The following is a 57,671-nucleotide window of genomic DNA, read 5'->3' as shown; positions in this document are numbered from 1 at the left end:
TCTGTTATACCCTTAGCGAGATGATCATACGATAAAGGATTTTGAATATTTTCATACTGTTTTGGCCAATATGCTGTCGGATACTTTACAAGTAATTCCTTTAAATATCGTAATCTTGCCATTTGCCAACCACCTGTGTCTGCCATCTTCTCTACAATATGGACATGCGCTCCTAAGGCTTTAAGTTTCTTGTAAGTTAAATCATCAATTCGAGGATCTGTAACAATATGAACATCATGCCCTAAATACGTTCCAACCATTGCAAGCCCCATTGCAAGGGTACCAGAGGAGCTCTCTACAATAGGAGCGCCCTCTTTTAATAAACCTGTACGTTTTGCTTCTAAAATCATTTGTTTTGCCACACGATCCTTCATACCGTATGGATTTTGCATTTCTAATTTTGCATAAACCGCCCCGTTTCTTTTCTCACCGTTGGCACGAAGTTTTACCAAAGGCGTTAGGCCAATTAAATCAATAATAGTATCTTTCATTTCTCTCTCCTCCTTCTTGTAAGCAAGATGATGATACAGTATGGAATATCTCTGTTGGATAACCTAATTCTCTTATTTTCAACAGACCGGAGGAAATTTTTTGTGAGTAAAAAGGATCTGTTTTTGAAATTAAAATCCCTATATATGTTCCACTATGCGCTATTACAACCCCTAGTCCCCCAATCGCTTCGCAAATAGAATGCATCTTTTCAAATGTCCTTTTCGCATGAAGTTTTTGATTTAATTCGGCACTTCTGGTAGCCACTTCTCCCAATAAAGTTAAGTCTTGATTTCTTACAGATAACACCATCTGTTCTAGTAACATTTGATACTCTTGTTTTTCTTCTAAATTAAATGGCTTGGGAAGATCATTAAAAGCAACTGTATCAACTTGTCCCCCTTCATCCAATGCAATAACAGTTAACGGTGGGCAATCAGCGATTGATTCTCGAATTTTAACTTCTTTATGATAGAAAGATACTATCCCTGGGTACATTACTCCATCGGATGGTTCAATCTCGCGCAATAACATCTCTAAGATGGAAGAAGGGATATTAATTTTAAAACATGATTCAATAGCCCTTGAAACCGCAACCATATCTGCTGTAGAACTAGCAAGCCCTTTCCCTTTACTAAGTTCACTGTATATCTTGATAGACCCTCCGGCTGGTAAGCTATAAAACTGTAAAATTCGTTTTGCTATCTCTAAAGATTTTGTTTGGTTTGGTGGGTAAATGCTAAGCTCCTTTGCTTCGGGTATAGAAATAAATTCACACCGTGAGTACCGATTAATAGGAAGTGTTACCAAAAAATTTCTATCTTCTGGCAAAACACCTTGTAACAATTCTCCGAAGGTTCCACAAGCCTTCCCACTCCCTTTTTTAATGACGCTAGTTTGTTCCTTTTCTAACAATAATTGATTCGATTGTCTCATTATATAATCTCCTCACAAATAGATCCCCAGTTCTCAAGCTTATCAATTCTATTTTCAACTTTATCCATAAAGGTACATAGTTCCTTACGTAAACGCTCTTCTTCTACACATTGGCTTTTTAATATTTCTTCTACAGCATTTGGATTAGTAGAACCCTGTGTATTTTTTAAACCCAATGCTTTCTCAACATCAAATATATTTCTTAATTCCCTCAACGAAACCATATTAGAATATCCGTATTCAGAGCAAATTTCATTCAACAGTTCAACGGAAGCGTCTGCAGGAAGAATGTTAGTTTCTAAAGATTTTGTAATAAATCGTCCCGCTACAACTTGAGCTTTTCGATATGGAATATCACTCTTTTCTGTTAATATATTAGCTAGCGTAAAACCACCATAATACTCTAAGGCGCAACAGTGTTTCATATTTTCTTCTTTAAAAGAGATGTTCTCAAAAACTAAAATTAGTAAATCTAATAAACTGTCGGTTTCTTTAAATAGTGTAGATAAATTTCGACTTGCTTCCTTTGATACTTCTACCAAGTTACTGTATGGCGTATTTCGTTGGCCTATTAAAAAATCTATATGGTAGGAAATTAGATGACTCGTCTTTCCCCTAAGCCTCTCAATAACAGGAAAATTTCTCTTTTGAGGCATGGATGAAGAAATACCAGTTAACTCATCTGGTAGATCTATAAACTGGTACTCACTACTTCCCCAATGCATAATATCCGTTAGGAATCGGCTCATATTGTTAGCAAAAAATGAAATGCATCCTGCAATTTCTAATACCCACTCTCTAGATGCTACACCACTCAACGCATGACCAATATAAGATTGAAACCCCAAATCATTAGCCATTTGAATACAGTCCCATTCATACTCTTGACCGGACATTGCCCCTGACCCTAAAGGGCATTGGTTATTTATGGTATCTAATACGTCAATCATCTTATTAATTGTTCTTAATAAATGACGACTAATCGCAGTTAAGTAAAATCCTACACTTATGATTTGTGCGGATTGATAATGAGTATAGCCCGGCATAACCGTATGAATATGCTTTTTTGCTTTTTTTATCAAAAGTTGAGCAAATGAATCCATTTTCTTAGTAAGATGAATCCAATTCTCACGTGCATACATTAATTGTGCACAAGCTTGAAAATCATTACGACTTCGATCAATATGCCACTTTGTAATAGATTTATCTAGATGATGCTCTATTACTCTTTCTATACTTAACGCGATATCTGTCATATTATTACTTGAAATTTTAAGTATAGAATCCCTATCAACTCGTTCAATAGATTCCCATATTTTACAAACCTCTTCTTCAGATAAAACATCCATTTGTTTATAAGCCTTTAATAAAACCTTTTCAATATTTAAGTAGTGAGGTAAATAATTTTCTAACTCGTACTCAAATTGAGGAAACAAAATATTCTCTATATATGCCTCATGGGGTGATTTTTGAATACGCCCCGTTACTTGTGTCTGCATATTCCCTCTCTCCCTTCTAAAACATTTGTAATTATCTCGCTTATATACTCAACTTGTGGGGATAGCATCAAATTATTATGCTTCCCTTTAATAGGATAAACATATACTTTCCCCTTAGTCCTATTTTTCCAGCATTCAACATCTACTAATTCATGAGAATAACGAGAATCTATTTCTTTACAATTTAGCAAAACTAAATTTGATTGAATTGGTTCACCAAATTCATATTGATCACTTGCCATGTTGTTTGCTGCCATTACTTTTATAATTTGCTTTGCATCTTCTAACTCCGCACTTCTCGGAATTACCCCTTTCTCTTTGGCTGCCCCCAACACAATTTGATACTTTTCAATCTCACTTTTGTTATAGAGCTCATTAGCTTGAATGCCTAAACTATATGCCCACACTACTAATGGCTCTTCACGATCCAGTCTTTTCATAGACTGATCAAATGGATGTGCATCTATTAAACCAATAAATGAAATATTTTCTCCTCTTTCCTCTAGCAACCTCGCTATTTCTACAGCCAATGTTCCACCCATAGACCATCCTGCCAAACGATACGGTCCTTTAGACTGAATTTTCAGTATTTCTCCCGTGTACAACTTCGCCATGGAAAAGATACTTGTTAAAGGTTCCTTATTTGTTTCATACCCTTGTGATTGTATTCCAAATATATTTATATTCTTGGTAATACCTTTTGCTAATGGGACATAGCATAATGCGCCACCGCCACCTGGGTGAATAAGGAATAGTGGCGGTTCTGAAGAAGTGGTCTGCTTTAGTGGAAGCGTAAGAACTGTTCCTCCAGAATAACCACCCTCTTTTATATATTCAGACAATTCTTTTATTGTCTTATATTCGAATAGACAAGACAGCGGTATATGAAGATTTAATTTCTTACGAATCAATCCCATAACTTCAATAGCCTTTATACTGTGGCCACCAAGATCAAAAAAATCCTCATTTATTCCTACAGAAGTCAGGTTCAATGCCTCTCCCCAAATATCTGCTAGTTGCCGTTCCAATAAATTCTTAGCAAATATTTTTTCCTTATTAGTTAAATCGTTTCTTTCAAAAGGTAGCTTTTGCTGATCAACCTTCCCGTTTAACGTAATAGGAACTTTATCAATCCAAGATATTACTTTTGGGATCATATAATGAGGTAGAGTATTTTCAAGTCTCTCCTTTACATTATTCGCAGAAATATCCGCTCCCTCTGCACGTATGATAAATGCAAATATCTTCTTGTCTCCTTTTATTTCTTTCGTTATCACAACTGCATTTTCAATCTCTGTTTGCTTTAATAACTCGTTCTTGATTTCATCCAGTTCAATTCGAAAACCTCTTACCTTAACTTGAGAATCTTTCCTTGTAAGAAAAACAAATTGACCATTTGCTAATTGTTTAACTAAATCTCCAGTTCTATAATACAAATTACTAATCCCATTACTATTAATTGAAATAAAATTCGATTGATTTAACCTTTTGTTATTGAAATATCCCGGTGCTACACCTTTTCCCCCAATAAAAAGTTCACCTACTCCGCCTCTAGGAACATGCTGTAAATCTTCATTAAGAACAAGCAAATGATATCCAGGTAGGGCCGAACCAATAGGGGCAGAATTTTGATTGCAATTAGGTTCGCTTATCCAATATGTAGAGGCCACTGTAGCTTCCGTTGGGCCATATAGATTTACAAATGAAACTTTTTCACCCATCTTTTCATGAAATAGGCGAACCAACTGATTACTAAGCGCTTCTCCTCCCGTAAATACATAACGAAGGTTATTCTTTTCTGTGAATGAAGAAAGATCTATTAACTTCTCTATTAGACTATGGAATAATTGCGCTCTTGTAACAGACTCATTAATCATTAACTCAGCCAAATACTCAATATCAAATTGTCTATCTGGATGAGTAAGAATTAAAGTACCCCCTCCTAAAAACGTAGAAAATATTTCTGTTACTGATGCATCAAAACTATAGGTAATATTCTGCAAAACTCTCTCATCATCCCCCATAGGAAATACCTGTAGCATACCTTGAATATGATTCAGTAAGGATGCATGTGTAATTCCTATTCCTTTTGGCTTTCCTGTTGATCCAGAGGTATAAATAACATAGGCTAAATGTTCCTTCGGGTGTTGATATGGAACCCATTTGATACATTCTGTACTTCCATCTCTAAAGATTGCATTTAGAGAAAGGAATGATACATCTAATATCCCTGCTAAATCTATGCCATCAGTTATTATCATTTTAGTCCCAGAATCATCTACGATAAGTCTAATTCTTTCCTTAGGCAAAGCCGGATCAATTGGAAGGTAGGCACAACCGCATTTTAAAACACCTATTATTGTAGCGATCTGCTCTGGAGATCTCTTAAGACATATACCAATAACGTCACCGGATTGAACTCCTTGTTTTTGCAACTCATTTGCAACTTGATTAGCTCGTTCATTTAATTCCTTATACGAAAAGGAATATTTTGTACCTTTTATTGCTGTCTTGTTTGCATAATTGGCAGCCTCTTTTTCAAACAAATGATGTACAAATCTACTACAATCTAAATTCCCGCTCTCCTCAATGACCAATTCACTTTTCTCTTCCTCCGTCAACATATTTATTGCAGAAATAGATTCATCTGGTGATTTAAGAACTGCCTGAATACATGACACATAGTTTTCAAAAATCCTATCGATTGAAACCTTATCAAAAAGGTCGGTACTATATTCAATCTCTCCTGTCATATTATCGGTTTCACACGAAATGTATAAAACAAAATCAAATTTAGAAGTGCTTGTGTTAATTTTTTCATGTTCTATCAATAACTGTTGAGATAGCTTCTCTTCTTTATTTTCATGTAAGGTGAAAAGCACCTGAAATATTGGATGGTAACTTTTATCACGTTCAGGACTTACTTCCTGTACAATTTTTTCAAATGGCACATCACCATTCTCATGAGCTTGAAGAAAAGATTCAACCGTATCCTGTAATACCATTCGAAAACTTTTATTAGATTGGATAACTGTTCTAATCGGCAAGGTATTAACAAAAAAACCTATTAATTCTTGTATCTGTTTATCCTTTCTATTAGTAATAGGCGTGCCTACTACAATATCTTTCTGTCCAGAATATCTGTATAACAATATATTAAATACCGATAAAAAAAATGCGTAATATGTTGTATTATTGGTTCGACAAAACTCTTGAATATCATTAGATAAATTTTTCGGAAACGCGAATTTGTAATTATCCCCTTGATAAGAAGGTTCCTTCGGCCGAGCTCTATCTATTGGAAGATCTAAAACTAAGGGAGCGTGTTGTAAGTAATTTCGCCAAAAATTCAAACCCTCTTCTAGATTTAAACCCTCAAAACTCTTCTTTTGCCAAACTGCATAATCTGCATACTGTAATGGAAGCTCTTCCCAATCAAAATTTAACTCTTTATCGAAGTACGGATAAATCTTCAATATTTCTTTTTCCAATATATTTATAGACCAGGCATCAAATATACTATGATGTACGTTAACTAAAAGATAATGATATTCTTCGCCCAATTGAATAAGTTTAAATTTTATTAGAGGTCCCTTTACTAGATCGAATGTCTCTTTTGAAAACTCCTTCAGATATGACTCTAGAGGTTGTACCTGTTCAATCCCCTCTCTTTTAATCATTTCCAAATTAAAGTCAGGAACACTTACCGAAATTTTTTGTAATATCTCCCCATCATTTTCATAAAAGGTTGTACGTAATACTTCATGACGATTAATAATTTTTTGAAGTGTTTGCTCTAGTGCTTTTTTATTGAGTGCCCCCTTTATCTTAAAGATAAAGGGGATTGCATAAGTGGCACTGTTTGAAAACATTTGCTCAAAAAACCACATTCGGGTTTGTCCATAGGAAGCCGGAAGCATATATACTTCATTTTCAACTGGCAATTTACTCATCTCATTCACTCCCTCCATTATTCTTCAATCCTATATTTAATTCTCTCAACCCTTGTAATAGCTATATTTTTTTTCTTCTTACTATCAAGCAGATGAATTGCTATCTCTTGAATTGTTGGATGTTCAAAAACTGTTCGTAAACTAATATCATAATTTAAACGCTCCCGAACAAAGGAAATCATTTTTACAATTAATAAGGAATGTCCTCCTAATTCAAAAAAGTTATCAGTATGCTTAATGTTTTTACTAGGCAATAATTCTGACCAAATTGCTACAAGTTCTTTCTCTAACGGACACAGATTTCTCTCTTCAGACTCCGTTTTTCTTTCAACTACATATTCTAACAACTGCACTTGATCCACTTTTCCATTTTTGGTAACAGGCAACCTATCAATTTCTATAAATTGACTCGGAATCATGGCTAATGGAAGTTCTCTCATTAATTCCCTACGTAGTAGATTAAAATCAACCTTATCTTTCTCCTTAAATACTACATACGCATTGAGCCTTGTTTCTCCCATATCTTGAACATCTAAGACTAAACATTGTTTTACATTCGTTTGTTTAAGAATTACAGCAGTAATCTCATCTTTATTGATGCGGACGCCTCTTATTTTGATTTGTCCATCGTTACGCCCAATAATTTCAATTCCACCATCTAGACGAAACCTTCCCATATCACCTGTCCGATACAATTTATCCGCTGGGTGTTTTGTAAAAGTACTTTCAAAGAATGCCTCCGTTTTTTTATTAATATATCCTTTTGTACAATATGGTGTTCTAACAATAATCTCACCTGGTTCTCCCACACCACAAAGCTGCCCTCTTTCATTTAAAATCAGCAACTGTGCTTGTGGAATTGGCTTCCCTATCGGAATTACATCAAAATCTAATTCTGCCTGAACCTCAAAAAAACATTTTGCGAGCGTTGTCTCCGTTTGTCCGTAGAAATTATTTATCTGCGCATCAGTTACCTGCTGCCAAGCTTGGACTAAATTAGCTTGTAACCGTTCACCAGCAAAGAAAATATGTCGTAATTCATTTAAATATTCTCCTTTAGCTGAATGATCTAACCAAATCCTTGAAAGAGATGGCACTGCATGGAGTAATGTTATATCCTTCCTCTGTAACCATCCAAGGATATTTGTCTCTTCCTCTAATGGGATACAAAGAGTTGCTCCACTTGTTAAAGGCAAAAATATATCTCTTAGATATACATCAAAAGCTACATGTGTTAATTGGGCAGTGCGATCTTTCGGAGTTACTTGAAATTGTGTCTTTTGCCATTGTAAAAATTGCGCTAAACCATTATGTGTTCCTAATATTCCCTTTGGCTCACCAGTTGTACCTGATGTAAAGAAAATATATGCATCTTCACTTGTACAATTAGAATGAATAGCCATGTCCGGCTCTTCAGTCGATAAAGGAATCATATCCGTTCTAACTATCGACATTCCGAGCTCGTTAGCAATTTTCTCATGTTCTGCTGACATTGGTTCAGTAGCTAAAATACATTTTGCTTGTGCTATCTCTAACATTTGTTTCATTCTTTGCACTGGTACCTGATGATCAATATTAAGAAAAATAGAATTTGCCTGAAGAACTCCTAAAATAGAGGCAATCATTTCAAAACTTCTTTTTCCATATACAGCCACCACTGTCTCAGCCTTTACATCCTTGCTTAAAAGTGCTCTGGCAATTTGTAGAGATCTATGTTGCAAATTGCCATACGTATATTGAACATCTCCTTCCTCGACAGCTACATGATGTGGCATAATTAAAGCCCATTGTTCAATACTATTAATAACGGTCTGAAATTTTTCTTCCCTCAGCTGCTCTGTTGGGTCCGGTAGTAATACTCTGGCCTGAGGAGTGATTAAAGAAAAATCCCCTACTAGTCCTGATGAAATTTGCAGCGTCTGTTCCAGAAGATAAACATACTGATTAAGTAACTCTTCCATTCTCTCTATAGAGAACATATCATTTTGGAAAGCCAAGCTAATATTAAAGTGTTCCAAAGTTTCTTCAATATAGAGTGTCATAAAGAACTTCGATTCAATGGAATCTACAACAACCTCTTGTACCTCCAAATCCCCTAGCCTGTAAGTTTTCTCTTCTTCAAAATTCCTATAATTTATTAGGACATCAAATAGTGGATTTCTACTTAAGTTCCGATCAGGTTGAACCTCTTCAACAATCTTCTCAAACGAGATATCTTGATTCTCAAAAGCCTCTATAACAACTTCCTTCATCTGTTGTAATAACTCAAGGTATGTTATATCTTCTTTGATATCAGCTTTCAATGGTAAGGTATTTAAATATAGTCCAACTGAACTTGATAGCTCTTCTAATTTCCGATTTATAACTGGCGTTCCTACAATTATTTCTTTTTGTCCTGACTGCTTACCCAATAACATATTAAATGCAGTCAAAAAATACATAAATGTTGTTACCTTTTGTTCTCTACTAAATGACCTGATTCTCTTTGAGAGTTTTCTATCGAGCACCTTATGAATCGTATAATTTTTCTGTTTAAGGTCATTTACTTGTTTATCTATCGGTAATTGTAGCAAAGGGATAGGACCAGCTAATTTTTCTTTCCAATATAAAACTTGCTCCTTATAATCCTGTTCTTTTTGCTGTTTCATTTGCCAAACAGCATAATCTGGATACTGAGTTGGCTCTTCTATTAACAATTTCATTTCACCCATGTAAAGACGAAGGAGTTCATCTTTTAAAACAGTCAATGACCAACCGTCACATATAATGTGGTGAAATACTAGAATTAATGTATCTTCCTTACGGCTTCTCACTAAACTTCCTCTCACTAAAGGAGCCTGTGATAGATTAAATGTTTGCTGTAATTCCTCTTGAATAATCCCTTGCAAATCACTTCCTTCTAGATATTTTTTCTGTAAGGAAATACTTACTTGAGGTAGTACTCTTTGATATGGAACTCCTTCTTTCTCGACAAATACCGTTCTCAGAGATTCATGTCTAGCTATGAGTTGATTAATACAATGATTCAACCTTATCTCATCTACTAAGCCACTAAATTTCAATACAAGAGGCATATTGTATTTAGTGTCATGATTTAATTTATTTAGAAACCAAATCCGCTTTTGAGCGTCTGATACAGGAATTGGTTTACTTCGATCAACCTTATGGATAGGGTTTTTACGTGCACCTATTTCACATCTCCCTTGAACCTTACTACTTATTCCCTCTATAGTAGGGTTCTCAAATAGCATCTTAACCTGCATATTAGTGTTAAATTCTCTATTAATATCCGCTATAATTTGTACAGCAAGTAGCGAATGGCCCCCTAGTTCAAAGAAGTTGTCCTGAATACCAATTCGTTCTAGCCCTAATCTTCGAATCCAAATACTCTCCATCTTCCTCTCAGCTTGAGTTCTTGGCATTATAAATTGAGAGTTAATTACTAAATGTTCCTTTGAAGGATCTGGAAGGTTATTTCGCTCAATCTTACCATTTGCATTAAGTGGAAAATCTTCTAACTCCACATAGTAACTTGGTACCATATAATCAGGAAGGACTTGTTGCAATTCTTGCTTTATAAACCAAGGATCCGTATTACCTTGTTCCATTGTGTAATATGCTACTAGATGCTGAATATCAGAATCCATCTTCTTTACTATCACTACTGCTTCTTTTATACTCTTTAACATTCTCAGGGTGTTTTCAATTTCTCCAAGTTCAATACGCATACCTCTCAGTTTAATCTGATTATCCTCTCGGCCAACGAACATAATATTTCCATTGGATTGCAAATATCCTCTATCCCCTGTCCGATACATAGATTCTCCTGGATAGAAAGGATCTGAAATAAAAGCCTCTGCTGTTCGTTCAGGATTATTCAGGTACCCTCTAGCTAAACCAATACCGGCAATGTATAAATCACCCACAGTTCCGAGAGGAACTGGCTTCAAGTAACGATCAAGCACATAAACACGGTTATTATCGATCGCTTTACCTACTGAAGAAATTTCTGAAAATTGATTACAAACTGGTTGGCAATCAAAGCACGTAGAATCAATTGATACCTCTGTTGCTCCCCATGAATTAAATAGATTACCTGGCATTTTTTTATAAAACTCATTAATAAGCTCCACTTTTAAAGCTTCACCACTTGAGACAACTATTCTTAAATTGGATAATAATAATTTTTGTTCTGGTGTAATCAAATCCAGCACCATTTGTAGCATGCTAGGGACAAATTGTAACACCGAAACCTTATAATGAATTGCATAATGTATGATACTACTAGGGTCCTTATGTGTATCTTTTGGAATAAGCGCAATAGTTCCACCAACCATCAACGGCCAAAAAAATTCTACTGCAGCATCATCAAATGTCAAAGTAGTCTTTTGTAGAACCACCTCTTTCCCCTTTAACTGATGCTTATTTTGCATCCAGTTCATTCTATTTACCCATCCTTTATGTGTACTACTGACTCCTTTCGGCTTTCCAGTAGATCCTGATGTATAGTATACGGATACAAGATGATCGTGATTTAACGTAACATGCGGCTTGGTATCTGGAAAATTATCGAAATTACTTTCAAGCAAAGAAAACTCCATGTATTCAATGCCTGGACTTTGTAAAGCTACCCGTGATTTCTGTGTTAAACATAGCGATACATTGGCATCGCTAAGTATCGAATACACACGATTTTCTGGAAGTTCCGTGTCAATTGGAAGATACGCTCCACCCGCCTTTAGAATTCCTAACATTGCCACAACAAGTTCTAAAGAACGATCAATTCGTAGCCCAACTGGTGTATCCGGCTTAACTCCTTTATCCTTGAGAAAATGAGCCAGTTTGTTAGCTTTCTCATTCAGCTCCCTATATGTTAGTTGCTGCCCCTCATACTTCACTGCAATGTATTCAGGTGTACGTACTGCTTGTTGCTCAAAAAGTTCATGCAAACAAACAGTAGGAAACTTATTCTTTGTAGGATTAAACCCTTTAATTAAAAGTTCTTCTTCTTGTTTTGTAAGTAATGAAAGCTGCTCCACAGGAAAATCAGAATAATTAATAACAGCAGAAAGTAAATTTAAAAAGACATTTGTAAAACGTTCAATCGCTTCTTCACTAAAAACATCAGTTCGATATTCCCACTTTCCATAATAGCCATTAACGTCCTTCTCAATAAATAAAGTCAAATCAAATTTAGCTGTTCCGTTATGAATAAGTACTGGTTCACTAACATTTAAATGTGGAACTTCTACTAATGAAGGAGAAAAATCCTGAAAAGCAAACATATATTGAAATAATGGTGTTTGGTGTACAGATCGCTGAGGTTGAACCTCCTCTACAACCTGTTCAAACGGTACATCACTATTAGAAAATGCTTCAATTGATGATTTTCGAACAATCTGTAATATATCCTCAAATGACATCCCCTCTTCAATTCTATTGCGAATAACTAACGTATTAACAAAGAAACCTATTAACTCCTCCAATTTTGGATGATTACGACCAGCGACAGGTATTCCTACAGCCAAGTCATTCTCAGAAGAGAGACGATATAGGAAAATCTTGTATAGAGAGAGCATAGCCATAAATAATGTACTTTTTTGTTTTTTACATATTCGCTCTAATTGAACTATTAATTTATGTGGGAATCTAAACGTATTTATATTCCCTTCATAATTACCAGAGGGGATTTTTCTCTGGTCTGCAGCTAATTGAATAATAGGTGCCTCAGTAGATAATTTTTCTTTCCAATAAGTCAGTTGCTTCTTATATAAAGGGCTATTTGTCAAATTATTCTGCCAAGCAATATAATCACTGTATTGAATTCTCTCTTCTTTATTAAGCATTTTTGAATCAATACTTTTTTTATAGTATTCAAATAATTCTGTTTTAAAAACATTATGAGACCAGCCATCTGAGATAATATGATGCATATTAAAATATAAAATATGTCGTTTTTTATTAATTTTAAATAGTTTAAAGCGATATAATAGATCTATCTCAAGGTTAAATGGAATAGCAGCATCATCTTTCATTTCCTTTATTGCTTCTATCATTCCATTTTCTTCACCATGTGCAGATAAATCAATCACATTCAAAACACAATTTTTATTAAAATTAATTATCTGATACGGTACTCCATCTCCCGAAAAGAAATTACTTCTTAAAATCTCCTGTCGTTGTATTACCTCATTTAAACCTTTTTCCAACGACTTAACATGTAAGTCTCCCTCGATCTCTATATAATTCGGCAAACTATATAAAGAATTTAAACCTTCTAGTTCATTAATAAACCACAGTCTTTTTTGTGAATATGAAAGATTCATACGGGTATTAGATGTGACACTTGGAATTAATTCTATCTGCTCTGAATCAGATTTTTGCTCTTCAATAAATTCACTAATCTTACGAACAGTTGGATATTCAAATAGATGTTGCAATGTTATAAAAATATTTAAATCTTCTTTTATCCGAGCAGCAAACCTTGCGGCAAACAAAGAGTTCCCCCCTATGTTGATAAACGATTCATTAAGGCCTACCTTGTCCAACTTAAGAAGTTCTCCCCATAAATTAGCGATAAATTTCTCTGTAGTAGTTACAGGCTTTTCACTTTCTTCAATAATGCGTAAGATTTTTGGATTCGGTAGATCGTTTCGATTTATCTTTCCATTAAGGGATAAAGGTAAGGTTTTTAGTTGAACAAAAAACGATGGGACCATGTGTTCAGGAAGTAACTTTCCAACATCTATTCTCGTCTCCTCTTCATTCCATTCTTTCCCTTCAACTAACGTTATATAAGCTGATAAGTATGTATGATTCTCTTCATAAAACGTAGCTACAACGCACTGTTTAATATGGGGAAGGCGCTCAATAATAGCTTCGATTTCCCCCAATTCAATTCTTATACCACGAATTTTAACCTGAAAATCGCTTCTTCCCACATATTCAATTGCACCATCGTGACGAAATCTACAAATATCACCAGTTTTATATAACTTTCCTCCATCTTTGAATGGATTCTTAATAAACCTTTCATCTGTCAACTCCGGCTTGTTATAGTATCCTTTAGCAACACCTATTCCACCAATATACAGTTCACCATTAATTCCTGTTTCCTCAATGGGTACCTTATTCTCGTCCAGTATATAAAGCTGAATATTACTAATAGGGTATCCAATCGGTACCATCTTTCCTGATTCTAGTCCATCACATTTCCAATGAGAAACATCAATAGCTGCTTCAGTTGGTCCATATAGATTATGGAGTTCTACTTTTCCCATTTTCAGAAAAAATGTTTGTTCCATCGACTTAGTTAGTGCTTCTCCACTACAGATAACTCTTTTTAAAGACGTTTGATGTTGTTTTGATTCCCAAGCATCTAAAAAGATTTGTAGCATAGATGGTACAAAGTGAACCGTTGTGATTTGATACTCCTCAATCACTTTCATAAGATAATTTGGGTCTTTGTGCCCTTCTGGTTTTGCTATTACTAGAGTTGCCCCAGAAAGCAATGGCCAGAAAAACTCCCATACCGAAACATCAAAACTGTAAGGCGTTTTTTGCAAAATACGGTCCATGTCTCCTAAGGAAAATTCTTTTTGCATCCACTGAAGACGATTATTAAGAGCAGCATGTGTATTCATTACACCTTTAGGATTACCGGTCGAACCGGATGTATATATGATATACATTAAATTTTCGGGTTTTACTGATGACTTAGGGTTGATTTTAATTTGATTCTCCAGTTCTTCACATTGGTCTAAAAAAATACATTTTTCTTGATTTAAAGATGATATAAATAATTCATTCTTATCTTTTGTCGAAATAATAAATGATGGCCTAGAATCCTCAAGCATATACTCCAACCTTTGTTTTGGGTATGACGGATCCAAAGGTATATACGCACCTCCAGCCTTCAAAATCCCTAATAATGCAACTACCAAGTCTAAAGAACGTTCCATGCACACTCCCACTGGTGCTTCAAGTTCTAAATCCTTTTGAATTAAAAGGTTAGCCAATTGGTTTGCTCTTTCATTCAGTTGTTTATAAGAAAGAGCTTCTCCTTCAAAAATAACCGCTGTTCTTTCAGGCGTTAATTCAACTTGTTTCTCAATTAGCTCATGGATGCATAAATCCATGTTCAAAAAACTTTCTACGTTATTCTCTCTAGTTCTTCTTGCTATTCTGTTCATTTAATCCCCCTTGTTTTATCCATTATATTTTTTTACAACAAGACAAGCGTTATGTCCGCCAAATCCAAATGAATTACTCATTACTGCATTAACCTTGTGTACTTGCGCCTCATTAGGCACATAGTTTAAATCCATCCCTTCATCCGGTTCCGTATAATTAATTGTTGGAGGAACAATATCATTTTGTAGAGCTAGAATACTCGCAATTAACTCCACAGCCCCGGCACCTCCAAGCAGGTGACCAGTCATAGACTTAATAGAACTAACTGGAACTAACTTAGCGTGATCCCCCATCAATTTTTTGATAGCCATTGTTTCAATATAATCATTAAGTCTCGTACTTGTTCCATGAGCATTGATATAGTCTAAATCATTCGGTTTCAAGCCAGCTTCTTTTAGCGCAAGTTTCATTGCCATTAGTATCCCTTCACCTTTACTATCTGGCGCTGTCATATGATAAGCATCTGTCGTCGTTCCATATCCAGCCAATTCGGCTAATATCGTCGCTCCTCTTCTCTTAGCAAACTCCTCCGATTCCAGAACTAACACGCCTCCTCCTGCACCAATTACAAAGCCATCTCTATTTTTATCAAATGGTCGACTCGCTTCTTGAGGAGCATCATTCCTAGTAGAAAGCGCCTTAATTTTGGAGAAAGAGGCTACATCAATTGGAGTAAAGTCCCCTTCTGTCCCCCCAACAATCATGACATCAGCCTCATCATGCTTTATGGCTCGCATTCCTTCACCAATACAAGTGGCTGCAGTTGCACAAGCAGTTACAAATGCTCCACTCTTTGCCTTTGCACCTACGCGAATAGCAATTTCATTTGATGTAGCATTAATTGTCATTCCTGATGCTAAGTAAGCACTTATACCTCTTGGCCCTTTCTCCAAGAATTTCTTATAATTTTTCATGAGCATATGCATACCACCTGCCCCTGAACCTACCATAGTCCCAATACGGTATGGATTAATTTTACCTATAGGTAATTTTGCTCCTTCAACAGCTTGCCTTGCAGCTATTACCCCATATTGTGCAAACTTATCCATACGATTAATCTCTTTAGAATTAAAGTAGAGTCTTGGATCAAATCCCTTCACTTCTGCACCTATTTTTGTTGTATAACCTTCTGTATCAAAAGAGCTTATATACGCTACTCCACTTACACCACGGAGCACATTATGCCAAAAGGATTCCACATCATTGCCAATTGGCGTAATGACGCCCATACCTGTTACTACTACACGCTTCCCCATTGATAATCTCCTTTACTTTGAATTAAATATTATTCTACAAAGCTGTACGTATAACCACATCCGTATTCTCCGCAACCTTTAAAAAATAGAAAACTGTAGTAATAACAAAGATTTTGACTCAATATTCAAAAAGAAAAAAACAACAAATGGCACAAGTACTGAGCCTTTGAAATGATAGCTCTTTCACGAAAAGGGGCAACCATTTGAATTCTATACTAGAAAATTCAAACTAGACGTAATGGTATATCCTCAAACGCTATCAAGTACTTCTCTATTTAAAAAGACTACATTACGTTCATACACCTTAGCCGTACAACAAAATTTTAGAAACATGTGACGTAAAAAGCAGTCTCTCTTGCAAAGAAAACTGCCTTGATCACGCCTATATTGAACTTAACTCCTCAAAACGAATAGTTTGTAACTATGACAAGTGAGCTCAGAATTTAAGTTAAAACAAATCATTAAAGATTATATTTACTATAATTAAGATCCATTTCAATCTAAGCTCAATCAGTTTGTCACTCAAGTATCAACGTACGCTGACTGCATAATTTTTTTATGTTATCTACTAAAAAGTAAAATCACACTCCCCTTTTTCTTAATTATTTATCGCATGTACAACTTCTATTTGATTAATAATTCCTTTAATGAAAGGAACATACTTTTCTTTATCAAAACGTGATTCTAAGTGTTCTTCTAAATGGTTTTCTTGGATATCTCCTTCTGTTTTCACACGAATAACTGGATGAATATGAACACTTTGAGAAGCGTCACCTGGAACACGTGGAATGTTTAAAGTTTCCTGAAACTTATGAATATCTCCATACTCAAGGGTTACAAATACAAATACTTCACCTTCTTCTACTTCCATACCTTCGAATTCATGTGATGTACGATGCCCCATTTCTTTCCACTGACCATTCTTATTTTGTAATAATAGTCCCACTAAGGCAGGCTGAAGCCATAATTCTCCTGAATTATTCAATTCATCCAAAATTAGCTCTACTATACAACCTTCCACAGGCTTGGTTCTCGTTTCAGCTATGCCTAATTTTTCAGTTAGATGGTGAGCAAGAATTTTAGAATTATAACGGAAACCATGGATGAAACCACTTGTAGATGTACTTTTATAATCCAAACCATGTGTTTGTACTCCTGCAAAATATAAATTTTCAACTTCAGTAGATTCAAATACTCCATTAATAGAAGGAAATTTCTTATGAAGAATATTAATCTTAAAATCTTGAATAAGTGATTCTATATTTGCTTCAAATCCAGTTGCAGCAACAATCTCATTGAAAAATAATTTCTCTACTTCGCCATTGGCATGTACGTATGCTACAGTCACGTCAAATCCGCCTTCTACTTTTTCAATTTTCTGAATGTAACAATCAAGTAGAGCCGCCTGATGTTTTAATTGATAATTCTCTGCAATAATAGAATTTACAGCTCGAAGATTACCAACATAATGTGTTTGATAAGCTAATTTTGCCGGAGTTGGACTAGCTAACATAATAACATTTGCTTCATTTAAAATATCTAATGCACTTTCACTGCCACTATTTCCTTTTCCAATAATTAACACCCTTTTATCACGGTAATATTCTTTTGGTTTCATATCTTCATACATTGTAACCATCTCAATACCTTCAACCTCAGGCTTACTCGGCTTTAGTCCCGTCGCCACAACAACTGTACGACTTAAAAATATTCCTTTTGTCGTTTCCACTTCAAATAAACCCTGGTCGTTCTTTTTTGTCCCTGTCCATTGAGTATCATATTGAACCGGTAACTCATACTTACGTACTAAATCCCCTAACATTTGAACGACAGTTTCTCGACGGGGATAAAAGTCCACGCTATAATTACGCATTAAAATATCTTTATCTTTTGTAATTAAGCTATTCCAATCGAAGCGTTCTGCATAACGACTCTTATAAGGCTTCCCTGAATATAACTTATTGTTACTGATTAAATTACCATGAACTGGGAATTTACTAAATGAATGTCCCACCTCATGAGCGGCTTCAAGAACTACCATATTAGGCTCTTTTCCTTGTTCTATACATAATTCTTTATAAGTTAATGCCAATTGTATGCCACCAGGTCCCCCACCAATAATTACTACATCGTGAATAAGTTTATTCATTTCCAACAACTCCTATATATGTTTTATTTTTGTAAGATTCTAATAATTAAAAATATTTAACTGGCTTTTAACTGTTGTTTTAATTTTTTAGTTGTAGTCTTAAATGAGAAAGAAAGATTATATAACGGCATTGCCAAAGCAGTTGTAATAATAGCCATCCAAACCAGCAAAGAAAATAACTCTTGGGGAATAATCCCATAAGCAAGTCCCACATTTAAAACAATCAACTCCATTAATCCTCTTGCATTCATAAGGGAACCGATGGCAGAAGATTCCCTCCATCCAAATCCCATCCTTTTCATTACAAAAAGACAACCTGCATATTTACTAGCAACAGCAATTAATAAAATAGCAAGAAAGGCAATGAAAAGAGAGTAATTTAAAGTTGAGAAACTTGTATTAATCCCAGAATAAGTAAAGAAAATAGGGACTAAAAATACTACAACTATATCCTCTAATTTCGAACGAAGTTCACTTTGAAATTTTTGGTTTTTTGGCATAACAACCCCTAACATAAAACCACCAAATACTGAATATACACCAATGTAATCCGTTATAGCCGCAGCACTCAATACAAGAACAAGAATGATTCCTATATTACCTTGCGATAAAGTCCCCCTTTCTTCAACTAGCTTCCCTAATTTATTTACTAATGGCTTTACAATGGTTAGCAATACTAACATAAAAACTACTGCTCCTCCTGCAGCAATCAGACCACCTCTAACCGAGTCAGTTGTTACTAGAGCCGTTACAATAGCCAGTGCGATCCAACCAAATGCATCGATAATGCTAGCCGCTAGCAGGGTAATGTTAGCAATTTTAGAATTCATAAGTTTTCTCTCTTGAAAAATTCTGGCTAACATTGGGAAAGCAGTCATAGAAATAGCAATCGCAATAAACAAACTGAAATGTATCCAATTACCTCCTTTTGAGAATTGACCGTGTAATAGTAGTGCCAAGAAAATACCAGACACAAAAGGTGTGATAAATCCCGCTGATGCTAAAGCAACTGAACTTTTATAAAAACGCTTATCAAACTCTCCAAAATTAAGTTCTGCACCAACCAAAAACATGTAAAGAGCTAAACCCAGATTACTAAGCATATACAATATCATTTTGATATCGGCTGAAAATAGAATTGCATGTAAATCTGGGGCAAGAGCTCCAAACAAAGTTGGACCTAATAGAACCCCTGCTATCATCTCCCCTAAAACACGCGGCTGACCAATACGCAAACATAAGTATCCTACAAATCGAGATACTGCAATAATTATTACTAGTACAAAAAGTAGTGTTACAAACAAGTGCAAATCTTTCATATAACATACGCCCCCTTCTTTTTAACCTAACAAAATTGTAATATTTCTCAACTTTTTAGACATCCGTATAAAGCGCAATAAATTAGGGATTATATTGACTCCTTTATTTATTTCAAATACGTTAAGGGAAGACAAACTACAAGGAGAGGTAAAATGAGTATACTAAAACATTGTTTAAAACATGTTCCACCTTTATCTAAATCCAATATTCACTTATGGCTATTAGAATTAGATAGTTCTGCCTATCTACTAAAAAGTATCCTCTCAGAAGATGAAAAACAGAGGGCACATCAATTTCTGGATCAAAAGTCCAAAGAAACTTTTATCGCTTGTCGCGGAATTTTACGCCTTTTATTAAGTTCCTACCTTAGACTAAACCCGCAAGACATTGAGCTACACTATAATTCATATGGCAAGCCGTTCGTACCTCCCTTACAAAATCAGCAAGACATACAATTTAATCTCTCACACTCTCAAGATATTGCAGCTTTTTCTTTCTCTCAATACCAAACTATTGGTGTTGATATTGAGAATATAAATCCTACACTCGATCCTAACGAACTTAGCTCCCTCATTATGACTGATCTAGAGTTAGAAGATTTCCATAAGTTCCATCAATCAGAAAAACTTTACGCATTTTATCATCTTTGGACTCAAAAAGAAGCTATTTTAAAAGCGCAGGGAACTGGATTTCAAAAGCCACCAAATAGTATCCCAGGATATCTAACACCAAATATTCATTTGAAAAATGTTCAGATTGAAGATTGGACACTCAATAGTTTTACCGTTAAGGATGATTACTCCGCCTGTATTTGCACAAAGGACATAATAAACGTTCATACTATTTATCTTCCATCTATAATATCCCTACATTCAGCTATGCAAAAAAATAAACCAAATTTTTCTAAATATTAATTTGACATATTATTCCCAGTTAATATATACTCAGTATACACTTACTATATACCGAGTATATATTAACTAGGAGGTACTCTATGATTAAAGTTCAGAATATAAATAAAACTTATTTTCTTGGGGAATCACCCTTTCATGTACTACATAATATTGATTTAGAAATCGCTAAAGGAGAGTTTGTAGCAATAATGGGGCCATCTGGTTCTGGAAAAAGCACATTGCTGAATTTAATTGGAGGTCTTGATACATCTGATGAGGGAGATATTTTTGTTGATGAGAATGCCTTAAATCGATTAAATGAAAAACAACGTACATTATTCAGAAGAAAGAACATCGGTTTCATTTTCCAAAATTATCAACTATTACCGAATATGACTGTTACAGAAAATATTTCTTTTCCTATGCAGGCTGAACGGATAGCGAAAAATTCTATAAACGAAAAAATTTCCCACCTTATTCAAGCCGTAAAACTTGAAGGAAAAGAAAACAACTTTCCCTCTCAGCTAAGTGGTGGCCAACAACAACGTGTATCAATTGCAAGGGCACTCTCAATGAATCCAAAATTAATCTTAGCTGATGAACCAACTGGAAATTTAGACCGAAAAACTGGAACTGAAGTATTACGATTATTATCCTCTCTACATCGCAACGAAGGATTAACCATCGTTATGGTTACTCACGATATATTAGCTGCAAGTTATGCTGATCGTATCATTCTACTTAAAGATGGGATTATTGAGTCTGATATAACAATGGAGGGGGATACTGATGATGTTATGGCGAGTGTCTTGGCGAAACTTAACACGTAAAAAGCTACGAGCTCTTATCACAATTATGGCGATTATTATTGGGGTTTCCACCATGTTTGCAGTAATTAGTACCGTAGAAACAGCTAAAGGATTAACAAATAAACGCTTACAACTCTATACAGGAAATGCGGATTACGTCATTTCTTCTAGTAATCACTTATTTTCCAAAGACATATTAAATATTGCAGAAAAAGAAAAAGGAATACAAAGCGCAACTGCTGTACTCCATAAACAATCAAGTTTTAACCTAAAAGAGGAACGGGGCTTTACTCACACAAGAATTCGTATTACAGGACTCTCTTCCTTTCAAAATGAGTTACTTTCCCTTAAAGTACTCAAAGGTAACCTAACTAATGAAGGAATTATCATTCCAATTAGAACAGCCGGAATTTGGAAGTTAGATGTAAAAGATACCATTACGCTAAACCTCCCTTCTGGAAAAAAGACAGTTCCAATTGCTGCTATTGTTGAAAACACTCCACTATTAGAAGGGCCAAATAGTTGGGAGGAAGCAAGTGATAAGAGTTGGAGAGCACTAGCCTCATTGGCTACTGTACAGTCATGGTTTCATCTTCCTGATGAAGTACAAGAGGTACGACTAAAATTCCAATCCGAAGTAGATGCTCAATCGGTTGTAACATCTTTAAAATCTAACATTTCCGACCCTTTTGTATCAGTACAGGAGGTTGTTCTAGATGAAAAACAAACAAATCAGTTGGACGACTTGTATTTTATGCTTTATGCCATTGGTGGATTGGCAATGTTTATTAGTACTTTTATCCTCTATAATACTTTGTATGTTAGTATCGTAGAGAGAAAAAGTGAAATTGCTATTATGAAAACAATTGGATACACCCCTTTCCAAATAAAACAATTCTTCCTTATGGAAGTAATTATACTGGCTAGTATTAGTCTGAGTTTTGGGATTCCTCTTGGATTTGGTTTGGCTAACATCTTACAGGGAACATTATTTAATTCATTTCAAGAAAATATGGTGTATACAATGCAATACAAATTTGCTTTACCTGCAACACTATGTCTAGGAATAGTTATACCTATTCTGGCCTCTATTATTCCAGTAACATATGCAAGTAAAGTTAATATAATTTCCACCTTAAAAAATGTACCTTCTGTCCAAACAGGAAATGGTAAACTACGTATTATCCTTGGAATTTTATCACTGGTCGGCGTTTTTATTAGTCACACCAGTTCTATATTATTCTTGTTTATAGGGGTTATGTTGTTGTTTCCTTTCTTAATGAAAATAATTACAACATTATTGAGTAAAAAAGATATTTTTGGTTACGAGGGGCGTATTGCAAGCAATAATACTTTACTTACCTTGAACCGATCATCTAACATGTCTGCCATCTTAGCTGTAGCTATCTGTTTAGGACTATTGGTTTCTTCTATTTTTACCTCACTAGAGAAGAATGTACATACAGATGTAACTCGTTCTTTTGGTGGAAATCTACAATTTTCAACTGAAACACCTATTGACGCCAAGCTAACACAAATCCAAAAGATAAACGGCGTAAAACAAGTTAGCGCTTATAAAGAAAAGGAAGTTATCTGGAAATCAGGAAAGGATACTCGTAACTTTACTATCATCAGTACAGATTTAAATTGGTATAAAAAGAATCCTTTATTTTATGATCCCAAACATAAAGAAAAAGAGTTATTAAAACAGCTAGACTTGAATTCAAATGGGATTTTATTAGGTAATTATGCATTTAAAGAATGGGGAGGAGCGATAGGGGATACTATCAGTATCTTACAAGATAATAATGAAATAAAAGAACTAAAGGTAGTTGGAAAAGTCAATGCTTCAATGTACGGTGGCTATACCGCTTTCATGGCACAAAAAAACTTTGACGCTCACTTTAATGGGGTAGAAGCTCACAAAGGACTTATACTAACTACCAATAATGCAAGCGAGAACATTGTCAAACAGAATATGCTACAAACATTTTACAATGACCTGTCTGAAATCCAAACTTTACATGAAGAAATTGAAAAACAAAAACGGGCTCTGCCAGGGGTAAAATCTTTATTTAACGGTTTACTTATTATTGCAATCATTGTTTCTGGGATTGGAATTTTAAATGCTTTAATTATCAATGTAATAGATCGCGTACGAGAAATCGCCATTATGAGAGCCGTTGCCTTCACAACTACTCAAGTATATAAAATGATTATATATGAAGGCCTTATTATAGGAATAAACGGTGTAGTTATCGGCGTCATCCTAGGGATCTTTACTATATACTTAAACACGTCATTTGCGTCAGATCCTTTGATTGAATTTTCCGTACCACTTCCTACCTTAGTAACTGCAATTATCTCTGGCATTCTCGTCAGCTGCCTGTCAGCTATCTTACCAGCTTACCAAGCAGCAAATTCTAAACTTGATAGAGCACTAAAAGAGGATTAATGGTGAATATATATGTCAGTAAAACATGCAATATTAACATTGTTGTCTCAATCTCCACGACATCGTTATGATTTAAAGATTTCTTTCGAAACAATGGTTTATAAACAATGGGAACTAAATGCTGGGCAAATCTATACGACTATAGATCGACTAATTAGGGATAAATTTGTAGAAGAAATAAACGAAGGAAATGAATCAGATTTAAAAATTTATAAAATTACTAAAAATGGGCAAGAGGAACTTCACAATTGGCTCCTCCATCCTGTAGAAACTTCAATTCTGAAAGATGAATTTCACTTTAAGTTATTATGTGCAAAAAAACTACAATACTCTCAACTATCAAACATGATTAAACAACAAAAAGAATCAATTATAAAAACCATATTACAACTTCAAAGATTACGAATCCATATTGATTCTACGGAGGAAAATGAAGGAATGCTATTCCTAATTGAAGGGAAGCTCCTTCATTTAGAAGCCGATCTTAAATGGTTAGATATGTTACAGGAGTATTAAGGGGGATTAAAAATGAACTTTATTTTAGAAAACAAATGGATGTTTCTCATTATCGCTGAATCCGTATTCTGGGTTTCTGTTATAAGCTTCTTATTATTACGGTATTGGTTTGAATTTAAGAAATTAAGTATAACATTCTTTATACTGTTCATTGTAAATGATCTATGGATTGCTACTATGGGATTCTTTGACTACTTACAAACAGGAAAATTTTCAAATTATCAAGTCGTTATTGTAGTAATCATTGTGTATGCTCTTACAAATGGAAAATCTGATTTTAGAAGGCTCGATGCTTTTATGCAAAGAAAAGTTGCAGCATGGAAAGGAAAACCTATACCTGATATTAAAAGCATTAAAAAATTATCCGGAAAAGAACACGCAAGAAATGAAAGAAAGCATTTTTTTGTCCATTTCCTTATTTATATAATAGCTCATATTATACTAATATCATTATTCGGCCTCTCTGACCAGCTTAGTGATCTCAATAATATAGGAAATACACTAACTCAGTGGTTTGAAGAAAAACAGCCACACTTTCCATCTAACAACATTGCTTTTAATAATTTAAGTAGAATTTGGTCACTCATACTAGCTGTAGATGCAGTAATTTCTCTATCCTATACATTCTTTCCTAAAGAGGACACATCTAAAAATACTTCTTATTAAATTATATAAAGCTTGTACATCAAAAATAATCATCATTTAGGATTGTTACATTAATAAAAATGTAGTACTACAATCTAACTATTGGTATCCGCCTCTTTAGGTAGACAGTAAAAAAAGTCCATCTGGTATGACGGACTCAGTACTGTTTATCTGAAGGGGATTTTTTTATAGTGAAACAAGGACAATCAAACAATCCAGAAACATATTATATTTTATAATCAAGAGCGATTCCGTGAAAAACTTCATGGCCTTTCTTCGATAGAACATAGGAAAAGGACCGTGGTATAAAATTCTTTTTAGAATGTCTACTTGGAAGGGATATGCCCATGTAATACTCCCCTTTTTAGATAAACAATAAGACGACACTCTGTTCCACAAAACAGCCTTATCTGAAGGAAGAGATTAAAACAAAAAGAATATTCACTATTTTCACAGTGGGATATTTCCATGTTTCTTCATTGACTTTTCTTCTTTTTTCGTTCGTAACATATCAAGTGCCTGTATCAACTTTATACGTGTTTCCCTCGGATCTATAATATCATCAACAATCCCATGTTTAGCAGCAATATACGGATTTGCGAATTTACCACAGTATTCATTAATAAGCTCTCTATGCTTCTCCTCAGGTTTATCACTCTTTTGAATATCGTTTGAAAAAATAATATTCACTGCCCCTTGTGGTCCCATAACTGCAATTTCTGCATTTGGCCATGCATACACAACATCTGCTCCAATAGCTTTACTATTCAATGCAACATATGCTCCTCCATAAGCCTTTCTCAAAATCACTGTAATTTTTGGTACTGTTGCTTCAGAATATGCATACAAAATTTTAGCACCGTGACGAATAATACCACTATGTTCTTGCTTTACCCCGGGAAAAAAACCTGTTACATCTTCAAATGTAACCACTGGAATTTGAAAAGAATCACAAAAACGAATAAAGCGAGCTGCTTTATCAGATGAATCAATATCTAAGCTACCGGCCAATGTCTTCGGCTGATTACAAACTAGGCCAACCACTTCTCCTTTTATACGTGCAAATCCTATTACAATATTTTTCGCAAAACTTTTTTGCACTTCAAAAAAAGAAGGAAAATCAACTACTTGTTCAATAACACGACGGATATCATAAGGGCGCTGTGTATCATTTGGAACAATATCTGGTAAGTCCATACGATAATCTTCCCCTGGTTCTTCTTTTATCATAGGTGGTTTCTCTTGATAATTTTGCGGTAAGTAAGAAAGAAGTGTACGGACAAGGGACAACGCTTCTACTTCATCGATCGCTGCAAAATGTGCATTTCCACTTATCTTATTATGAACCATCGCCCCACCTAAATTTTCAGGCGAAATTCTTTCTCCTGTTACTGCCTCAATTACTTTTGGGCCAGTAATAAACATTTGACTCTTTTCTTCAACCATAATAACAAAATCGGTAATAGCTGGAGAGTATACAGCTCCTCCTGCACATGGTCCTAAAATTACTGATATTTGAGGGACAATTCCTGAATATTTTACATTCCTATGAAAAATCTGACCATATCCATCTAGGGATAATACACCCTCTTGAATACGTGCACCGCCTGAGTCATTTAACCCAACAATAGGAACACCATTTTTAGCTGCCAAATCCATAATATTCGAAATCTTCTTCGCGTGCATTTCTCCAAGTGCACCACCGAATACGGTAAAGTCTTGCGAAAAAAGATAAATTGGGCGACCATTCACCTTTCCATATCCTGTGACAACACCATCACCAGGGCCAATTTTTTTATCTAATCCGAAATCTGTACACCGATGCTCAATAAAAGGTTGTAACTCTACAAATGTATCATTATCTAGCAACAATTCAATACGTTCTCTAGCTGTCAACTTCCCCTTTTGATGTTGCTTGAAAATTCGTTCGTCACCACCTCCAATTCTAATATCGCTCTTTTTATCATATAATTCATTAATTTTTTCGTAAATGTCAATCATATTCTCCCCCCTTTATCGCATAGCTCATATAATGTACCGTGGCTTGACTTAGGATGAACAAAAGCAATTCGCGCACCTTTTGCCCCTATTTGAGGTACTTCATCAATCATCCGTACCCCATACTCTTTCATATGTTGAATCCTCTCCTCAATTGATGTTGTTCCTAATGCTATATGATGTATGCCCTCCCCATTCTTCTGTATAAAACGTGCAATTGAACTTTCTTGACTTAACGGCTCCAATAACTCTAATTTACTCTCACCAATAGCTAAAAAAGCTACTTTTACTTGTTGTAATTCTACCTCTTCTATCCCTAACAGTTTTAGCTTTAATACATCTATATAAAATGGTAATGCCCGCTCTAAAGAATGTACTGCAATTCCAATGTGTTCAATCTTTTTAATCATTTCCTATCCTCCTTACAAAATGCATATCTCAAACCGTATTTCTCTTATCTTTTCTCACAGTTCATTCCATCAAAAATTTCTATATTATACCCCTGCCATATCTCTTATTTCTGACTACAATTCAACTACATAACTGACTATAAATAAGCAGGGTTCCAAACATTGCTGTTTCAACTTTAGAATTTAATAACTTGTATCATAGAAAAACTTAATCAATATGACGTATTCCTTGACGTAAAGAATAGAAAACAATAGATAAGACAAACAAAGAAATACCACTCCAAAATATAATATTTGAAATCCCAATATTATACATAATAAGCACTGATGTGAGTCCATAAGAAAGTGGTGTTAACCCCATAGATGCCAAGGTGAGTAAACTCATAATTCTTCCCAAATACTGCTTCTTCGTATAACTTTGAATAATACCAATTACTGGAATTATTATCATCTGTGTAAATGTTCCCACTAAAAATAACATGATTATGCTATACCAAAGCTTCGTTGATTTACTAAATATTATGAAACTTATTGATAAACACATAAGAAGTATAAGAATTAATGTTCCTTTTTGTTTCTTTACATTGAGTAATACCATAATAATAGACCCAATAAATAGGCCAATTGATAAACTCCCTTCCAAGAAACTGTAGTCAAACGCTTCCCCGTTTAATACTGTATCTACAAAAATAGGCAATCCCATAAAAAGTGGTCCAACAATAAGAAAGTTTACCAAAATAGAAATTAATACAAGCGATAATAAAACATTAGATTGACGTAAATATTTGATACCCTCTCGCATTTCTGTTCCAATCTTGACTCTCTGCACACTTTTCTCTTGGTCATGTTGAATATTAGTAATAGCAACCATAATTGTACTTATTAGTAACATACTAGAAACAAAAGCAAATGCTATAATATAACTGAATTTCCCTATTAATATCCCACCAATTACAGGTCCTGCAATTACTGTAAGCTGATTTGTTGTATAGATAATAGAGCTTGCTCTTGAAAGCTGGGATGCTCCGACTATTAAAGGTATAACTGAATCCCTAGCAGGATAAAAAAATGCATTAAGAATCCCAAACAAAAAAGCATAAGTAATAAAGATAATAAGAGGAACCCTTGTAAATAAGATAAATACTAACACTATCGAACCTACAAGAATCGTTCTTATAAAATCTGACCATAACATAATTTTTGACTTATTCCAGTGATCAGCAAGAACTCCCCCTACAAACAAAAATAACATTTGCGGAATACTTGAACCGATCATTACCCAACCTACAGCTGCTCCTAAATTTAAAAATTTCACTATATACCATGTTTGCGTAAAAAGAAATATTGAAGCACCTAAACTGGAAAATCCAGTCGCCATTACTATTAAAAGAAAGGATTTATTTCTAAATAGTTTTGGTGAATACTCCTTATACTCAGCTATCCCTTCCATAATGCCCCCTCTTCTTTCTTATTTCATAAATTACCTTTGTCTAATTAAAAAACAAAATATACTTAAAGGTCTTATTTATCTCTTACTTATAAAAAAGAAGGGCTTAGCATATCTTCGCTAAGCACCAATTTTTAATTCTTGTCTATCCTTACGCTTTTTAGCCCATCTATGTTTTAGCTTCATTAAACCTTCGTATACAACAGGCACAATAATTAATGTTAATAATGTCGAAGAGGTCAATCCACCAATTACAGTGACTCCTAATCCCTTTGAAATAAGCCCGCTTCCATCTGAAGTTTCTGCAAATAATAATGGAGATAGTGCCCCAATCGTAGCAATGGCAGTCATAAGAATAGGTCTCAACCTAGTTACTCCCGCTTCAAGGATTGACTCTCTTAATAAAATCCCTTTTTGTTCATTTGTAATTGCTCTATCTATTAGAACAACAGCATTTGTTACGACAATACCAATCAGCATAAGTGCACCAATCATTACAGATACACTAATTGGTTCATTTGTAATTAGCAAACCTAATAAACTTCCGATTAAAGCATATGGTAAAGAGAATAATATAGCTAACGGAGCTAATCCTCCTCCAAAAGTAACAACTAAAACAAAATATACTATTACAATTGCACTAACCATTGCAATTCCTAGCTGTGTAAAAGATTCATCAATTTGTTCTGTTACTCCACCAACATTAATTTGTACTCCAGACGGCACTGAGAGTTCATCAATTTGTTTTTGAATATTCTCCGTAACTTTTCCAGCATCCTTATCGGTTATCTCTGCTGATATTTTTGTATATATGTCTCCATTTCGCTTAGTAATGAAGGCCGGTACATCACTCTCCGCTTTTTGCAAAACTTCTCCTAATTCTATCTTTTGATTTGAATTTGTAGTAACTTGTTGCTTACTAAGTTCTTCTTGATGTACTATAGCATCTCTTTCCACAGTCCTTATCGGTATTTCCTGTCCATCAATTTTTAAATTACCAATTTTCTCTTCCTTAGCGGAACCCAATTTGTTATATATTTGCGTTGGCTGAATTCCTAAGGTAACCAATTTTTCTGTATTTAATGTAAAGTTCACCTGTCTTAAAGAGTCTGATAAATCTAACTTGACATTTGTGACCTTCTCATTATCCTCCAGAGTTTTCTTAACAGAATCTGCAACTGGTCGAATTTCGTCAATCGTTTTTCCGTAAACAAAAATGTCTACTTTACCATTACTATTTCCTGAACTATTGAATCCCCATTCGCCCATTCCTAACTTTTGAAGATCGTTAAAAATAGATTTCTGCTCTTTGCTTAAATCTTTTAAGCCATCTTTATAAGTAATAAAAAATAGCACTTGTTTCTTATCAGCTGGGTTTAGCGGATTACCTTCCCCATAAGATGACTGTACCATCTTTATGTGATCTCGTTTAAGTAGATATTCTTCCGCCTTTTTAACGTCACCCTTAATTGTATCCTCTGTAGCACCAGGCAACGGATTATAGGTTGCTAATATCATTTTATTCTCACTGGAACCAATAAAACTGACTCCAATAGATGGTATTAAGAATATACTTCCTATAAATAGTGCACTAGCTATACAGAAAGTAATTAATTTATGGTTTAAACTCCAATTCAATATCTTATAGTAGCTTGTAGCCACTCTATTTGAAGATACTTTCTTAACAACTTTGCCTTTCTTCTTAAGCATTAAATGCGCCATCATCGGAACAACAGTAATTGACACAATTAAAGAAGCTAATAAAGCACATACAATAGTAACTCCGAATGGCATAAATAGCTCTCCAACAGGTCCATCAATTAAACCTAATGGCAAGAACACCGCAATGGTTACAATAGTAGATGACATAATAGATGAAAACATCTCAGAAGTTGCTGCTTTTATTAAATTAATACCACTTAATTTTTCCTCCGCTAAGGTCATACGTCGATATATATTCTCTATAACTACAATAGAATCATCTATAACTCGTCCAATTGCCACCGTCATAGCTCCCAATGTCATTAGGTTTAATGTCATATCTAAATGGTTTAATATAATTAAAGAGATGACAAGCGATAACGGTATAGAAATAACCGCAATAATTGTAGATTTGATATCCCTTAAGAAAAGTAAAATAATTAGTATCGCAAAAGCTGCGCCCATTAATGTTTTATTTACCATCATCCCAACCGAGCCCTTAATCGGCTCTCCACTATCTAAGACAGAGACAAACTCTAATGAGTTATGCTTCTTTTGTAGCTTCTTCACTTTCTCTTTGACACCATCCACGACGTCTACCGTGTTACCATTACTACTTTGTAATATCCGGATGCTGATACCTTCCATTCCATTAGTCTTAGAAACAGATTGGGCTTTTTGAACAATTGTTACATCTGCGATATCTTTTAAAGAAACCGAAATGTCTCTTTCAACAGAGTTACTATTTTGTATTTTGAGATTGATAGGAATATGCAATTCTCTTATTTTTTCAAGGCTACCTTCAGCCCCATTAACTTTGATGACTTTTTCTTTTCCATCAAGTACTTGCATCCCTAAATTCACATCATTTTTAATGGTTTTCAAATATGTATTTACCTCTTTTACAGACAAACCATACTGATCCAATTTATCTTGCTTATACTTAATTTCTACTTCCTTATTTTGTTTCCCAAGGATTTCAACTTTAGAAACACCTTCTACCTCTTCAAATGCAGGCATTATCTCCTTTTCAGATAACTTACTTAAATCTTCCAATTTTTTCGTGCTATCAGTTAAAGATAATACAAATACAGGTAAATCATTGAAGTTAACTCTTGCTACTTCTGGAGCCGTAACTCCTTCAGGGAGTTTCACCCCAGACATAATTTCCTTAATTTCATTTTCTGCTTTTTCCATGTTGATCTTGAAATCATACTGAATTGCTATTGTGGAAGCACCTTCAAAGGAAGTTGAAGTAACATTTTTTACTCCCTCTAAGTTATGTACTTTTTTTTCAATTGGTTCTGTTACATCACTCATTACTGTCTCTGGTGATGCCCCAGGGTATACAGTTGTAATATTTACAACCGGCTCATTAATATTAGGAATTGTCTCTAGTTTCATAGAGAACCCCACGTATGTTCCAAATACAATAATAAAGCATGTTACAATCCAAATAGCAAGCTTGTTTTTAATTGAAAATCCAATGATTGATTTCATAAGTTTCCTCCATTCACATCATATTTTTTTACTATAGACTTGCATTTTGTCCTCCAAATCCAAAAGAATTACTCATTGCAACTTCAATACAACGCTTGAGATTCTCATCTCGAATAATACTTAGCACAACCCGATTGATCTGAATTTTCGGAATTTAAAACCCGGGGGATAATACCATGTTGGATAGACAAAATAGTAGATATAATCTCTACTATTCCTGAAGTGCCAAGCATATATCTTGTCATCGAATTAATAGGCACCCTCCTTCCATTGACTAAGCTACTCCAAAACTCTGCAACAGTATTTCCAATTGTAGTCACAACTCCGTATCCTGTGACAACTGCCCTTCGCTTCAATTTCCTGCTCCTCTCATGTAGCCTCTTTTCTATATCCATTGTAAGAAATAACTTTTAAGAAAACCCCAGTGTATCACGCATATTTTCCATTTATACTAAAATGTATAAAAACGGTAAACCAAGGAAAGGCATTATTGAAGAATACGAATTAACACCATCATCATTGAATCGGTGGATCAATCCAAATCATACGTTTGGCTCGTTTAAAAAGAAAGATAATGAGACCAGTTGAAAGCGTTGAGAAAACAAAACAACTTCTTATGGAAAATGATATTTTAAAGCAAGCAGCTCTGATACTAGGACGAAAGTACAAGTAGCAAAGAGTAACCTCCATAAATACTCAATATCAGCGATGTGCAATGTCCTACAATTATTAATGCAGAATAAAAAAGATAGACTCGATACAAAATCGAATCTATCTTAAAAAACCTAAATTTCTAACTAATTTGTAACTACTCAGCTTATAGCTAAAAACGCAAGACGAATAGAGGGAATTGCTACAGTTTCACGTTTTGGATACATATATCGAACACTTGTCGCACTTTTTTCGAGCTAACAGGTTCATTTTTTAATGATGATTTGCTCACTTCATCTCCGTTACCAGATTTGGATACCGCTTTTTTAGATAAGCTACCTGCGCTTTCAAATAGTCTCTTTCTTCCTCAATTGTTTTAAAGTTTGTACGTGGTCATCCTTTAAACGGTGAAGTACCATTACTACGTTCATTAAATGATTCACCATTTTTCCACTTTTCCATCCATGCTTTTAATTGTGTACAATTTCGAATACCTAATCATTTTGAAAATCTTTGATAACTTTTGGCCCCATTCACATAGGCCATAACGGCATTTAATTTAAATTCTTCCGTGTAGGATGGAAATTCTTGTCCCTTTTTCGCCATAGAAAAATCCCCTCCAAGTTTCATTCTTTCCTTCATCTTATCATGACGGTTTTTTTGAATGGCTACTTAAAGGGGATAATACCATGGCTAAATAGTTACACTGATTTTTTATTTTTCTGTTACAGTCTTCAATTCCTCTAACAACTCTTCCACATAGTGCTGTGCACTTTGCGCTGCAATACTTCCATCGCCTGTTGCTGTTACAATTTGGCGAAGCATTTTTTCACGAATATCACCAGCTGCGAAAATACCAGGAACTTTCGTTTCCATACGCTCATTTGTTTCAATATAACCATTTTCATTTGTAATACCCAACTCCGCAAATGGTTTAGAAAGTGGTAACATCCCAACGTAAATAAATACGCCTTCTGTTTTAAACTCTCGCTCTTCACCACTATTTACATCTACAAGTGTTACGCTGCCTACTTTTCCGTTTGCTTCATTAATTTCTTTTACAGTGTGATTCCAAATGAAATCAACTTTTTCATTTTGGAAAGCACGGTCCTGTAAAATCTTTTGTGCACGCAATTGATCACGGCGGTGAACAATCGTTACTTTCGTTGCAAAGCGTGTTAAATACACACCTTCTTCAACAGCTGAGTCGCCGCCGCCAACAACGACAAGCTCTTTTCCTTTAAAGAATGCACCGTCACATACTGCGCAGTATGATACGCCGCGTCCGCCAAGTTCCTTCTCGCCTGGAACGCCAATTTTCTTATATTCCGCACCGCTCGCTACAATAATGGCACGTGCTTTATATTCTTTCTTTCCAGCGATTACTGTTTTATATTCTTTTCCATCAATAATTTGTTTCACATCACCATATGCATATTCTGCACCGAATTTCTTTGCATGTTCAAACATTTTATTTGATAAATCCGGTCCTAAAATATGGTCATAACCCGGATAATTTTCTACTTCTTCTGTATTTGCCATTTGTCCGCCCGGAATACCGCGCTCTAGCATTAACGTACTTAAATTTGATCGAGATGTATACACAGCTGCTGTCATACCTGCTGGACCAGCTCCAATAATAATTACATCATAAATTTTTTCTTCTGCCATAGTCTTCATCTCCTGTTCATAACGATCTTTTAACACCCTCATTATACTGTCAGCAATGTTTTTTTCCCAATGATTTGCTCACTCTTACTCATGCACACATCTTACTGCTTGCACATACTTTCGTACAGTTGCTACCGATATATTATATATATTCCCAAGCTCTGCCTGCGTCAATTTATCATGAAATTCGCCTCTTACAATATATTCAACTGCCGCTGACCAGCCATATACATTTGTAAACGCCGTTCCGCTCGTGTATAAGCGTATAAATGTACAAAACCAAAGATGTAAACACTCTTCAATCAGCTCATCATCTTTGTTTGTATAGTTGTATAAAGCATCAGCAATATGAACACATTGTTCAAACGGCTGAAGCTCTTGTGGAATACTTTTATGACTATTCATTAAAAAGAAATAGTGCGCGAGCTGTGATACGATTGGAACACGCTTAGGAGATTGCATCACATCAAAGAAAAAGCCGATTTTCTCTGGTGTTGTCAGCTCATTCATTAAATATAAAGCCAGCATTTGTTCTTCTAACGTTTCACTTTGCTGAAATGATTGCTGCAGTTCTCGAAATAAAATATTTTGGCCTTCATCTGCTAAATTAATAGCATTCCAAGGCTCCTTCCCTTTTTTATCAGGATGTAACTCCACAACATGCGACCACATTTTCTCTGCTGTTTGTTCATCTTTTACCATATAAGCAGAATATGCGAACCAATAATAAAAACTAACATCACCTTCGTAGCCTTGGCGCTTTAAAACTTTTAACCATTTATATGCACTTTCAAAACGACCAATTGTCGCAAATGTTGTCCCTAGTTTTACACGATGCTCAAACGACATCGGATACACTGTCTCCAGTTGCTCCGCTAACTTTTCTACTTGCTTATATTCCCCAATAGAATATAGAAAAATAAGCGTATTACATAAAGCATGAATATTCCCTGGATTTTTCTCTAAAATTAATTCTGTCATTTTCAATGCTTGATCAACATTGCCAAGCTGAAAATGAGCAATTGCTAAATTATTATGTGCCGACCAAAATTCCGGATATTCCGTTATAACGCCTTCAAGCGTAGCAATCGCCTCTTCTAATTGACCGTTCCGAATATAATGATTTGCTTGCTCTTGCATCACAATTAATCCATCTTCATCTTCCAATTCCGGTGCATCCATTTCTTCTTCTTCAATAATCTCTAAAAGTTCCATCGTCTCTGCAATAAATTCTTTATCCGTCGCAATGTCTAAATACCGCTCTGCATACTTTTTTGCTTGTTGAAATAGACCAAGATACGCATAATTATTTGCCATAAAATAATAGCATTCTTCTATTTGTTCACCCGTACGAACAATTTGTAATAAAATTTGATTCGATTCGTGGTACTCTCCCACTTCCGATAACGCCGTTGCTAATTGACATAAAATAAATGGCTCTTTCTGACTTTGTGCCGCTCTTTTAAAATATTTAATCGCATCGTCTAAATGATGATTGCGATAAGCCTTCATTCCTTTATCATAAAAGAAATCGGCTAATTGATTAAAAGAAATAACTTGTCCGTTATCTTTATGAATTTCTTGATTTTTCCCCATAGATCCTCCATTATTTCATTCTTCTATCTATAAGTATAAACGATTCTTCTAAAAACAAAACAGTATATTATACGCAAATATTTCCTTTTCATTCCCGAAAAGAAAAGGAAAATGTTACATTTCTAACATTTCCCTTTTCTCGCTGTCATTTCCTCTTTCGTATAAATAACACGCATCGGATTTCCACCAACGAAAGCACCGCTCGGTACATCACGATGAACAAATGTACCCGCTGAAACAATCGCTCCATCTCCAATGACAACACCCGGTAAAATTGTCGAATTTGCTCCAATCATTACTTCGTTTCCAATTCTAATTTCACCAAGGCGATATTCTGTAATTAAATATTCATGAGCTAATAATGTTGTATTATAACCAATTATCGAATTACGCCCAATCGTAATTTTCTCAGGAAACATGATATCTGGCATAACCATAAGGGCAAATGAAGTTTGCTCTCCTATTTGCATTCGCAAAAATGTACGATATAACCAATTTTTCATCCGTAAAAATGGAGTATAACGCGCAATTTGAATGACAATGAAGTTTTTCATCACTTTCCAAAACGAAACGGTCTTATATACGTTCCATAATGAATTTGCTCCTGACACAGGATAGCGTGTTGTCCGTCGCACTATTCTCTCCCCTTGTCAGCCTAGTTCATGAGGCAAGATCGTTAACAAGTCACTCATTTTTTCTAACACATAATCCGGTTTATAAGACTCTAAGTATTCGCGTCCTTTAATTGTCCATGCAACAGCTGCTGTCTTCACGCCAGCATTTTGTCCGCCAACAATATCATGATGATTATCTCCTACCATTAACGCTTCTTCCGGCTTTGCCTCTAACAATTGCAACGCTCTTTGAATCGGTTCTGGATGCGGCTTCACATGCTCTACATCATCAATTGTCACCACAACATCAAAAAACTGTTTTAATTTCGATAGTTTTAATCCCATTTCGACAGTTTTGCGCGCCTTCGTTGTTACAATCCCAACTTTATACCCTTTCTTTCGCAAATCCTGTACAGTTTCATACACTGTTTCATACTCTTCTACTAATTCATCATGATGCTCATGATTAAAATCACGATAACATTGAATAAGTTCTTCTACTCGGCCTTCATCAATTTTACTGAATGTATCATGCAATGATGGACCAATAAACGGCAGTACGTCTTCACGCTTATACTGATTTGGATAGTACTTTTCTAAAGTATATAAAAATGAAGAAATAATAAGTTCGTTCGTATTAATCAACGTCCCATCCAGATCAAATAACACTGTATTAATGTTCATCTTTTCCACGTCCTTAGCTGTTGTATAATAAAGTGAAGCTTCCATTCGGAGGTGCACTTCCCTTCGAATGGTTAGTTGAACCGATCGGGTTCTTCTGTACTTACTGCTTGTTAGAGCGGGATATGAAAAGAAGCAGCGCCGCATGTATGACGCTACTTTTTCTGATTTACCTCTGAAGTTCTATCATTATTTTTCTGAATATCGTTTATCCGCATATCCCATTTTTCGTCTCACAACAACGAAAATGATAGAAACGAGAATTAAGACAATGGATACAACCTGCGCAATACGAAGGGGACCAAGCATTAAACTATCTGTGCGCAACCCTTCTACAAACAAACGACCGATGGAGTACCAAGTTAAATACGTAAAGAACAGTTCTCCGCGACGTAAATTTGCTCTCCGAAGAAATAGAAGTAAAATAACCCCAGCAAAACTCCATAACGATTCATATAAAAATGTTGGATGGTAGTACACACCATCAATATACATTTGATTTATAATAAACTGTGGTAAATGTAAACTTTCAAGGAATTGACGCGTTACTTCACCGCCATGAGCTTCTTGGTTCATAAAGTTGCCCCAGCGGCCAATCGCTTGTCCAAGTAAAATACTTGGCGCTGCAATATCTGCTAGCTTCCAAAAAGATAGACCCTGCACTTTTGCAAATACAATCCCGGTAAGAACTGCACCAATTAATCCGCCATGAATCGCTAAACCACCTTGACGAATGTTAATAATTTGACTCGGGTTTTGGGAATAATAGTCCCATTCGAAAATAACATAGTATGCACGTGCACAAATGATTGCAATCGGCACTGCAATTAGGACCAAATCAATAAACGTATCTTTCGGAATACCGAGACGCTCTCCTTCGCGGGTTGCAAGCCATAATCCAAGCAACACAGCCGTACCAATAATGACGCCATACCAATAAATTGGAAACGGTCCAAGCTGAACTGCCACGCGATCAAGCTGCGGTACAGACCCTAACAGCATATTCTCTACTCCCTTTCTATTCCACTAATGGAAGCTTCTTATATTTAATTTTGATCTCCTAGTTCAATCGCGCTCATAAGACGCTCTGAAAATTGTTGCGCTGCATTGACGCCCATACGTTTTAAGCGGAAGTTCATCGCTGCTACCTCAATGATGACAGCTAAGTTTCGACCTGGTCGTACCGGAAGAGTAATCTTTGTAATATCTGTATCAATAATTTTCATTTTTTCTTCATCTAGGCCAAGGCGATCATAGTTCTTCTTTTGATCCCAAATTTCAAGATTAATCACAAGTGAAATACGTTTATGATTACGCACTGCACCTGCACCAAATAACGTCATTACGTTAATAATGCCCAGTCCACGAATTTCAAGTAGATGCTCAATTAACTCTGGCGAACTACCAACTAGTGTATCGTCATCTTCTTGGCGAATTTCTACACTATCATCAGCAACAAGACGATGTCCACGCTTCACAAGCTCAAGTGCTGTTTCGCTTTTCCCGACACCACTTTGCCCTGTAATCATTACACCAACACCATAAATATCAACTAATACACCGTGAATAGCTGTCGTTGGCGCTAATTTACTTTCTAAATAGTTCGTCAAGCGACTCGATAAACGTGTCGTTTTTAACGGTGAACATAATATCGGCACACCTGTCTGACGAGATGCTTGCATTAACTCTTCCGGTACATCTTGACCGCGCGTTACAATAATACATGGTGTTTCTTCTGTACAAAGCGCTTGCATGCGCATTTTCTTTTGTTCTTCTGTTAACGTATCAAAAAAAGTAAGCTCAGTTTTCCCAAGAAGTTGCACACGATCAGCTGGATAATATGTAAAAAATCCTGCCATTTCAATTCCAGGGCGTGATAAATCACTTGTATCAATTGGACGGTGAATTCCTTCCTCACCACTTACTAATTCTAACTGAAAATGTTCAATTAAATCTTTCGTTCGAACTTTTGGCATATGTAAACCTCCACGTTGCGGAATGTATCTAGGCAGCGTACTACCACTCTACCCGCTATTGTACCATTTTTTTCTTAAAACAAGAAATACGGTTTCTTTTGAAAAAGAAAAAAACATTCCACGCTTTGCGCAAAATGTTCTACATTTTGTCGGATACTTCCTGCTGTCTGATTATTTTTTCTCATATAACGGTTCAATAATCACTTTCTCAATTAACATATTTAAAATTGAAATAAAGATAGCCGCCATAATTGCTGCACCAAATCCAGATAAATTAAACGCATTACCAAGTAACGAATCTGTAATTTCTAGCGTAATCGCATTAATAACGATTAAGAAGAAACCAAATGTTAACACAGTAATTGGCAGCGTAATTAAAATTAATAACGGTTTAACAAATACATTTAAAAGAGACAAAATAACGCTCGCAATCACTGCTGTTTGTATATTCGCTATTTCAAACGCACCTGGTGCAAACATTTTGAGAAGACCTGATACAACGATTAGCACAATACTATTTACAATAAGTGATATAACCCATCTCATGTTCTTTACACTTCCTTTTCACTAGGGACAATAAATACTTAAACTACATATATATATCAACAATGATACTTGAAATCCGCTAAAATTACCAAGAACAAATGAAATGAAACTACAGATAAAATTCCTCTCACAGGCAATCCTTTACTCATTCACAAGCAATTGTACACCTTTCACAACATTCCAAATGAAAATAACAAGGTTCACTAATCCAAATAACAACAGTGCTATAAGCACCATTACACCAATTTGTTCTGGTTTATTCATCACAAACCCGAGTAGAAAAAAGAAAAATAAACAAAAGAACGGTAGTAAATGCGAAACAAAAGCTTTCTTTGCATGAAATTTCACTTCTTCATGAGGAACAACAAAATACACAATGATTGGAAATAATAACGGAGCCACAAAAATACTAAAGTAACAACAAGAGGCCAACACTTTTTCGGTAGAATCCACATCCTCAACTCCTTTGGATGTATATAACAGAAAACATGTAACAGAGAAGCACCGCTCCTCTGTTACATGTTCCTTCACTATGTTAATTCTACTTCTTTCACTTTTTCTTTCATACGTGCTGTATCACGTTCTAAAACACCTTTTAAATACTTACCTGTGTAAGAGCGTTCTTCTTTCACAACTTGCTCTGGCGTACCTGTTGCAACAATTTGTCCGCCCTTATCTCCACCTTCAGGACCAAGGTCAATCAGATAATCAGCCGTTTTAATAACATCTAAGTTATGTTCAATAACAAGTACCGTTTCACCATTATCAACAAGACGCTGAAGCACTTTTAACAAGCGGGCAATATCATGTGCATGAAGTCCCGTTGTCGGTTCATCTAAAATGTACAACGTGCGGCCTGTTGAACGGCGGTGCAGCTCAGATGCTAACTTCACGCGCTGCGCTTCTCCGCCCGATAACGTTGTTGCCGGTTGACCGAGCTTCATATAATCAAGCCCTACATCCACAAGTGTTTGGAGTTTACGTTTAATTTTCGGGATATTAGCAAAGAACTCTACCCCATCTTCAATTGTCATCTCTAACACTTCAGAAATGTTTTTATCTTTATATTTTACTTCCAATGTTTCACGATTATAACGTTTTCCATGACAAACTTCACATGGAACGTACACATCTGGTAAGAAGTGCATTTCAATTTTAATAATCCCATCACCGCGGCACGCTTCACAGCGGCCACCTTTCACGTTAAAGCTAAAGCGTCCTTTTTGATAACCGCGCACTTTTGCTTCATTCGTTTGTGCAAACACATCACGAATATCATCAAACACACCTGTATATGTCGCTGGGTTAGAACGCGGTGTACGCCCAATTGGGGACTGATCAATATCAATTACCTTATCTAAATGCTCAAGGCCCTTAATTTCCTTATGCATACCAGGCTTACTCTTCGATTTATATAATTTTTGAGCAACTGCTTTATATAGCACTTCATTAATTAATGTACTTTTTCCTGAACCAGATACACCCGTTACCGCAACAAATGTCCCAAGCGGGAATGACATCTTCGCATTTTTTAAGTTATTTTCCTTGGCTCCTATAACCTCAATCTTACGACCATCACCTTTGCGACGCTCTAACGGAACTGGAATAAACTTTTTACCTGATAAGTATTGTCCTGTTAACGAATGATCATCATGCATTACTTCTTGCGGCGTCCCTGCTGAAACAACTTGTCCGCCGTGAATCCCTGCACCAGGACCAATATCTAATAAATAATCCGCAGCCATCATCGTATCTTCGTCATGCTCCACAACGATAAGCGTATTTCCTAAATCACGCATATTTTTCAGTGTTTGAATTAAACGATCGTTATCACGCTGATGTAAACCAATTGAAGGTTCATCAAGAATATATAATACCCCTGTTAAGCTCGAACCAATTTGCGTCGCTAAGCGAATGCGCTGCGCTTCTCCGCCTGATAACGTTCCAGCTGCACGGCTAAGCGTTAAATAATCAAGTCCAACGTTAATTAGAAAGCTAAGACGCTCTTTAATTTCGCGCAAAATCAGCTTTGCAATACTTTGTTGCTTTTCTGTTAATTCGATATTTGTAAAGAACTCGTGCGCATCCTGCACAGAAAACTGCGCCACTTCCGCAATCGTTTTTCCACCTACAAAAACAGCTAAAGTTTCCGGCTTCAAACGAGCACCTTTACATTTTGGACAGGCTTGCTCCGCCATATATTTTTCCATTTGCTCACGAATATAATCGGAGCTCGTTTCTCGGTAACGGCGCTCAATGTTCGGGATTACACCTTCAAAAATAATCTCGCTTTCCTTTACTTGACCAAAGTCGTTCACATAGCGGAAATACACTTTTTCTTCTCCGCTTCCGTACAACACTTTTTCAAACAAATGCTTCGGAATATCTTTCACCGGTACATCCATATCAATGCCATAATGGTTACAAACAGACTTTAGCAATTGCGGATAATATTGTGAACTTGTTGGCTCCCAAGGTGCGATTGCATGATCGTTTAATGATAAACCCCAGTTTGGTATGACCAAATCAAGATCTACTTCTAACTTTGAACCAAGACCATCACAAGACGGACATGCACCGAACGGACTGTTGAAAGAAAACATGCGCGGCTCCAGTTCACCAATAGAAAATCCGCAATACGGACAAGCGTGATGCTCACTAAACAGCAACTCTTCTTCTCCAATCACATCAATTAAAACGCGGCCTTCACCAAGCTTCAAAGCCGTTTCTAATGAATCGGCAAGGCGACCAGCAATTCCTTCTTTCACCACAATCCGGTCAATCACAACCTCAATAGAATGCTTTTTATTCTTATCCAACGTAATTTCTTCTGATACATCAAGCATTTCTCCGTCAACGCGAACGCGGACGTACCCTTGCTTTTTAATATCTTCTAATAGCTTTACATGCGCACCTTTACGCCCTGATACAATCGGTGCGAGCACTTGCAGCTTCGTACGCTCTGGATACTCTAAAATACGATCTACCATTTGCTCAATTGTTTGCGATGTAATTTCAATTCCATGATTTGGACAAATCGGAGTCCCCACACGCGCAAATAATAAGCGTAAGTAATCGGAAATCTCCGTCACTGTTCCAACGGTTGAGCGCGGGTTACGGCTCGTCGTTTTTTGGTCAATTGAAATGGCCGGCGATAGTCCTTCAATTGCATCAACATCTGGTTTATCCATTTGCCCTAAAAATTGACGTGCATACGCCGATAGCGATTCTACATATCGACGTTGCCCTTCTGCATAAATCGTGTCAAACGCTAACGATGATTTCCCTGAACCAGATAGCCCTGTTACAACAACAAGCTGATTTCTCGGAATGGTGACATCTATATTTTTTAAGTTGTGGGCTCTCGCACCTTTTACAACGATAAAATCTTTACTCATTGCCTTCACCCTTCTGCTTTTAGTTCTAATAATAAATCGCGAAGCTCAGCTGCCCGCTCAAAATCAAGCGCTTTTGCAGCTTCTTTCATTTCCGCTTCCATTTTTGCAATTACATTTTCTCGTTCTTTTTTCGTCATTTTCTTAGGTGGTGCTGCTTCATACGTTTCGGTATCTTCCGCAGCCATCGTTGCACGAATCACGTCGCGCACCTCTTTTTGAATTGTTTTCGGTATAATACCATGCTTTTCATTGTATGCTTCTTGAATTTGACGACGACGTTTCGTTTCTTCCATTGCAATTTCCATCGATTTTGTAATTCGGTCTGCATACATCACAACATGACCGTTTGCATTACGAGCTGCACGACCAATCGTCTGAATAAGCGAGCGCTCTGAACGAAGAAATCCTTCTTTATCTGCATCTAATATTGCTACAAGCGATACTTCTGGAATATCGAGCCCTTCTCGAAGTAAGTTAATACCGACAAGCACATCGAACTTGCCAAGGCGAAGATCGCGAATAATTTCAATCCGCTCTAACGTTTTAATTTCAGAATGAAGATAGTTTACTTTAATCCCAACATCTTTCAAATAATCTGTTAAATCCTCTGACATTTTCTTCGTTAATGTCGTAATTAATACACGCTCATTTTTCGCGATCCGGTCTTGTATCTCTCCTAGTAAATCATCAATTTGCCCTTCAATTGGCCTTACTTCAATTTTCGGATCTAATAGCCCTGTCGGACGAATAATTTGTTCCACTACTTCCGGTGAATGTTCAAGTTCATATGGACCCGGTGTTGCTGATACATACACAACTTGATTCGTTTTCTCTTGAAACTCTTCAAACATAAGCGGTCTGTTATCTAGTGCTGATGGCAGACGGAATCCATGATCAACAAGTACTTGTTTCCGCGCTTTATCACCGTTGTACATTGCTCGTACTTGCGGCACTGATACATGCGACTCATCCATCACGATGAGAAAATCTTTAGGGAAATAATCTAACAATGTATATGGTGTTGAACCAGCTGGACGGAGTGTCAAATGACGGGAGTAGTTCTCAATCCCTGAACAAAAGCCCATCTCGCGCATCATTTCTAAATCGTAACGCGTCCGCTGCTCTATCCGCTGCGCTTCTAACAATTTACCGTTATCATTTAATTCTTTTAGGCGTTCTTCTAACTCTTTTTCAATATTTTCAATGGCGACTTTCATTTTTTCTTCGCGTGTAACGAAGTGAGACGCCGGAAAAATTGCCACATGCTCACGTTCTGCTAATACTTCACCTGTTAATGCATTTACTTCTCTGATACGATCAATTTCATCACCGAAAAATTCAATTCGGATACAATGCTCATCAAGAGATGCAGGGAAGATTTCAACTACATCACCGCGCACACGAAACGTCCCACGCTGGAAGTCAATATCATTACGGCCATACTGCACATCAACAAGTTCACGAAGCAATTGATTGCGATCTTTCTCCATACCAACGCGTAAAGAAACAACAAGCTCACTATATTCTTCTGGAGAACCTAAACCGTAAATACAAGATACACTCGCTACAACAATGACATCATCTCTTTCAAATAAAGCCGACGTCGCTGAGTGACGCAATTTATCGATTTCATCATTAATTTGTGCGTCTTTTTCAATAAACGTATCGGTTTGTGGTACATACGCTTCCGGTTGATAATAGTCGTAGTAACTAACAAAATATTCAACTGCATTGTTCGGAAAGAAATCTTTGAGCTCACTGTATAACTGTCCTGCTAACGTTTTATTATGAGCCATTACAAGTGTTGGCTTTTTCACCTCTTTAATAACATTTGAAATCGTAAATGTCTTACCCGTCCCTGTCGCTCCAAGCAACACTTGATGTTTCTTACCATTTTTAATCCCAGCTACCAGCTGCTCTATCGCTCTTGGCTGATCACCTTGCGGGGAATATTCTGAGACAATTTCAAATTGATGTTCCAAATAAATCCGCCCTCCTCGTAAAAAATCTGTATTTTCATTTTAACACGAACGCCTATAAAAAAACCAAAAAAACGAACAAGTATTCGATAAACAATTCGACACACTTTCTACAAATTCAATATATAACAACAAAAAAGATGCTTATTTACTTAGCATCTTCCTACAGTTATTCATGACGTACCTCCAGCAAAAAATAGCTCACATTCTTACGATTCCCTTTACATTCACTTAATTTATAACTTACAGCTTCATCACTTTTTTCTTTCATAATCCCTTTACACACATCACTTTTTTTCCCTTTTTGACTTCCTCCAAATTTGTCGTTGGAATCATCAAAAAGATAGTTTATATTGATTCCATCATAATCTAACGTTTGAAAAATCGGATCTCCTTCATCTGTATAATACACAATACGAACTTTATCAGCTTTGCCATTTTTCACATGAGTTAGAAACTGCTGAAACTTATCTAAATTAGATTCTCCACCTATTTTTACGATGATATCACTCTTTTTATCAACCTTTGTTTCATCATTTTTTTGATTTCCCGTTTTTACAGAGGATAAACACCCCGCCAAACCGCCTATATAGAATAAAAAACACAATAAGACAATTCCTTTTCTCATCTTAATCCTCTCCAGCCCATTTTGACTTTATCCCACTATTCGCGGGCAGTAAGAAGTTCCGCTTTATACTACCATTCAAAATGAAATAACTTAGTGTAGCAACAAAAATACCTATACAAATATCGACAAGAAATTCATCTTTTTTGTATAGGTAGAATTTTCTAAAAAATTTGCATTTACAACACCCACTTTTCATATTACAATACGTTTAAAGATTCGACATTATACGACAAACCGAACTTAAAGTTCAGAATATTTTAACAACTAGAGGGTGGGGGGAGCTTATATGGATCTATTTCGAAAAAAATCGATTTCTGCACTACTAGCGCAATCGCAGCAGAAAGGCGCTTCTTTAAAAAAGGAACTAGGCGCATTTGATTTAACAATGTTAGGAGTCGGCGCTATTATTGGAACAGGTATCTTCGTTCTTACCGGCGTTGCAGCAGCAAAACATGCAGGACCAGCACTTATTTTATCGTTTATTTTATCCGGTTTAGCCTGCGTATTTGCGGCATTATGTTACTCCGAATTTGCTTCAACTGTACCGGTGTCAGGTAGTGCATACACTTACAGCTATGCAACATTTGGAGAAATTATTGCTTGGATTTTAGGTTGGGACTTAATTCTAGAATACGGATTGGCATCCTCAGCCGTTGCATCTGGTTGGTCAGGATATTTCCAAGGATTATTATCTGGATTTGGGATTAAATTGCCACACGCTTTAACAAGCGCTTATAATCCGGCGGCTGGCACATACGTAGACGTACCAGCAATTTGTATCATTTTCATCATGACATTCTTATTAACAAGAGGCGCAAAAAAATCAGCTCGCTTCAATGCTATTATGGTAGCTATCAAAATATTTGTTGTTCTTCTATTCATCGGCGTTGGTGCTTTCTATGTAAAACCTGAGAACTGGACGCCATTCATGCCATTTGGCTTCTCTGGCGTAACAACTGGAGCAGCAACTGTATTCTTTGCTTATATCGGATTTGACGCTGTATCAACAGCTGCTGAAGAAGTAAAAAATCCACAACGTAATATGCCAATTGGTATTATTGCTTCCTTGGCAATCTGTACAATCTTATATATCGTTGTTTCATTAGTATTGACAGGAATCGTTCCCTACAACCAATTAGACGTAAAGAATCCTGTTGCATATGCTTTGCAATATATTCATCAAGATTGGGTTGCCGGACTTATCTCTTTAGGAGCAATTGCTGGGATTACAACAGTATTACTCGTTATGCTATATGGACAAACTCGTTTATTTTATGCAATGAGTCGTGATGGCTTACTACCAAAAGCACTTTCTCGTGTAAACCAAAAAACACAAACACCAGTTATGAACAGCTGGATTACAGCCGCTATGGTTGCTTTCTTTTCTGGATTCGTTCCATTGGACAAGCTAGCAGAATTAACAAACATCGGTACATTATTCGCATTTATCGTTGTATCAATCGGCGTTATCATCTTACGCAAAAAACAACCAGACCTGCCGCGTGCCTTTAAAGTACCATTCGTACCATTAGTTCCGATATTAGCAGTTCTATTCTGCGGATACTTAACATTACAACTTCCAGCAACAACATGGATCGGCTTTGTCGTTTGGTTAATTATCGGATTAGTTGTATATTTCAGCTATGGTTATAAAAATAGTACGTTGAGAGATGGTCAAAAAGAAGACGTTGCCTAAAGTGAAACTTCCTTCTGGGAGCGTTTTTTCCCCAGAAGGTTAGTTGAACCAATCGGGCCCTTACAGACGGTTTGGCTCTCTTCCTTACCTAACTTCTTACCGGCTGTTTGGGCGGGATAAAGTGAAACTTCCATTTTTATTTACCGCTTATTAGAGCGGGATAGCAAAGAAGCTGTTGTCCATTAAGGACAGCAGCTTCTTTTTATAGTGACATACGTCAAATCCACCTAGCTCAATCTTCAACTTAAACGAACAACTAGCTCGTCACGCATTGTCCACACGTGTTTTCTATTTAAGGAATACAATGTATCAAAAATAAAGAAAAGAGGTTTAATCCCAATATGCTTGATCATCATGACAAATTTAATGAAAAATCTCTTAAAGATGAATCAAATACTCCTAACTGTTTTGTTGAAAATCACATAATTGGATCGACAAATTCACCAGTGCTCGTTCTCGTACCAGAAGGCACTAGCCATCAGCCTGTTTTCCAAGATTTCACAGGGTCTCATAATAAAACATTACTTCAGCTAAGCTCTACCTCATTAAAAGGTAAAGATTCTGTCCCTTTGGCGATAACTATTATATCAAAAAGCCCTCGTAACCCTATTACTGCTATAATTACAGAAAGTACAAGAATATTTCAAGTAGAAAACTTTGAAAGCTTAAGTGTCTCAAATGTTGCTTCTACTCCAGGTGGATTGAATGTGTTTATCCAAAAAACGTTCTGTATCTACCGTGAGGAATAAAGAAAAAAACGAGATGTTACCCTAGCGCGACAACATCTCGTTTTTTTCTTTTTCGGGAGAATAACATACGAGAATGTGATCAGCGTATCTACACCGAAAACAATTCTCCATACGTGAAAACTTCTGCTGCTCTTCTCTTACGAACAGCAATTGCTGTTGTAAAAACTCTTTAACATTTACACGCTCTGTTCCTAACATATTCGTAATTTCTTTTAAGGCGAATCCCATTTCTTTTAAAAACAAAATCTGCTGTAATTTCAGCACATCACGTTCACTATATAATCGGTGTCCGCCTTCCGTCTTTCCGCTCGGCTCTAACAAACCAATTTGATCATAATACCGAAGTGTTCTTACTGTAACACCCGTTTCCTTCGTTAATTGCTGAATAGAAATCATTTCCACCACCCTCTCTTTTTCATTACAAAAGGTGACGTAGCGTTAGTTTTAAGAGGATTTATAAAAATAAAAAGCTGTTTACATCTAGGTTCGTGTAAACAGCTTTTATCGAAATCATTCGTATTCATCATCTTCAAGATTTTTTAGCTTTCGTTTCTCCCATGCACAAATCGCGAAAAAGATTGCACTACCAGTTGCCATAATCAGAAACTCCCAACCTGTTTTCCCTTTTGTTATCATGTCGTAAAATGTCCAAATTAACAGGCATGTACTGTAAAATATAAAGGTGTATCTAGAGGCCTTTCCTGTTATATGCCATTCGTATTCATCGACCCGTCTTCTCATGATTCATTTCTCCCTCAAAGTCATTATTCACTCTCTTAGAAGTTATTAAATTAATTGCATACATTACTTTTTCAACATATAAATTGCTGCTACGCCCGCTTTCCAAATACCGTTGCAACACTAAAACTACCAGCCATCAAAACGCAGCACATAAGAAACATTTCTTGTATTGGTAACGTTTCTCTACCGACCGCTTTACTTATACAAATGTAGAAAATGAGAATAATAAATGACATCATAAAAGAAATATTTAAGTATCTCTTTATATTATCTTGTACCCGTTCATCAATCTCAGGAATTTCTTCACATTCAAACTTTTTCTTTTTGGAATAAGTGTATAAAATTACAAATACTATCGCTAAAACATTACTCAATAATACCGGTATCTTCGGTATAGAAGAATCCATCATAAATAATAGACCATCTCCTATAATTAACCCTAAAAAAGTCCCTATGTATAACGATTTATAACTTCCCATCACCATTCCCCCTATTCCAGCGTAAAAATCTCCTCCACACTCACCTTAAAATACTTTGCAATCTTGAGCGACAACTCCAAACTCGGATTGTAATGATGATTTTCAATCGCAACAATGGTTTGGCGCGTCACTTTCATTGCTTTTGCCATCTCAACTTGCGTAATATGATTTTGTTTTCTTAATTCTTTAATTCTATTTTGTACACTCATGGAATCCACCTTTAAAAAGTAAAGATATCTTTACTTTCATTATAAATATTTCCCAAAACAAGTAAAGATATCTTTACAAAATTTCCAATAAAAAGAGGACTTGCCCAGCAAGTCCTCTACACAAAATGTAACACATACACAAGCGTATATCCAAGAACAGAAAGTAATACTGATCCAATTAGCCCTGCAACAAATGCTTTCGTTCCTAGCTTACGGAATGTCTTAAACTCTACATTTAAACCCAGCCCCGCCATGGCCATTGCCATAAGCATGTAGGAAATAACAACAATATCGCTTGCGATTTTTTCAGGTACAATTCCTAACGAATGAAACGCACTCACTGCTAAGAAGCCAAAAATAAACCATGGAATCGGAATGTCACGCCAAGATTTTTTTTGTCCTGTTTCTTCTCCGCGCTGAAACCATATGCCAATTAAAATTGCCACAGGTACAAGAAAGGCAACGCGCGTTAACTTCATAATGACCGCAATATCAACCGACTGACTTCCACCAGGTGCTGCCGCTGCAATGACATGAGCAATTTCATGCAACGTTGCCCCTGAAAAAACACCATATCCATACGGAGACAAGTTAAGCACAGGATACAGCAGTGTATATGCTAACGTGAAAATTGTCCCTAAAATCGCAACGATTGCTGCACTCACTGCAACCTCTTCATCCTTTGCTTTTACTTGCGGTCCAATTGCCACAACAGCAGCCGCCCCGCAAATCGCTGTTCCGCACGCTGTTAAAATGCCAAGCTTCTTCTCTACTTTACAAAAACGTGTTAATGCATATACAACAGTAAGCGTAAATGTAATGACAATTGCAGCCATGACCAATACCTTTGGGCCCGCCTTCGCAATATCAACTAAATTTAATCGCATACCGAGTAATATAATCCCTAGACGCAGTAGTTTTTTACTTGCGAAATTCGTTCCGGCAATTGCTGGATTCGGTACACCGATTGCTGCTCTCCATATCATTCCGATTAGAATAGCAATTACCAATTGGCCCATAATATTTAAAAATGGAAGCTGCGCCAAATACTTTGCAACAATAGCGATCAGTAACGTAATCCCAATGCCCTGTGCGAATCCGAAACGCTTCTCCTTTTCTAACGCTATCATTTGATTCACTTTTTATCACTCCAATACCTATCTTGTAAACATGCATATTTGTTCTACTCTCATTATAAAAGTATTTTAATCATAAGTTTAATACTAATATGCTATCTCAATCATCAAGAAAACTTATGATAAAATAAAAAGAAAAGCGGATGCGGCTCGTTCAGAATGGGAGGGGGATGGAGCTCCTGACAAAGAGGCGTATTGTGCCTCGAAGGAAGGCGCGAAGCCACCGATCATTCTAACCGCAGGAGCTGGACAGAATAAAAAGATGAAAGGAATGATTCTCATCAACACCGACATTTTAAAAATTTTTGTAACAGTCGTAGAACAAAAACATTTTTCAAGAGCTGCCGAAATGTTGAACCTTTCCCAGCCAGGTGTAAGTATGCACGTTCGCAATTTAGAAAATGAATTTGGTACAACACTCATTCAGCGCTCACCAAAACATGTCCAAGTCACAGAAGCGGGAAACATTTTATACATACATGCAAAACAAATGCTTACACTGTATGAAGAAGCAAAACAAGAAATTAATGAACTTCATAATATCGTTACGGGGACACTGCGTATTGGCGCTAGTTTTACAATTGGAGAATATCTTCTTCCTAAAATATTAGCAAACTATGCAAAGGAACATCCACGCGTTGAAGTTCATACCTTTATCTCGAATACAGAAGAGGTATTACAGGGTGTTCGCTCGAATCAGCTAGATATTGGCTTAGTAGAAGGGCAAGTCATCTACACAGATGTAGACGTAGAATCATTTATGGAGGATGAAATGAAGCTAGTCGTTCCGCCAAATCATCCTCTGACGATGACAAACCCGATTCAGACAAACATGCTGCAAGATCAAGTATGGGTGCTCCGTGAAACCGGTTCAGGAACGAGAGCTTACAGCGACCGTTTTATTCACGACCATCATTTAAAAATGAAGCGTTACTTCACATTTAGCAGCATTCAAAGTGTAAAAGAAGCCGTTGCTGCCGGACTCGGCATTGCCATTTTATCAGACTGGACAGTGCGTAAAGAGTTGCAAGCTGGTGAAGTACGTCACATCCCTGTGCCAAACGAAAAGCTCATGCGCCCTTTCTCCATTATACGGGGAAAATATTTTATTCCTTCTAAAGCGATTCAAGTCTTTTTAGATCATGTGCAAAACTTTGCGAATCAACATCGTTGACCTTTACACTAGTGTCAGGGTTTAAAATGTGAAATGAAGGAGTGATAGATTTGCGCATCGGAGAATTATCGAAACATACAGGCGTAAGTGAACGGTCACTACGGCATTACGAAGATAAGGGTTTACTGACTTCAAAACGACTTGCAAATGGCTATCGTGATTTTGATGAAACAACCATTGAGCAAGTAAAACTTATTCAAATGTATTTACAACTTGGACTAAATTTAGAAGAGACCGCTAAAATGCTGCGCTGTTTAGAAATAGAGCCGCACTTATACGATAACCCGTGCAGCAGTATCATCACACTTTACGAAGATAAGCTTGCGGAAGTAAAAAAGCAGATTTCGTTACTTTCTCATATCGAAGCGAATTTACAAAAACATATTAATTTTTTAAACGAAAGGAATTGATATACGATGTTCGTTTTACACGGCAGTTCACGTCCACATGGGAATACAGAACAATTAACACATATGCTGTTAGAAGGCGTCCAAACTGAAGAAGTATATTTACGCAATCATACAATCCAACCAATTACAGATCAGCGCCACGATGCGGAGGGCTTTCAACCAATTGATGATGATTACGAAGGCATCATTAAAAGAATGCTTGAGCATGATACAATTGTCTTTGCAACGCCGCTTTATTGGTACGGTATGAGCGGATATATGAAAAACTTTGTCGATCGCTGGTCACAAAGCTTACGAGATGCATCCCTTCATTTCAAAGAACGTATGAAAGATAAGAAATTGTATGTTGTCATTGTCGGCGGCGACAATCCAAAGTTAAAAGCACTTCCGCTCATTGCACAGTTTCAATACATTTTTGACTTTGTCGGCGCTTCTTTTGAAGGTTATATAATTGGATCTGCCAATGCACCAGGAGAGATTGTGGATGACAAGGAAGCAACCGAAAAGGCAAAACTATATAATCAAATTTTTAAGAAAAATTAACAGAATGATTTGACAAATGCAAACCCAAATGCATACAATAAAGGTGAAATTATGAAAGGAAGGTACATCGGCCAATGAAGTTCTAATTCTCTTTTTTATTCATCCATCACAAATAGTGAACCAAAATGATGAAAACTAGAAGAGGATTAGTATGCCCTTTTGTCGATAACTTTCTTTTGACAGGAACATGTAAAAATACGTGTACAGTTTTTTTGTGCATCTCCTTTTACATACTACGGGTGAAATATGTCCTCTCTAGTGAAACTAGGGAGGTTTTTTTATGACCATTTTAACAGCACGAAACATTGAAAAAAGCTTTGGTGATCGCACTTTATTTACGTTACAAGCACTTGATATCTATGCGCACGACCGCATTGGAATCGTCGGTGTAAACGGCGCCGGGAAATCAACGCTATTACAAATATTAAGTAAGGAAATAGCACCTGATGCAGGAACGATTACTCATTACGGTTCAATCGCCACCATTCCGCAGTTCCATGAGGAGACATTAGAAACAGCCTCTTCTCTTGCAAAAGGACAATGGGGCATTTCTCACATCACAACAAATATGAGCGGCGGCGAACGCGGACGTTTAAAAATTGCTCATGCTCTTGAACAAGAAGCAGCTATCTTATTTGCTGATGAACCGACAAGTCATCTTGATATGCATGGTACAGAACAACTAGAACAGGCATTACAATCTTATAAAGGAGCGATTATTTTAATTTCTCATGACCGCGCCTTATTGGACGCCATTTGTACAAAGATGATCGAAATTGAAGATGGTACCGTTCGGGAATATAAAGGAAATTACACAAACTACCGGGAGCAAAAGCAGCAACAAAGGCAGCGCCAGCAAGCAGAATATGAAAAATATACGAAAGAAAGACAACGTTTAGAAACGGCAATCGCCAGCAGACAACAGCGGGCTTCTGGTATGACAAAAATCCCAACGCGCTTTTCTTCTTATGAATCTTGTCTATACAAATCCGGAGCAGCTTATAGCCAAGGCAACGTTCAAAAAGCCGCAAAAGCACTAGAAACAAGATTAGAGCAATTAGAAAAGAAAGAAAAACCAAAAGAAATTGTGCATACAAAATTTGATATACAATACCATGCACCCATTCATAGTAAAACGGCCCTGCAATTAAATAAAGTTACGAAAAAAATCGGCAGCCGCACCCTCTTTCACAACATAAATGGAAGTATAACTCCAGGTGCAAAACTTGCGATTCTCGGAAAAAACGGAAGTGGAAAAACAACGCTATTTCATATGATTCAAGCAAAGGAACGAGGAATTCAGCTTTCAAAAAGCTGTAAAATTGGTTACTTTGAACAAACATTAGCTATTTTACAAAACGACAAAACCATTTTACAAAACATAATGGAAGAAACGCGTTATGACGAATCTTTCGTACGAACAATTCTTGCGCGCCTCTTATTTCGAAGAGAAGATGTTTATAAACGAGTAAACGTATTAAGCGGCGGCGAACGTGTAAAGGTCGCACTAGCAAAAATCTTCTTAGGAGACTATAATCTTCTTCTTCTTGATGAACCGACAAACTATTTAGACCTTGCTACGCAAGAAGAACTAGAGCACATGCTGAAAGATTATCCTGGTACTGTGTTGTTCATTAGTCATGACCGCACCTTCGTTCATAAAATTGCTGACCACATTTTACACCTAGATGAGAACGAACCACGGATCTTTCAAGGAAATTACGAGCAGTATACGAAACGAACTGAACAATCTTCTATCAATCCAGCAGAGCAAGAACTACTACGTCTGCAAACAAAATTAACAGAAGTAATTGGACGCATTTCGATGCCAGGGCGTCACGATGATGTGATTGTTCTGGAAAGTGAATACGAGCAATTACTGCGCGAAATTAAAGAATGCAAAAAAGCTGTCCTCTGATATAACGGCGCTTCGACAATATTAGACACACTAAAGAGGGCTGACCAAAGTCAGCCCCGTTTTTTCTTCCGATTAAAATTTATTCCAAGTTAACACATCATCAAGTGGAAGACGAACTTTTTCAAATCCAGCCTGCATCGCTTTCCCTACACAAATTAACATAACAGGTTCAAGATTTTCTGGAACACAGAAAGCTTCTACAAATTTCTGCGGATGGAAACCACCAATTGGTACAGTATCAAAACCTTTTGCTTTTGCCGCTAACATAAGCTGCATCGCTACTAAACCACCATCAATCATCGCCACGCGAGTAGCTTGTTCATTAGAGAATTTTCCGTAGTTTTCAACAATCGAATTAACATAGAAACTCTTCGTTTCTTCTGTCATTCTTCCTTTTTTCACCACTTCTCCGTAAATTTTCTCCGCATTTTTATAGGCCTGTTTATCTCCTAAAACAGCAATGACAATAGATGCATCGACAATTTGTTTTTGATTGTTTGCGATTGGTAATAACTCTTCTTTCGCTGCTTCATCTTGCACAACAAGAAATCTCCATGATTGCAAGTTTGACGATGACGGAGCTAAAGTTGCGAGCTCTAAAATTTCACGAATATCTTTTTCATCCATTTTAAAATGTGGATCATAATGACGTACAGATTGGCGCTCCTTAGCGATAGTAAAGAAATCTGTGTCCGTAATTTCTTTTGGAGCTTCCGTATGAGTATTAAGCTCATGGATTTTATTCAAATATTCTTCTGTTGCCGATTTTTTTGCTGACATCATTTTTCTCCCCTTTAACTGTTCTGATTTTAAGAACAGTATATTCTTTTAACTGTTCCTTTGTCAAGAACAGTTAATGTCAAAAAAATAAAACGAAAACTACAGTTCCGTTTTATTTATTCTTTAGGAAGTAAATCAGCTAGTTTTTTCTTTGCCAGTCCATCTACAAGCCATCTTTCCATTTCATCTCTTAATTCATATAACGCTGAACATGTTGAAGGAGAAAAACATTCTTTCTCATCTACATCAAGAAATCCTTTTGAATACGGATCTGCTCTTATCGCATCATAAACTTCTACTAATGTAATTTCATTTGCTGCTCTAGCTAAATAATAACCGCCATCTCGTCCTTCTTTCGCTACAATCAGTTCTGCTTTAACTAAATGAGTAAGGATTTTTCTTAAAAAGAGTGGCTTTGTTCCTAACTTTTCAGCCATAACTGCACTAGGACAAATACCATCATAATCCGCTAGTACTAATAAAGATTGCACAGCAAGTCCGAACCATTTCGTACTTGAAACCTTCTCTTTCATTCGTTTTCACCTCTCTATTAGTCTAAACGATTTCGCTGAAAAGACAACTTAAAGTCCATATGAAAAGAACCCCTCCTCCTAGTTGAGAAAGGGTTCATAAAATCATTCTCTTATCGAACTTTAACTGCCGTTCCGCTTACAGCTACCATTAACATGCCTTCGCGAACTACTTCATAATCAACATCAATGCCAACAATCGCGTTTGCACCTTTTTGCGCTGCAAGCTGCTTCATTTCTTCCATTGCAATATCACGTGCTTCTTTTAGCTTACTTTCATAAGCACCAGAACGGCCGCCAACAACGTCACGAACAGAAGCAAATAAGTCACGAACGATATTCGCCCCCATAATTGCTTCGCCGTTTACAATATCAATATATTCTTCAATTTCTTTTCCTTGAATAACAGAAGTTGTTGTAACGATCATATCTAATTCCTCCTATGTATAAAAGTTTATAGCCTTAACTTGCACAATGCTTTCCGTTAATATAATACGCTGATTCTGTGAAAACCGTAAACACAACCTCTACTTCAGGAAGTCCGAAATCCATTAAATACGTAGTAATGGCCTTAGCAAATAGATCGCGAGTTTCCTGCCCTCGCTCGAACCATTTCACTTCAATAAGAGGAAACGCCTCTACTTCTTCCCCATTATATACAAATGTAGAACTTGGTAGTTCTAACGTAAAATTATCTGTACCACACTCACAAATCTCTGCAAGCTCTTCTACTAATGGTTTACTTATATCCTTTAATTGTTCAGTAGTAATTCCACGAAACACAACATGTGGCATGTAAATCCCTCCAATAAATTTATCCTACATTAACAATGCATTAAACCCTCCACCTCAAGATTCAAAGAAAACCAAAAAAGATAGGTGGAGGATAAAGCCCCCACTGATGGAAGTTTCACTTTATTTGCCCACATCATAGCACAATTTATTTTATTTCACCAGGACAGACAAAGACATTTCAGTGACAGTTTCAAGAAACACAATATCTTTATTTATTAATAAGATTTTTTAAAATAAACATTTGAAATCCCCCAAAGTATCCCTGCTTTTAAGCTAGATTTTTTCAACTGTTTTTTGTTTCTAAATATTCTTCTGTTCCACTTAGTCTTTTTTTAAACTCTTTGAACTAAAGGTTATATTCTCTCTTAGATTACAGTCTACTTCAAAACTAATTAGATAAAATTTATTCGTCATCCAAGGTTGATAAGAGCATTTCTGCTTTAGATAAATAATAAAAACCGACTAATTATACAAAAACAAAAAGAAAACGGCTATCTACTATGTATAGTAAATAGCCGTTTTCTTTTTCAGGCTGTGGAGAAAGTATTCTCCGCAGCCTGTTTTTGTGTCTGAACCTCTTTTTATCTGTCAACACTGATAAA

At 36.1% G+C, this 57,671-nt stretch carries 43 protein-coding genes and 2 pseudogenes (1 of these 45 running past the window's edge); 13 read left to right on the top strand and 32 right to left on the bottom strand.

Annotation, left to right across the window (positions count from 1 at the left end):
* The 8 genes from PLX19_RS12980 to PLX19_RS12945 all read right to left on the bottom strand — a co-directional run.
* Positions 1 to 491: the 5' portion of a PLP-dependent cysteine synthase family protein gene (locus PLX19_RS12980; RefSeq protein WP_272189060.1), read on the bottom strand. It extends 565 nt beyond the left edge of the window; the window shows 491 of its 1,056 coding nt (coding positions 1-491); it begins with the start codon at positions 489 to 491; its stop codon lies beyond the left edge, outside the window.
* Complete coding sequence (locus tag PLX19_RS12975) at positions 472 to 1,425, bottom strand: GHMP family kinase ATP-binding protein (protein WP_272189059.1); 954 nt, start codon at positions 1,423 to 1,425, stop codon at positions 472 to 474. The genes PLX19_RS12980 and PLX19_RS12975 overlap by 20 nt, the downstream gene beginning before the upstream one ends.
* On the bottom strand, positions 1,425 to 2,924 hold the full coding sequence (locus PLX19_RS12970; protein WP_272189058.1) for an argininosuccinate lyase: 1,500 nt from the start codon (positions 2,922 to 2,924) through the stop codon (positions 1,425 to 1,427). The genes PLX19_RS12975 and PLX19_RS12970 overlap by 1 nt, the downstream gene beginning before the upstream one ends.
* A complete protein-coding gene (locus PLX19_RS12965) occupies positions 2,909 to 6,877 on the bottom strand; it encodes a non-ribosomal peptide synthetase (RefSeq protein ID WP_272189057.1) in 3,969 nt (1,322 codons plus the stop codon). Before PLX19_RS12965 ends, PLX19_RS12970 begins: the two co-directional genes overlap by 16 nt.
* Positions 6,878 to 6,894: 17 nt before the next feature.
* A complete protein-coding gene (locus PLX19_RS12960) occupies positions 6,895 to 15,069 on the bottom strand; it encodes a non-ribosomal peptide synthetase (protein ID WP_272189056.1) in 8,175 nt (2,724 codons plus the stop codon).
* A 15-nt stretch (positions 15,070 to 15,084) separates the two neighbouring features.
* A complete protein-coding gene (gene fabF, locus PLX19_RS12955; protein WP_272189055.1) occupies positions 15,085 to 16,326 on the bottom strand; it encodes a beta-ketoacyl-ACP synthase II in 1,242 nt (413 codons plus the stop codon).
* Positions 16,327 to 16,924: 598 nt separating this feature from the next.
* A complete protein-coding gene (locus PLX19_RS12950) occupies positions 16,925 to 18,475 on the bottom strand; it encodes an NAD(P)-binding domain-containing protein (protein WP_272189054.1) in 1,551 nt (516 codons plus the stop codon).
* A 56-nt stretch (positions 18,476 to 18,531) separates the two neighbouring features.
* Positions 18,532 to 19,794, bottom strand: a complete 1,263-nt coding sequence (locus PLX19_RS12945; RefSeq protein WP_272189053.1) for a cation:proton antiporter domain-containing protein — start codon at positions 19,792 to 19,794, stop codon at positions 18,532 to 18,534.
* Between the two features lie 153 nt (positions 19,795 to 19,947).
* Here PLX19_RS12945 and PLX19_RS12940 point away from each other — a divergent pair, with 153 nt between their 5' ends.
* The 6 genes from PLX19_RS12940 to PLX19_RS26030 all read left to right on the top strand — a co-directional run bounded on the left by PLX19_RS12940 (position 19,948) and on the right by PLX19_RS26030 (position 25,422).
* On the top strand, positions 19,948 to 20,709 hold the full coding sequence (locus PLX19_RS12940; RefSeq protein WP_272189052.1) for a 4'-phosphopantetheinyl transferase family protein: 762 nt from the start codon (positions 19,948 to 19,950) through the stop codon (positions 20,707 to 20,709).
* An 80-nt stretch (positions 20,710 to 20,789) separates the two neighbouring features.
* Positions 20,790 to 21,518, top strand: a complete 729-nt coding sequence (locus PLX19_RS12935; protein ID WP_272189051.1) for an ABC transporter ATP-binding protein — start codon at positions 20,790 to 20,792, stop codon at positions 21,516 to 21,518.
* Positions 21,478 to 23,952, top strand: a complete 2,475-nt coding sequence (locus tag PLX19_RS12930; RefSeq protein ID WP_272189050.1) for an ABC transporter permease — start codon at positions 21,478 to 21,480, stop codon at positions 23,950 to 23,952. Before PLX19_RS12935 ends, PLX19_RS12930 begins: the two co-directional genes overlap by 41 nt.
* A gap of 12 nt (positions 23,953 to 23,964) precedes the next feature.
* Positions 23,965 to 24,468 (top strand): PadR family transcriptional regulator, encoded by a 504-nt coding sequence (locus tag PLX19_RS12925; RefSeq protein WP_272189049.1) that lies wholly within the window; start codon positions 23,965 to 23,967, stop codon positions 24,466 to 24,468.
* A 12-nt stretch (positions 24,469 to 24,480) separates the two neighbouring features.
* A complete protein-coding gene (locus tag PLX19_RS12920; protein ID WP_272189047.1) occupies positions 24,481 to 25,134 on the top strand; it encodes a hypothetical protein in 654 nt (217 codons plus the stop codon).
* A 192-nt stretch (positions 25,135 to 25,326) separates the two neighbouring features.
* Entirely contained in the window at positions 25,327 to 25,422 is a 96-nt protein-coding gene (locus PLX19_RS26030; protein ID WP_442869050.1) for an IS3 family transposase, read from the top strand.
* A 141-nt stretch (positions 25,423 to 25,563) separates the two neighbouring features.
* Here the strand turns inward: PLX19_RS26030 and PLX19_RS12915 are convergent, their stop codons facing one another.
* The 4 genes from PLX19_RS12915 to PLX19_RS12900 form a co-directional block, all read right to left on the bottom strand.
* Positions 25,564 to 27,114, bottom strand: coding sequence for an acyl-CoA carboxylase subunit beta (locus tag PLX19_RS12915; protein ID WP_272189046.1), 1,551 nt, complete (start codon positions 27,112 to 27,114; stop codon positions 25,564 to 25,566).
* A complete protein-coding gene (gene mce, locus PLX19_RS12910) occupies positions 27,111 to 27,521 on the bottom strand; it encodes a methylmalonyl-CoA epimerase (RefSeq protein ID WP_272189045.1) in 411 nt (136 codons plus the stop codon). Before mce ends, PLX19_RS12915 begins: the two co-directional genes overlap by 4 nt.
* A gap of 208 nt (positions 27,522 to 27,729) precedes the next feature.
* Positions 27,730 to 28,971, bottom strand: a complete 1,242-nt coding sequence (locus tag PLX19_RS12905; protein WP_272189044.1) for an MFS transporter — start codon at positions 28,969 to 28,971, stop codon at positions 27,730 to 27,732.
* Positions 28,972 to 29,088: 117 nt separating this feature from the next.
* Positions 29,089 to 32,169: an efflux RND transporter permease subunit gene (locus PLX19_RS12900; protein ID WP_272189043.1), complete on the bottom strand. Its 3,081-nt coding sequence runs from the start codon at positions 32,167 to 32,169 to the stop codon at positions 29,089 to 29,091.
* Between the two features lie 456 nt (positions 32,170 to 32,625).
* Between PLX19_RS12900 and PLX19_RS12895 the strand changes: the two are divergent.
* Positions 32,626 to 32,907, top strand: a pseudogene (locus PLX19_RS12895) (IS3 family transposase); the annotation flags it as partial.
* 627 nt (positions 32,908 to 33,534) lie between these two features.
* Here PLX19_RS12895 and trxB read toward each other — a convergent pair.
* The 11 genes from trxB to PLX19_RS12840 form a co-directional block, all read right to left on the bottom strand.
* Positions 33,535 to 34,533 carry a thioredoxin-disulfide reductase gene (gene trxB / locus PLX19_RS12890; RefSeq protein WP_272189042.1) on the bottom strand — a complete coding sequence of 333 codons (999 nt, stop codon included), beginning with the start codon at positions 34,531 to 34,533 and terminating at the stop codon, positions 33,535 to 33,537.
* A 42-nt stretch (positions 34,534 to 34,575) separates the two neighbouring features.
* Positions 34,576 to 36,087, bottom strand: coding sequence for a tetratricopeptide repeat protein (locus tag PLX19_RS12885; protein WP_272189041.1), 1,512 nt, complete (start codon positions 36,085 to 36,087; stop codon positions 34,576 to 34,578).
* 122 nt (positions 36,088 to 36,209) lie between these two features.
* Positions 36,210 to 36,722 carry an acyltransferase gene (locus PLX19_RS12880; protein ID WP_272189040.1) on the bottom strand — a complete coding sequence of 171 codons (513 nt, stop codon included), beginning with the start codon at positions 36,720 to 36,722 and terminating at the stop codon, positions 36,210 to 36,212.
* A gap of 15 nt (positions 36,723 to 36,737) precedes the next feature.
* Positions 36,738 to 37,385 carry a pyrophosphatase PpaX gene (ppaX, locus tag PLX19_RS12875; RefSeq protein ID WP_272189039.1) on the bottom strand — a complete coding sequence of 216 codons (648 nt, stop codon included), beginning with the start codon at positions 37,383 to 37,385 and terminating at the stop codon, positions 36,738 to 36,740.
* Positions 37,386 to 37,571: 186 nt separating this feature from the next.
* Positions 37,572 to 38,384, bottom strand: a complete 813-nt coding sequence (gene lgt, locus PLX19_RS12870) for a prolipoprotein diacylglyceryl transferase (protein WP_272189038.1) — start codon at positions 38,382 to 38,384, stop codon at positions 37,572 to 37,574.
* A 44-nt stretch (positions 38,385 to 38,428) separates the two neighbouring features.
* Positions 38,429 to 39,358, bottom strand: a complete 930-nt coding sequence (hprK, locus tag PLX19_RS12865) for an HPr(Ser) kinase/phosphatase (RefSeq protein ID WP_272189037.1) — start codon at positions 39,356 to 39,358, stop codon at positions 38,429 to 38,431.
* Between the two features lie 171 nt (positions 39,359 to 39,529).
* A complete protein-coding gene (locus PLX19_RS12860; protein WP_272189036.1) occupies positions 39,530 to 39,904 on the bottom strand; it encodes a phage holin family protein in 375 nt (124 codons plus the stop codon).
* Between the two features lie 141 nt (positions 39,905 to 40,045).
* Positions 40,046 to 40,357, bottom strand: a complete 312-nt coding sequence (locus PLX19_RS12855) for a hypothetical protein (RefSeq protein WP_272189035.1) — start codon at positions 40,355 to 40,357, stop codon at positions 40,046 to 40,048.
* Positions 40,358 to 40,434: 77 nt separating this feature from the next.
* Positions 40,435 to 43,302: an excinuclease ABC subunit UvrA gene (uvrA, locus tag PLX19_RS12850; protein WP_272189034.1), complete on the bottom strand. Its 2,868-nt coding sequence runs from the start codon at positions 43,300 to 43,302 to the stop codon at positions 40,435 to 40,437.
* A gap of 5 nt (positions 43,303 to 43,307) precedes the next feature.
* Positions 43,308 to 45,284, bottom strand: coding sequence for an excinuclease ABC subunit UvrB (gene uvrB / locus PLX19_RS12845; RefSeq protein WP_272189032.1), 1,977 nt, complete (start codon positions 45,282 to 45,284; stop codon positions 43,308 to 43,310).
* A gap of 166 nt (positions 45,285 to 45,450) precedes the next feature.
* The gene (locus PLX19_RS12840; RefSeq protein ID WP_272189031.1) at positions 45,451 to 45,909 is read right to left on the bottom strand and encodes a DUF4362 domain-containing protein; all 459 of its coding nucleotides are present in this window, start codon (positions 45,907 to 45,909) and stop codon (positions 45,451 to 45,453) included.
* Between the two features lie 286 nt (positions 45,910 to 46,195).
* On the opposite strand from PLX19_RS12840, the gene PLX19_RS12835 reads away from it, so the two are divergent.
* Complete coding sequence (locus PLX19_RS12835) at positions 46,196 to 47,605, top strand: amino acid permease (protein ID WP_272189030.1); 1,410 nt, start codon at positions 46,196 to 46,198, stop codon at positions 47,603 to 47,605.
* 341 nt (positions 47,606 to 47,946) lie between these two features.
* Positions 47,947 to 48,354, top strand: a complete 408-nt coding sequence (locus PLX19_RS12830; RefSeq protein WP_272189029.1) for an exosporium protein D — start codon at positions 47,947 to 47,949, stop codon at positions 48,352 to 48,354.
* 105 nt (positions 48,355 to 48,459) lie between these two features.
* Here PLX19_RS12830 and PLX19_RS12825 read toward each other — a convergent pair.
* From PLX19_RS12825 to PLX19_RS12805, 5 genes and pseudogenes are all read right to left on the bottom strand, one after another.
* A pseudogene (locus PLX19_RS12825) lies at positions 48,460 to 48,756 on the bottom strand (MerR family transcriptional regulator); the annotation flags it as partial.
* A gap of 108 nt (positions 48,757 to 48,864) precedes the next feature.
* Positions 48,865 to 49,095 (bottom strand): hypothetical protein, encoded by a 231-nt coding sequence (locus tag PLX19_RS12820; protein ID WP_272189028.1) that lies wholly within the window; start codon positions 49,093 to 49,095, stop codon positions 48,865 to 48,867.
* An 89-nt stretch (positions 49,096 to 49,184) separates the two neighbouring features.
* Positions 49,185 to 49,574: a hypothetical protein gene (locus tag PLX19_RS12815; protein ID WP_272189027.1), complete on the bottom strand. Its 390-nt coding sequence runs from the start codon at positions 49,572 to 49,574 to the stop codon at positions 49,185 to 49,187.
* A gap of 11 nt (positions 49,575 to 49,585) precedes the next feature.
* Positions 49,586 to 49,783 (bottom strand): helix-turn-helix transcriptional regulator, encoded by a 198-nt coding sequence (locus PLX19_RS12810; protein WP_272189025.1) that lies wholly within the window; start codon positions 49,781 to 49,783, stop codon positions 49,586 to 49,588.
* A gap of 116 nt (positions 49,784 to 49,899) precedes the next feature.
* Positions 49,900 to 50,913 (bottom strand): YeiH family protein, encoded by a 1,014-nt coding sequence (locus tag PLX19_RS12805; RefSeq protein ID WP_442869049.1) that lies wholly within the window; start codon positions 50,911 to 50,913, stop codon positions 49,900 to 49,902.
* Positions 50,914 to 51,199: 286 nt separating this feature from the next.
* On the opposite strand from PLX19_RS12805, the gene PLX19_RS12800 reads away from it, so the two are divergent.
* The 4 genes from PLX19_RS12800 to abc-f all read left to right on the top strand — a co-directional run bounded on the left by PLX19_RS12800 (position 51,200) and on the right by abc-f (position 54,964).
* Entirely contained in the window at positions 51,200 to 52,093 is an 894-nt protein-coding gene (locus PLX19_RS12800) for a LysR family transcriptional regulator (RefSeq protein ID WP_272189226.1), read from the top strand.
* Between the two features lie 50 nt (positions 52,094 to 52,143).
* Positions 52,144 to 52,503 (top strand): MerR family transcriptional regulator, encoded by a 360-nt coding sequence (locus PLX19_RS12795; protein WP_272189023.1) that lies wholly within the window; start codon positions 52,144 to 52,146, stop codon positions 52,501 to 52,503.
* Between the two features lie 6 nt (positions 52,504 to 52,509).
* Positions 52,510 to 53,046 carry a flavodoxin family protein gene (locus PLX19_RS12790; RefSeq protein WP_272189021.1) on the top strand — a complete coding sequence of 179 codons (537 nt, stop codon included), beginning with the start codon at positions 52,510 to 52,512 and terminating at the stop codon, positions 53,044 to 53,046.
* Positions 53,047 to 53,326: 280 nt separating this feature from the next.
* Entirely contained in the window at positions 53,327 to 54,964 is a 1,638-nt protein-coding gene (gene abc-f / locus PLX19_RS12785) for a ribosomal protection-like ABC-F family protein (RefSeq protein WP_272189020.1), read from the top strand.
* Positions 54,965 to 55,036: 72 nt separating this feature from the next.
* On the opposite strand, the gene PLX19_RS12780 is transcribed toward abc-f, so the two are convergent.
* The 4 genes from PLX19_RS12780 to PLX19_RS12765 form a co-directional block, all read right to left on the bottom strand.
* On the bottom strand, positions 55,037 to 55,744 hold the full coding sequence (locus tag PLX19_RS12780) for a nitroreductase family protein (protein WP_272189019.1): 708 nt from the start codon (positions 55,742 to 55,744) through the stop codon (positions 55,037 to 55,039).
* A gap of 116 nt (positions 55,745 to 55,860) precedes the next feature.
* Positions 55,861 to 56,277, bottom strand: coding sequence for an RrF2 family transcriptional regulator (locus PLX19_RS12775; protein ID WP_272189018.1), 417 nt, complete (start codon positions 56,275 to 56,277; stop codon positions 55,861 to 55,863).
* Between the two features lie 110 nt (positions 56,278 to 56,387).
* Entirely contained in the window at positions 56,388 to 56,702 is a 315-nt protein-coding gene (locus PLX19_RS12770; protein WP_090915904.1) for a heavy metal-binding domain-containing protein, read from the bottom strand.
* Between the two features lie 34 nt (positions 56,703 to 56,736).
* Positions 56,737 to 57,069, bottom strand: a complete 333-nt coding sequence (locus PLX19_RS12765) for a DUF1904 family protein (protein ID WP_272189017.1) — start codon at positions 57,067 to 57,069, stop codon at positions 56,737 to 56,739.
* Positions 57,070 to 57,671: the final 602 nt, after the last annotated feature.

This window comes from Bacillus sp. BP-3 (assembly GCF_028401955.1).
In the GTDB taxonomy this organism is placed as follows: Bacteria; Bacillota; Bacilli; order Bacillales; family Bacillaceae_G; genus Bacillus_A.
This window is presented reverse-complemented; position numbering and strand designations above follow the sequence as displayed.

Excerpts from the sequence above, each read along its gene's own strand:
- PLX19_RS12975 (WP_272189059.1), bottom strand. The coding sequence starts at position 1,425 with ATGAGACAATCGAATCAATTATTGTTAGAAAAGGAACAAACTAGCGTC.
- PLX19_RS12885 (WP_272189041.1), bottom strand. The coding sequence starts at position 36,087 with ATGGGGAAAAATCAAGAAATTCATAAAGATAACGGACAAGTTATTTCT.
- PLX19_RS12810 (WP_272189025.1), bottom strand. The coding sequence starts at position 49,783 with ATGAGTGTACAAAATAGAATTAAAGAATTAAGAAAACAAAATCATATT.
- PLX19_RS12960 (WP_272189056.1), bottom strand. The coding sequence starts at position 15,069 with ATGAACAGAATAGCAAGAAGAACTAGAGAGAATAACGTAGAAAGTTTT.
- PLX19_RS12770 (WP_090915904.1), bottom strand. The coding sequence starts at position 56,702 with ATGATCGTTACAACAACTTCTGTTATTCAAGGAAAAGAAATTGAAGAA.
- PLX19_RS12935 (WP_272189051.1), top strand. The coding sequence starts at position 20,790 with ATGATTAAAGTTCAGAATATAAATAAAACTTATTTTCTTGGGGAATCA.
- PLX19_RS12820 (WP_272189028.1), bottom strand. The coding sequence starts at position 49,095 with ATGAGAAGACGGGTCGATGAATACGAATGGCATATAACAGGAAAGGCC.
- mce (WP_272189045.1), bottom strand. The coding sequence starts at position 27,521 with ATGATTAAAAAGATTGAACACATTGGAATTGCAGTACATTCTTTAGAG.
- PLX19_RS12925 (WP_272189049.1), top strand. The coding sequence starts at position 23,965 with ATGTCAGTAAAACATGCAATATTAACATTGTTGTCTCAATCTCCACGA.
- PLX19_RS12840 (WP_272189031.1), bottom strand. The coding sequence starts at position 45,909 with ATGAGAAAAGGAATTGTCTTATTGTGTTTTTTATTCTATATAGGCGGT.
- PLX19_RS12765 (WP_272189017.1), bottom strand. The coding sequence starts at position 57,069 with ATGCCACATGTTGTGTTTCGTGGAATTACTACTGAACAATTAAAGGAT.
- PLX19_RS12860 (WP_272189036.1), bottom strand. The coding sequence starts at position 39,904 with ATGAGATGGGTTATATCACTTATTGTAAATAGTATTGTGCTAATCGTT.
- PLX19_RS12905 (WP_272189044.1), bottom strand. The coding sequence starts at position 28,971 with ATGGAAGGGATAGCTGAGTATAAGGAGTATTCACCAAAACTATTTAGA.
- PLX19_RS12965 (WP_272189057.1), bottom strand. The coding sequence starts at position 6,877 with ATGAGTAAATTGCCAGTTGAAAATGAAGTATATATGCTTCCGGCTTCC.
- trxB (WP_272189042.1), bottom strand. The coding sequence starts at position 34,533 with ATGAGGGTGTTAAAAGATCGTTATGAACAGGAGATGAAGACTATGGCA.
- abc-f (WP_272189020.1), top strand. The coding sequence starts at position 53,327 with ATGACCATTTTAACAGCACGAAACATTGAAAAAAGCTTTGGTGATCGC.
- PLX19_RS12835 (WP_272189030.1), top strand. The coding sequence starts at position 46,196 with ATGGATCTATTTCGAAAAAAATCGATTTCTGCACTACTAGCGCAATCG.
- hprK (WP_272189037.1), bottom strand. The coding sequence starts at position 39,358 with ATGCCAAAAGTTCGAACGAAAGATTTAATTGAACATTTTCAGTTAGAA.
- ppaX (WP_272189039.1), bottom strand. The coding sequence starts at position 37,385 with ATGAACATTAATACAGTGTTATTTGATCTGGATGGGACGTTGATTAAT.
- uvrA (WP_272189034.1), bottom strand. The coding sequence starts at position 43,302 with ATGAGTAAAGATTTTATCGTTGTAAAAGGTGCGAGAGCCCACAACTTA.
- lgt (WP_272189038.1), bottom strand. The coding sequence starts at position 38,384 with ATGCTGTTAGGGTCTGTACCGCAGCTTGATCGCGTGGCAGTTCAGCTT.
- PLX19_RS12900 (WP_272189043.1), bottom strand. The coding sequence starts at position 32,169 with ATGAAATCAATCATTGGATTTTCAATTAAAAACAAGCTTGCTATTTGG.
- PLX19_RS12970 (WP_272189058.1), bottom strand. The coding sequence starts at position 2,924 with ATGCAGACACAAGTAACGGGGCGTATTCAAAAATCACCCCATGAGGCA.
- fabF (WP_272189055.1), bottom strand. The coding sequence starts at position 16,326 with ATGGGGAAGCGTGTAGTAGTAACAGGTATGGGCGTCATTACGCCAATT.
- PLX19_RS12805 (WP_442869049.1), bottom strand. The coding sequence starts at position 50,913 with ATGATAGCGTTAGAAAAGGAGAAGCGTTTCGGATTCGCACAGGGCATT.
- PLX19_RS12780 (WP_272189019.1), bottom strand. The coding sequence starts at position 55,744 with ATGTCAGCAAAAAAATCGGCAACAGAAGAATATTTGAATAAAATCCAT.
- PLX19_RS12945 (WP_272189053.1), bottom strand. The coding sequence starts at position 19,794 with ATGAAAGATTTGCACTTGTTTGTAACACTACTTTTTGTACTAGTAATA.
- PLX19_RS12775 (WP_272189018.1), bottom strand. The coding sequence starts at position 56,277 with ATGAAAGAGAAGGTTTCAAGTACGAAATGGTTCGGACTTGCTGTGCAA.
- PLX19_RS12815 (WP_272189027.1), bottom strand. The coding sequence starts at position 49,574 with ATGGGAAGTTATAAATCGTTATACATAGGGACTTTTTTAGGGTTAATT.
- PLX19_RS12920 (WP_272189047.1), top strand. The coding sequence starts at position 24,481 with ATGAACTTTATTTTAGAAAACAAATGGATGTTTCTCATTATCGCTGAA.
- PLX19_RS12930 (WP_272189050.1), top strand. The coding sequence starts at position 21,478 with ATGATGTTATGGCGAGTGTCTTGGCGAAACTTAACACGTAAAAAGCTA.
- PLX19_RS12790 (WP_272189021.1), top strand. The coding sequence starts at position 52,510 with ATGTTCGTTTTACACGGCAGTTCACGTCCACATGGGAATACAGAACAA.
- PLX19_RS12940 (WP_272189052.1), top strand. The coding sequence starts at position 19,948 with ATGAGTATACTAAAACATTGTTTAAAACATGTTCCACCTTTATCTAAA.
- PLX19_RS12830 (WP_272189029.1), top strand. The coding sequence starts at position 47,947 with ATGCTTGATCATCATGACAAATTTAATGAAAAATCTCTTAAAGATGAA.
- PLX19_RS12915 (WP_272189046.1), bottom strand. The coding sequence starts at position 27,114 with ATGATTGACATTTACGAAAAAATTAATGAATTATATGATAAAAAGAGC.
- PLX19_RS12950 (WP_272189054.1), bottom strand. The coding sequence starts at position 18,475 with ATGAATAAACTTATTCACGATGTAGTAATTATTGGTGGGGGACCTGGT.